Source organism: Flavobacterium sp. A45, from assembly GCF_002001005.1.
GTDB lineage: Bacteria > Bacteroidota > Bacteroidia > Flavobacteriales > Flavobacteriaceae > Flavobacterium.
Map to the genome: position 1 here is coordinate 1 of NZ_MUNX01000093.1, position 57,671 is coordinate 57,671.

The 57,671-nt window shown below is 35.6% G+C and carries 38 protein-coding genes and 1 tRNA gene (1 of these 39 running past the window's edge); 28 read left to right on the forward strand and 11 right to left on the reverse strand.

What is annotated here, in order from left to right:
• The first annotated feature begins 255 nt into the window (after window positions 1–255).
• From B0E44_RS11695 to B0E44_RS11755, 13 genes are all read left to right on the forward strand, one after another.
• On the forward strand, window positions 256–11,028 hold the full coding sequence (locus tag B0E44_RS11695) for an HYR domain-containing protein (RefSeq protein ID WP_077375095.1): 10,773 nt from the start codon (window positions 256–258) through the stop codon (window positions 11,026–11,028).
• Window positions 11,029–11,354: 326 nt separating this feature from the next.
• Window positions 11,355–11,951, forward strand: coding sequence for an RNA polymerase sigma factor (locus B0E44_RS11700; protein ID WP_165688791.1), 597 nt, complete (start codon window positions 11,355–11,357; stop codon window positions 11,949–11,951).
• 353 nt (window positions 11,952–12,304) lie between these two features.
• Entirely contained in the window at window positions 12,305–13,453 is a 1,149-nt protein-coding gene (locus B0E44_RS11705; protein WP_077375101.1) for a FecR family protein, read from the forward strand.
• A gap of 173 nt (window positions 13,454–13,626) precedes the next feature.
• Window positions 13,627–16,950 (forward strand): SusC/RagA family TonB-linked outer membrane protein, encoded by a 3,324-nt coding sequence (locus tag B0E44_RS11710; RefSeq protein WP_165688792.1) that lies wholly within the window; start codon window positions 13,627–13,629, stop codon window positions 16,948–16,950.
• Window positions 16,951–16,960: 10 nt separating this feature from the next.
• Window positions 16,961–18,406 carry a RagB/SusD family nutrient uptake outer membrane protein gene (locus tag B0E44_RS11715; RefSeq protein WP_165688793.1) on the forward strand — a complete coding sequence of 482 codons (1,446 nt, stop codon included), beginning with the start codon at window positions 16,961–16,963 and terminating at the stop codon, window positions 18,404–18,406.
• Window positions 18,407–18,421: 15 nt separating this feature from the next.
• Window positions 18,422–19,201, forward strand: coding sequence for a DUF4843 domain-containing protein (locus B0E44_RS11720; protein WP_077375110.1), 780 nt, complete (start codon window positions 18,422–18,424; stop codon window positions 19,199–19,201).
• 35 nt (window positions 19,202–19,236) lie between these two features.
• Window positions 19,237–20,736 carry a PKD-like family lipoprotein gene (locus tag B0E44_RS11725; RefSeq protein WP_077375113.1) on the forward strand — a complete coding sequence of 500 codons (1,500 nt, stop codon included), beginning with the start codon at window positions 19,237–19,239 and terminating at the stop codon, window positions 20,734–20,736.
• 73 nt (window positions 20,737–20,809) lie between these two features.
• Window positions 20,810–21,682: a thioredoxin family protein gene (locus B0E44_RS11730; RefSeq protein ID WP_077375117.1), complete on the forward strand. Its 873-nt coding sequence runs from the start codon at window positions 20,810–20,812 to the stop codon at window positions 21,680–21,682.
• A gap of 6 nt (window positions 21,683–21,688) precedes the next feature.
• Window positions 21,689–23,164 carry a retropepsin-like aspartic protease gene (locus tag B0E44_RS11735; RefSeq protein WP_077375120.1) on the forward strand — a complete coding sequence of 492 codons (1,476 nt, stop codon included), beginning with the start codon at window positions 21,689–21,691 and terminating at the stop codon, window positions 23,162–23,164.
• Between the two features lie 27 nt (window positions 23,165–23,191).
• Entirely contained in the window at window positions 23,192–24,580 is a 1,389-nt protein-coding gene (locus B0E44_RS19035) for a TlpA disulfide reductase family protein (protein WP_254423288.1), read from the forward strand.
• Between the two features lie 10 nt (window positions 24,581–24,590).
• Entirely contained in the window at window positions 24,591–27,410 is a 2,820-nt protein-coding gene (locus B0E44_RS11745; RefSeq protein WP_077375123.1) for a pitrilysin family protein, read from the forward strand.
• 147 nt (window positions 27,411–27,557) lie between these two features.
• The gene (locus tag B0E44_RS11750; protein WP_077375126.1) at window positions 27,558–29,600 is read left to right on the forward strand and encodes a thioredoxin family protein; all 2,043 of its coding nucleotides are present in this window, start codon (window positions 27,558–27,560) and stop codon (window positions 29,598–29,600) included.
• A gap of 24 nt (window positions 29,601–29,624) precedes the next feature.
• Entirely contained in the window at window positions 29,625–31,124 is a 1,500-nt protein-coding gene (locus B0E44_RS11755) for an aminotransferase class V-fold PLP-dependent enzyme (RefSeq protein WP_077375129.1), read from the forward strand.
• 207 nt (window positions 31,125–31,331) lie between these two features.
• Here B0E44_RS11755 and B0E44_RS11760 read toward each other — a convergent pair.
• Window positions 31,332–31,406 (reverse strand) — tRNA-Pro (locus B0E44_RS11760).
• Between the two features lie 149 nt (window positions 31,407–31,555).
• Here B0E44_RS11760 and trxB point away from each other — a divergent pair.
• Complete coding sequence (gene trxB, locus B0E44_RS11765) at window positions 31,556–32,503, forward strand: thioredoxin-disulfide reductase (protein ID WP_077375132.1); 948 nt, start codon at window positions 31,556–31,558, stop codon at window positions 32,501–32,503.
• A gap of 98 nt (window positions 32,504–32,601) precedes the next feature.
• Here trxB and B0E44_RS11770 read toward each other — a convergent pair whose 3' ends face one another.
• The 5 genes from B0E44_RS11770 to B0E44_RS11790 form a co-directional block, all read right to left on the reverse strand.
• Window positions 32,602–33,435: a GIN domain-containing protein gene (locus B0E44_RS11770; RefSeq protein WP_077375135.1), complete on the reverse strand. Its 834-nt coding sequence runs from the start codon at window positions 33,433–33,435 to the stop codon at window positions 32,602–32,604.
• 84 nt (window positions 33,436–33,519) lie between these two features.
• The gene (locus tag B0E44_RS11775) at window positions 33,520–34,260 is read right to left on the reverse strand and encodes a head GIN domain-containing protein (RefSeq protein ID WP_077375138.1); all 741 of its coding nucleotides are present in this window, start codon (window positions 34,258–34,260) and stop codon (window positions 33,520–33,522) included.
• Between the two features lie 2 nt (window positions 34,261–34,262).
• Window positions 34,263–35,987 carry a PspC domain-containing protein gene (locus tag B0E44_RS11780; RefSeq protein ID WP_077375141.1) on the reverse strand — a complete coding sequence of 575 codons (1,725 nt, stop codon included), beginning with the start codon at window positions 35,985–35,987 and terminating at the stop codon, window positions 34,263–34,265.
• Between the two features lie 2 nt (window positions 35,988–35,989).
• The gene (locus B0E44_RS11785) at window positions 35,990–36,322 is read right to left on the reverse strand and encodes a PadR family transcriptional regulator (RefSeq protein ID WP_077375145.1); all 333 of its coding nucleotides are present in this window, start codon (window positions 36,320–36,322) and stop codon (window positions 35,990–35,992) included.
• 134 nt (window positions 36,323–36,456) lie between these two features.
• Window positions 36,457–36,912, reverse strand: a complete 456-nt coding sequence (locus B0E44_RS11790) for a DUF4870 domain-containing protein (protein ID WP_077375148.1) — start codon at window positions 36,910–36,912, stop codon at window positions 36,457–36,459.
• Window positions 36,913–37,372: 460 nt separating this feature from the next.
• Here B0E44_RS11790 and B0E44_RS11795 point away from each other — a divergent pair, with 460 nt between their 5' ends.
• The 10 genes from B0E44_RS11795 (at window position 37,373) to B0E44_RS11840 (ending at window position 46,153) form a co-directional block, all read left to right on the forward strand.
• Window positions 37,373–37,825, forward strand: coding sequence for a DUF4442 domain-containing protein (locus tag B0E44_RS11795; protein WP_077375314.1), 453 nt, complete (start codon window positions 37,373–37,375; stop codon window positions 37,823–37,825).
• 319 nt (window positions 37,826–38,144) lie between these two features.
• On the forward strand, window positions 38,145–38,720 hold the full coding sequence (locus tag B0E44_RS11800) for a nucleotide exchange factor GrpE (protein ID WP_124019322.1): 576 nt from the start codon (window positions 38,145–38,147) through the stop codon (window positions 38,718–38,720).
• 81 nt (window positions 38,721–38,801) lie between these two features.
• A complete protein-coding gene (gene dnaJ / locus B0E44_RS11805) occupies window positions 38,802–39,917 on the forward strand; it encodes a molecular chaperone DnaJ (protein ID WP_077375151.1) in 1,116 nt (371 codons plus the stop codon).
• Window positions 39,918–40,036: 119 nt separating this feature from the next.
• Window positions 40,037–40,957: an ABC transporter ATP-binding protein gene (locus tag B0E44_RS11810; protein WP_077375154.1), complete on the forward strand. Its 921-nt coding sequence runs from the start codon at window positions 40,037–40,039 to the stop codon at window positions 40,955–40,957.
• A 99-nt stretch (window positions 40,958–41,056) separates the two neighbouring features.
• A complete protein-coding gene (locus tag B0E44_RS11815) occupies window positions 41,057–42,373 on the forward strand; it encodes an ABC transporter permease (protein WP_077375157.1) in 1,317 nt (438 codons plus the stop codon).
• 48 nt (window positions 42,374–42,421) lie between these two features.
• Window positions 42,422–43,585: a sigma-54 dependent transcriptional regulator gene (locus B0E44_RS11820; RefSeq protein ID WP_077375160.1), complete on the forward strand. Its 1,164-nt coding sequence runs from the start codon at window positions 42,422–42,424 to the stop codon at window positions 43,583–43,585.
• A gap of 98 nt (window positions 43,586–43,683) precedes the next feature.
• The gene (locus tag B0E44_RS11825; RefSeq protein ID WP_077375162.1) at window positions 43,684–44,403 is read left to right on the forward strand and encodes a DEAD/DEAH box helicase; all 720 of its coding nucleotides are present in this window, start codon (window positions 43,684–43,686) and stop codon (window positions 44,401–44,403) included.
• Window positions 44,404–44,513: 110 nt separating this feature from the next.
• A complete protein-coding gene (locus tag B0E44_RS11830; RefSeq protein ID WP_077375165.1) occupies window positions 44,514–44,732 on the forward strand; it encodes a putative signal transducing protein in 219 nt (72 codons plus the stop codon).
• Between the two features lie 81 nt (window positions 44,733–44,813).
• Window positions 44,814–45,626 (forward strand): Cof-type HAD-IIB family hydrolase, encoded by an 813-nt coding sequence (locus tag B0E44_RS11835; protein WP_077375168.1) that lies wholly within the window; start codon window positions 44,814–44,816, stop codon window positions 45,624–45,626.
• Window positions 45,626–46,153, forward strand: a complete 528-nt coding sequence (locus B0E44_RS11840) for a GNAT family N-acetyltransferase (protein WP_077375170.1) — start codon at window positions 45,626–45,628, stop codon at window positions 46,151–46,153. Before B0E44_RS11835 ends, B0E44_RS11840 begins: the two co-directional genes overlap by 1 nt.
• Window positions 46,154–46,311: 158 nt before the next feature.
• On the opposite strand, the gene B0E44_RS11845 is transcribed toward B0E44_RS11840, so the two are convergent.
• Together B0E44_RS11845 and B0E44_RS11850 are read right to left on the reverse strand one after the other, a co-directional pair.
• A complete protein-coding gene (locus B0E44_RS11845; protein WP_077375173.1) occupies window positions 46,312–46,833 on the reverse strand; it encodes a hypothetical protein in 522 nt (173 codons plus the stop codon).
• Between the two features lie 596 nt (window positions 46,834–47,429).
• The gene (locus tag B0E44_RS11850; RefSeq protein WP_077375175.1) at window positions 47,430–50,087 is read right to left on the reverse strand and encodes a S9 family peptidase; all 2,658 of its coding nucleotides are present in this window, start codon (window positions 50,085–50,087) and stop codon (window positions 47,430–47,432) included.
• Between the two features lie 143 nt (window positions 50,088–50,230).
• Here B0E44_RS11850 and mtaB point away from each other — a divergent pair, with 143 nt between their 5' ends.
• Window positions 50,231–51,589: a tRNA (N(6)-L-threonylcarbamoyladenosine(37)-C(2))-methylthiotransferase MtaB gene (gene mtaB / locus B0E44_RS11855; RefSeq protein ID WP_077375179.1), complete on the forward strand. Its 1,359-nt coding sequence runs from the start codon at window positions 50,231–50,233 to the stop codon at window positions 51,587–51,589.
• Between the two features lie 105 nt (window positions 51,590–51,694).
• Here the strand turns inward: mtaB and B0E44_RS11860 are convergent, their stop codons facing one another.
• Both B0E44_RS11860 and B0E44_RS11865 read right to left on the reverse strand, forming a co-directional pair.
• Window positions 51,695–52,411 (reverse strand): 3-ketoacyl-ACP reductase, encoded by a 717-nt coding sequence (locus B0E44_RS11860; protein WP_077375182.1) that lies wholly within the window; start codon window positions 52,409–52,411, stop codon window positions 51,695–51,697.
• Entirely contained in the window at window positions 52,411–53,256 is an 846-nt protein-coding gene (locus tag B0E44_RS11865) for a hypothetical protein (RefSeq protein ID WP_077375185.1), read from the reverse strand. The genes B0E44_RS11860 and B0E44_RS11865 overlap by 1 nt, the downstream gene beginning before the upstream one ends.
• A 313-nt stretch (window positions 53,257–53,569) precedes the next feature.
• On the opposite strand from B0E44_RS11865, the gene B0E44_RS11870 reads away from it, so the two are divergent.
• Together B0E44_RS11870 and B0E44_RS11875 are read left to right on the forward strand one after the other, a co-directional pair.
• The gene (locus tag B0E44_RS11870) at window positions 53,570–55,024 is read left to right on the forward strand and encodes a hypothetical protein (protein WP_077375188.1); all 1,455 of its coding nucleotides are present in this window, start codon (window positions 53,570–53,572) and stop codon (window positions 55,022–55,024) included.
• 80 nt (window positions 55,025–55,104) lie between these two features.
• Window positions 55,105–56,868 (forward strand): cytochrome-c peroxidase, encoded by a 1,764-nt coding sequence (locus B0E44_RS11875; RefSeq protein ID WP_077375191.1) that lies wholly within the window; start codon window positions 55,105–55,107, stop codon window positions 56,866–56,868.
• A 52-nt stretch (window positions 56,869–56,920) separates the two neighbouring features.
• Here B0E44_RS11875 and B0E44_RS11880 read toward each other — a convergent pair whose 3' ends face one another.
• A complete protein-coding gene (locus B0E44_RS11880; RefSeq protein ID WP_124019323.1) occupies window positions 56,921–57,430 on the reverse strand; it encodes an outer membrane beta-barrel protein in 510 nt (169 codons plus the stop codon).
• A gap of 222 nt (window positions 57,431–57,652) precedes the next feature.
• On the opposite strand from B0E44_RS11880, the gene B0E44_RS11885 reads away from it, so the two are divergent.
• Window positions 57,653–57,671: the 5' portion of an MATE family efflux transporter gene (locus B0E44_RS11885; RefSeq protein ID WP_077375198.1), read on the forward strand. Its footprint extends 1,364 nt past the window's final position; only the first 19 of its 1,383 coding nucleotides appear in the window; the start codon lies at window positions 57,653–57,655; its stop codon lies off the right edge, out of view.

Here is a 57,671-nt window from a genome sequence, read left to right on the forward strand (position 1 = left end):
TAATATAACTTAGTACTATAATTTTATAATTGAATTAACATTTGTTTAAGTATAAAAAAGGCTTACTTTTTCTTGAAAAATGATTTCAATTTTATAAAAAAATAGAAACCCCAATTCTATAATTTTTTTCATTCAGATAGATACCCCAAATGCTATCGATTTATTTGATTACCCACAGATACCCCATTCTGCCGATTTTAGTCTATATCGTTACGCATATCGTATTCGTTATTAATAATTTTAATTTCTTAAAATATGAAAGCATTTCTACCTAAAACCGGAATTTTTACTGTTGTTTTTTTAATTGCGAATTTGTTTTTTGAGGGTGTTGCTTTTGGGCAAATTACCCAGATTACAGGCTCTCCTCAAACTGCGAATACTACTACTACAACCCTAACGATCACTAGACCCTCGGGACTTGCAATTGGTGATGTGATGTTTGCTAATATCATGCAAACTGATAATGATGGTAATACAGGTGGCGATTTGACAAATGCCAGCCGTAGTGGATGGACTGTGGTTGATGGTAGGCAAATAGGAATTGGAGGAGGAGGAAGTGGAGATGAATGGTACGGTACTCTTTTATATAAGGTGGCTGACGCAACAGATGTAGCTGCTACAAATTTTGCATTTACTTTGGATAGCGATGTCAATGGAGATGATGGTAATTTAGGTTCAATAGTTGCTTTTAGGGGAGTAGACGTAACAGGAGGTGTTCAAGCCGATGGAACACCGTCAGGGCCTTTTGATCTTGATCCTGGCATTATAAATAGTATAGCAAATGACGCTACTTTTACAGCAACTGGAATTACAACCACAACCAATGATTCCGCTGTTATCATGTTTGGATTGCAAACTGACAACCAAACAATTAGTAATTGGAGACTAAACAATGTACCAGCTTCTTTGACTCAATTATATGATAGCCAATACAGTCCAAACAATTTAGATATGGGTGTAGGTGCTGCTTGGGCAATTAAGCCGGTAGCTGGTAGTACTGGTACAGGTACAGCAACTCTCGCAAATAATAGCTCAAACGGTGGGATTTTAATTGCGCTTAAAAAATTATGTTTACCAATTACTACGTCAGCTGGATCTAACAGCCCAGTTTGTATTGGATCTGCAATAAACCTTACAACTACAGATGCAACAGGAGGTACATCTCCATATAGTTACAACTGGGTAGGTCCAAATGGGTATACTGCAAGTACTCAAAATCCGATAATTTCTAGTTCAACTCTTGCTATGGTTGGGACTTATACTGTAACGGCTACAGGTGCGAATGGATGCAAAGGTACTAGTGATATAGCAATAACTATGAATCCCTTACCACAAGTGTCTGATTTTAGTGGAAATACATTGTGTGAAACTGGGGCAGGATTATTACTGGTTGTTGAAAATTCTAGTGCAGGTCCATATACGGTTGTTTACAATGATGGCTCTATTCAAACAGTAAATGGAGTAGCTTCGGAAACACAATTTAATCCAGTAAATAATCCAAGCACTACCACGAATTATACTCTAGTTTCTGTTACCGATGCCAATGGTTGTGTTAGATCTGGTGGGTTTATTGATGATACAGCTACAATAACAATAGAGCATGAACCGATAGCCACAGTAACGCCACCAATATCGCCGGAAACAGTTAATATAACAATTTGTTCAAGCGGAAGTGCGACCGTTAGTGGTGCAGCTGCATCTAACGGTACAATATTATGGACACATAACGGTAATGGAACATTAAGTGATGAAACTACGCTAACACCTACTTATATGCCTGCATTGTCAGATACAAGCAATAATAGTGGCGTTGTCACTTTGACAATGACAGTTAGCAATGGTACCTGTTTACCAGCAACTGCAGAATATTATGTAAAAGTGCTAGTTGGGCCTTCAGTGAATGCAGGAGTAGATCGAATAGTTTGTTCCTTAACTCCAAATGTTTCCTTGGCGGGATCTGTGCAAGGGGCAGTAGATGAAGGTAAGTGGACAACTAGTGGTACAGGGACGTTTTCGCCAAGTGACACTGCATTTGGAGCAACCTATATTCCATCATCTGATGACATAACTGCTGGTACTGTAACCTTAACTTTGTCTTCATTTGACCCTTTTGATGGAGATCCAGAGTTTCCTTGTTATGCTTCGGTATCTGATGAAATGATAGTTACTATTGAAAAAGCCCCAACAGCAACAGCTGGAGGAAGTCAGTCGATTTGTGTAGGTAGTAGTGCAATTGTAAGCGGGACAACAGCCTCTGTAGGTGATACCATACAGTGGACAATCGATCAAACAACTGCATATACAGGGGAAGGTTCAATAAGTGATGCAACGTCATTAACACCTACATATACATCTGCAGCTGGTGATTCAGGTCATACTGTGACCTTAAAGATGACAGTTTCCAATAATTCATGCCCATCCGCTACAGCAGCTTATACCATAGTGGTTAATCCTTTGCCTATAGATAGAAGTTTAATAGGAACAGCACCAATTTGTTCCGGCACTACTGCAACTATCCAAGTTGACAATTCTGAGTTTGGGATTCAGTACCAATTGTTAGATTCGAATGATCAACCTACGGGAGGTCCTGTTGCGGGAACTGGAGGTGTTATTGATTTACAAACAAATCCCTTGACGAATACTGCTAATGCTGCTATTATTGTAACAGTCAAAGTGTTGGCAACTAATATTTCTGTTACACCAAATTGTTCGAGACTGATGCCTGAGACAATAGCGATAACTGTTAATCCGGCACCTGTGAATAGAACTTTTGCAGTGGCGGCAACTCCTATATGTGCTGGAACCGAAACAAATATTACTGCAGTATCAATTACTCCAGCTACGCCTCCTACTACTTATGAGTTGAGAAAAAGTACCGATCTTAATACAGTAATTAGTACTGTTACAGGAAATACAGGAGGAGCCATTAGTTCTCCAAATTTTGCTACAGGGAATTTATCCACTACTACTACATTCAATGTGTTGGCAAGAATTGAAGCAACACAGTGTACAGCGCAAATGACGGTAACACCAACGGTAACCGTAAATCCTGTAATTTCAAATAATACAATCAGTGCAGATCAATCTATTTGTAATGCAGCAGCCCCGGAAACATTGGTAGGAAGTACTCCTACGGGGGGTAATGGAAGCTATAATTATTTGTGGCAACAGAGTACTGATGATTTTGTAGCAAATACGGCAAGTGCCAGTACTGCAAATAGTTTAAATACTACTAAAAGTTATACTCCACCGCAAAATTTAGCACAAACAATGTGGTATAGAAGAGTAGTAACATCAGGTCCAGCAGCTCCAGCTGTAAATCAATGTAGCGATATTTCACCAGCAGTCAAAATAACTGTTATTCCTTTGCCTGCTGTTTATTCTGTAACGGGAGGCGGGGCATATTGCGTAGGAGGAACAGGAATGCCAGTTGGATTAAGCAATTCACAGGCCAATGTTAATTACCAATTGTATTTGAATGGTTCTCCTGATGGTTCTCCTGAAGTTGGAACTGGTGCTGCAATCGATTTTGGGAACAAAACAGTTGAGGGTACTTACACTGTGGTTGCAAAAGATATTTTAGCGATTGGTAACGATTGTATATCGAATATGAATGGATCTGCAACAATTATTATTAGTCCTATTCCTAGCACTGTTGGAGCATCGGTTTGTATCGGTGAAAGTGGTGAGTTGACTTCTCCGACTGTATGCCCACGAGAAGCACCAATAACCACACCAGCAGCTAACGCCAGTTCAGCTGCCAACGTAGGAACGGTTGCTTGGGTAGATCCTACCGATATTTTCTCTGATAATGGTAATCCTTCAACTGTTAGTAATGCTACCACAACTGTTACTACATCGGGTAGCCTCCAAGGGAAGAATTATGGTTTCGAGATTCCCGCTGATGCAGAAATAAAGGGAATTACGGTTTTTGTTAATCGTTACTTCTCTGGTAATGGTAGTGCTCAAGATAATTCAGTTAGATTGATAAAAGGAGGGATTATTGCAGGGACTGAAAAAGCAGTTTCGGGCAATTGGTCCACAACAACATCAACCGTTGTTTCTTATGGAGGCAATGCCGAATTATGGGGTGAGAGTTGGACTCCGGCGGATATAAATAATCCAAATTTTGGAGTTGCTTTAAAAGTGAATGTGGTAGGTGATACTAACATTTTTGGTACTCCACAAACTGGTAGTGCAAATGTAGATTACATGCAAATAACAGTAACCTATGCTTTAAACGGAAGTATTAAATGGTACACCACGGCTACAGGTGGTACATCGATTGGGACTGGTTCACCGTTTAATCCGGTTGGAGTTGCAGGTTCGGGCTTGCCAGATACAAATACTCCCGGAACGACGACTTTCTATGCAGAATGTTCTTCAGTTGAGGGTTGTCGTACACCAGCAGATTTTGTTGTGAACCCTTTGCCAATTATGACTTGTCCGGCCAATTCAGCAGTATGTATCGACACAGCTCTTTATGCATTAACAGAAGCTTCTCCAGCAGGAGGAACGTATAGTGGAATGGGAGTAAGTGACAATAATTTCAATCCAGCAATAGCGGGCGTTGGCCCTCATATTATAACATATTCTTACACGGATAGCAATGGTTGCACCAATACATGTACATTTACCATTACAGTAAATCCAGCAGTTGTAGCTAGCGGAACTCCAACAAATGTATTGTGTAACGGAGCATCAACCGGAGCAATCGATTTGAATGTTACTGGCGGAAGCGGTTCCTATACTTATCTATGGAGTAATAACGAAACTACACAAGATGTCAGTGGATTGGCGGCGAGTGTGACTCCTTATAGTGTGATAATTACAGAATCAAATGGATGCACCATATCAGGTACAACCAGTTTTACAATAACCGAACCAGCAGCTGTAGTTGCCAGCGGAACACAAGTAGATGTTCTTTGTAAAGGAGCTTCAACGGGTTCTATTGATTTGAGTGTTACTGGCGGAAGCGATTCTTACACCTACTTATGGAGTAATGGGGAAATCACACAGGATATTAGCGGATTGCCAGCCGGAATCTATTCAGTAACAATTACAGAATCCAACGGATGTGCCGTAACAGGTGATATTAGTTTTACGATTGCAGAGCCTACGATAGGATTGGTAGCAACCATAACATCACCTCATACAGATGTGGATTGTTTTGGCAATCAAACTGGTTCGGCTACAGTTGAGGTAACAGGTGGTACTCTTCCCTATGCTTACTTGTGGGATGATGGGGCTTCACAGACTACTGCCACAGCAATTAATTTAGCAGCAGGAAACTATACAGTAACTGTAACCGATGCAAATGGTAATGGTTGTATTTCAACAGCAGCTGTAACAATTACAGAGCCAGCAGTATTGGAAGCTAACATACCAGTACAAACCAATGTGGGTTGCTTTGGTGCCAGTACGGGTTCAGCCACAGTAGAAGTAACTGGTGGTACAGAGCCTTACGAATATTTATGGAATGATGGATCAGCACAAATTACCGCCACTGCAAGTAGTTTGGAAGCTGGAGAATATATGGTAACAATAACAGATGCAAATGGTTGTGTTACAACAGCAACGGTAACGATTACAGAGCCAGCAGCAACGGTAGCAACAGGAACACAAGACAATGTATTGTGTAATGGAGCAGCAGATGGATCTATTGATTTGAGTGTTAGTGGCGGAAGTGGTTTATACACTTACGAATGGAGCAATGGAGCAACGACACAAGACATTGTCGGATTGTTAGCAGGAACTTATAGTGTAACAGTAACCGATACTGGGGGATGTACGGTAACAGGAACCACTAGTTTTACCATTACTCAACCAGATGCAGTAGTAGCCAGCGGAACGCAAGTAGATGTTCTTTGTAAAGGAGCCTCAACGGGGTCTATTGATCTGAGTGTTACAGGCGGAAGTGATTCTTACACCTATTTATGGAGCAATGGGGAAACCACCCAAGATATAAGCGGATTGGTAGCAGGAACTTATTCAGTAGTAATAACAGAATCCAATGGATGTGCAGTAACAGGCGATACTAGTTTTTTGATTGTAGAACCTGCGATAGCATTGGCAACAACCATAACATCACCACATACAGATGTGGATTGTTTTGGTAATCAAACTGGTTCGGCTACAGTTGAGGTAATTGGCGGAACTCTTCCATATACTTACTCATGGAATGATGGAGGATCTCAGAATACAGCTACCGCAAATAATTTGGCAGCTGGAGAATACACTGTAACTGTAACCGATGCAAACGGAAATGGATGCGTTTCATCAGCAACAGTAATAATCACAGAGCCAGAGGTGTTGGCCGCTTCCATAACTTCACAAACCAATGTGGGTTGCTTTGGAACCAATACAGGTTCGGCTACAGTAGGAACAACTGGTGGTACAGAGCCTTACGAATATTTATGGAATGATGGATTAGCACAAATTACCGCCACCGCCAATAATTTGGAGGTTGGGGACTATATGGTAACAATAACAGATGCAAATGGCTGTACCACAACGGCAACTGTATCGATTACAGAATCTGATGCAACAGTAGCCACAGGAACACAAGACAATGTATTGTGTAATGGAGGAGCAGATGGAGCCATAGATTTGAGCGTTAGTGGCGGAAGTGGTTCATACACCTATTTATGGAGCAACGGAGAAATTACACAAGATATTAGTGGATTGGAAGCGGGATCTTATAGCGTAACGGTAACCGATACAGGAGGCTGTGCGGTAGCAGGTACTACCAGTTTTGTTATTACTGAACCAGATGCAGTAGTAGCCAACGGAACACAAATAGATGTATTTTGCAATGGAGCCTCAACTGGATCTATCGATTTAAGTGTTACTGGCGGAAGCGGTTCTTACACCTACTTATGGAGTAATGGGGAAACCACGCAGGATATTAGTGGATTGCCAGCTGGAACCTATTCTGTAACAATTACAGAATCCAATGGTTGTACCGTATTGGGTATTGCGAGTTTTACCATTACCGAGTCAACATTATTAACTGCATCCATAACAGCACAAACAGATGTTGATTGTTTCGGCAATAGTAATGGTTCGGCAACTGTAACAGCTTCTGGAGGTGCTTCTCCATATAGTTATTCATGGGATAATGGAGGGGTACTAGATACCACTTCAGGTTTAAGTGTTGGGGACTATACTGTAACCGTAACCGATGACAGTGGCTGTACAACTACAGCAACTACTAATATCATTGTAGATGACAACGTAATCCCTACCGTAATTACACAAAATATAGAGGTTGAGTTAAGTCCAACCAGTGTTAGTATTACAGTTTCAGATATTGATAATGGTTCAAATGATAATTGCGGTATTCAATCAATGACAGTTTCACCAAGCAGTTTTACTTGTGCCAATATTGGTTCCAACATAGTGACCTTAACGGTAACAGATACCAATGGAAATGTAAATTCCGCTACTGCAACAGTAACTGTAAAAGATGTTATAGCACCAGCTATCATTGGAATGCCAACAAATAAAATAGTTAATGTTTCTGGAGGTAATTGTTCTTCATTGGTCAGTTGGACAGCTCCAACCGCAACAGATAACTGCGGAATGGAAAGTTTGCTAAGCAGTGATGAAACCTATAATGAAAACGGTTCTACATTATTAGGGATAGGAGAGCACACAATCACTTATACAGCTACTGATGTGAATGGTAATATCACTACCGCTAGTTTTACTGTAACAGTGGTTGATCAAATAGCACCTACTATAACTAATTGTCCAAGTAATATAACTGTAAATACTGATAATAATATTTGCGGGGCGAGAGTATTCTACATACAGCCAAATGTAAATGATTGTAATGGTGCTACTTTAAATATTAATAGTAACAGCTACTTGTCGGGCAATATATTTCCTGTAGGTGATACAATGGTGACTTGGACAGCGACTGATGCTTCAAATAACGATACAACTTGCAGCTTTATAGTAACTGTAGTGGATAATCAGGCGCCGGTGGCAAATGTTGCATCTTTACCAACAGTAACAGCCGAATGTTCGATAACTGTAGCAACACCAACAGCATCCGATAATTGCGACGGAAATATTAGTGGAGTACCAGATGTTTCAACAACCTTTAATACACCTGGATCACATACTATTAATTGGACTTATGAAGACATTAATGGAAACGAATCTTATCAAAGCCAAACAGTGAATATTACCGCTACACCTCCGGTTATCAATACACAACCGGTTAGTTTGGCTAAGTGTGAAGGGCAATCTGCTACATTCAGTGTTAGTTCTTCTGCAATTGGATATCAATGGCAAGTTAACGCTGGCGGCGGCGGATGGGTAGATGTTGATTTTGAGACTAGCAGCAGTTTAAATATTCCATCGGTAACACCTGATATGAATGGAAATCAATACAGAGTGATTATCAATGGTTCATGTGGTAGTACAGCGTCTAATGAAGTGACATTAACTGTAGATAGTTTGCCAACGATAAGTGATCTAGCGAATCAAAACTTGTGTAACACTTCAAGTTTTGCATTGGCACAAAGTCCGCTAACGGTTGGAACAGGGCTCTGGACTTTAATAAGCGGAAGTGCAAGTATTACAAATGTAAATTCTCCAAACACAGATGTTACAGGAGTGGCAGTGGGAACAAGTGCAAAAGTAAGATGGACAGTAACTAATGGATCTTGTAGTGTTTACGATGAGGTAACAGTAACGAATACGATATTGCCGTCTGTAAGTAATCAGCCAGATCAAGCCTTGTGTAATATGTCTAGCTTTACGATGACACAAAGTATACCATCTGCTGGAACAGGAGTCTGGACTCTAGAAGCAGGAAGTGCAACTATTACAACACCTAATTCGCCAACAACAACAGTTACAGGAGTGACAACAAGTGCCACATTACGATGGACGGTGACAAACGTAAATTGCAGTAGTTATGATGATGTAATAGTAACCAATACAACATTGGATCCAGTTAGCGATCAGGCTAACCAAACCTTATGCAACACATCGAGCTTTACGATGACACAAAGCGCACCATCTATTGGAAGTGGAACATGGAGCATAATAAATGGAAGTGCAAATATCACTTCTCCAAGTTCTCCGGTCACAACGGTGACTGGATTGGCGACAGGAACTAGTGCAACCCTTAGATGGACAGTAACCAGCGGTTCTTGTACTGCATACGATGATGTAACAGTAACAAATACCTCTTTGCCATCTGTGAGCAATCAACCCGATCAAACCTTGTGCAATACGTCTAGCTTTACAATGACCCAAAGCGGTTCAGGTTCATGGAGCTTAATAAGCGGAAATGCAGCAGTAACCATCACGACAATTAGTTCTCCAACCACAACAATAACTGGTGTGCCAGTGGGAACAAGTGCAACGGTAAGATGGACAGTTGGCAGTGGCTCTTGTACTGCTTATGATGATGTAACAGTTACTAATAATAGTACTCCACCAACAGTAAGTAATCAACCGGATCAAACACTATGTAATACTTCAAGTTTTACAATGACACAAACTGGTTCAGGTACATGGACAAAGTTAAGTGGTACAGGAACGATTACAACACCAGGATCCCCTGTTACAACGATTACAGGAGTGTCAGTTGGGACAAGTACAACGGTTAGATGGACTGTTAGCAGCGGTGCTTGTACTGCATATGATGACGTAATAGTGACAAACAATGCGGCTTCTTCATTTGCAGCATCGATAGCTAGTAGTAGTCCAGATGCATTCTGCAGTGGTTTGGTACTTACAGTGAATCCTTCAGTAGCGGGCAGTTATTCTTATTTATGGAGTCCAGGAGGAGCAACTACACCAAGTATCACATTGTATAATTCATCCTCTGCTGGCACATATACAGTAACGGTAAGTCAATCAGGCGGATGTGGTGGAACTGCACAGGCTAGTTATAATTTCCAACCACAAAATGTTATTAATGACTATACTATTCTTGGTTTTACTGATGTAAATTTGGGAGACAAAAACTTTGTTCAAACAGGAAGTGTCGGGGTTACAAGACCTTTGGGTTATGCAAAAATTGGAATGAACAGTACAGTAGCAGGGCCAGGAGGATTTGTGAAAGCAAGGTTTATTACAGTTGGGTCTATGTCTAATGTTCCTACGAGAATCTATAGTCCAGTTACTGTGACTTTACCTAATATGCAGGTAAATTCCACTAGTACAACAGGATTGTCTGATTTGAGTATTCCAAATAATACCACAGTAACTAAAACTGGAAATTATAAAAATGTAACAATTGGAACCAATTGTAATGTGACCTTTACGACAGGAACGATTTTCGGTTCAGTAACTATTGGCAGAAGTAGTCAGGTTAAATTTAATGCCAATAACACTGGCGTATTGAATGTTAACAGCATAAATATGGCTGATGGTACCGATGCTTCACCTACTAAATTACTCTTTGCTTCCAATATAGCAGTAAGAGTAAAAACGGCTGTGAATGTTGGTAAATCATCTTTGGTAAATCCAACAGGAGGTTACAAAGCGGTCTTCTATATTGGTGGTAGTGAATTTCGTGTGATGCCGGGTGGAAATGTAACTGTAAATGCCAGTATATTCGCTCCGAACGGAACAATCAGAGTAGAAGGTGATGCTGTTAAAAACACCTACATGAAAGGCTTTAATATTGCCAGTAGAGTTGTTTCGACAAATAAAAACATTTATTGGAATCAGTTTGACTGTTTGAACCCTTCAGCTAAAACTATTGATGTAGAGAATGTTGTAGCTAAAGAAATTGATCCAGTTAGACCAGAAGTAGCTCTCTTTGATGTGAAAGCATATCCTAACCCAAGCAATTATCAATTCACTCTTGAACTGGAAGGTGGCAATGCCGATAAAATTGAAATTGAGGTATATGATATGCAAGGCAGACATATCAAACATATTGAAAGTGAATACGACTTACCTATTGTGTTTGGAGAGGAATTACCGGCAGGCACCTATCTTACAATAGTAAATCAAGGTTCTAACCGAAAAGCACTCAAACTTATTAAAAAGTAATTTAAAAACTAATAATTACCAACAAAGCCATCTCGTTTAATTGCAATGCCCCCAAAAAGTTAGACACTATTTGGGGGCATTTTTATACAAAAAAAGCCGAACATTGTTGTTTGAATTTTTGTCGTCTCTCTGTTCAATTTTCTTACTCCTTTTTGGTTGATTTAAAGCGACTTGCAGATATTTATGTTATAAATAATTATTTTATCGAAAATAGGCTGCCAAGATATATTTAGAATATTTACAGGTTGGAGTCAAAGGCCAAATTGAATATATTGAATAATTTTGTTAAGTTTGCTGAGAATTATTATTACTCAAAACAAAAAAAATTGTCAAATTCTTACTTAAATCACGATACTGTTATAATTAATCGTTTACGTAACGGAGATAAGCAGGCGCTAACAGAATTGTACAATGAATTTTGGCAATTGTTATTTGTTTCCTCTTACAATGTTATTAAAGATAAAGAGTTGTGTGAAGATATAATTCAAGATATTTTCATGAATATATGGAACAATCGAGAAAAGTTAGAAATAAACATCTCTTTAAAAGGCTATTTGTATGCTTGTGCAAGATATCAGGTTTTCAATCAGTTTAAAAAGAACAAGAACAAAGTTCATGTAGAATTTTTGGATGATCTCGATAAACGCTTTCAACATTCAACCCCGGAAACCCAAATGATGCATGAAGAGTTAGTGCAACAAATAAGTTCGATTATCGAAACCCTTCCCGAAAAATGTCAGTTGGTTTATAAATTAAGTCGAGACGAGCAATTAAGCCATAAAGAAATTGCTGCACGTTTAGACATTTCTACAAAAACGGTCGAAAATCATATTACCAAAGCACTTCAAGTTATAAGATTGTCAATGGGCAGTACGGCCAGTATGGCAATGGTTTTGTGGCTTTCAAAAAATATCTTCAAATAGTTAAATATCTTCGGTTTTAGTGTCCTTGCTTTTGGATTGTCTTGTTGTATAAGCAAAACAAATTATTTTTGTACAGTTAAGTTTTTTTATTCCAATTAAATTTACTAATGTTTTTCTCATAAAGTTACAAATATGTAGTTTTTTGCTTTTTTTCTGGTTGTTCTGTAAATTAAACAGTCAGAAGTTAGGTAAAATATGAACTCTTGTGAAGTACAGCAACTAGACTGTTTGTCTATTGTTTAGCGTTTTTTTATAAGAAAATAAAAAAAAATAAAAAAAAGTGACATCTCGACTAGGGGGTATATGCCTTTTTATACACTTACTACTATTACTCCTGAATAATATAAAAAAAAATGGAAAAAGAAGAATTTTTGGTGTTATTAGATAGATATCTTTCTGGTGAAACCAATTTGGAGGAGAATAAATTACTGTTGAATTATTACGAAAGTTTTCAAACCTCCAAAGATTGGAATGAATCATTAGGAACGAAAGAAGAAATTGGAAGTAAAATGCTAGCTCGTCTTCAAAATGCATTGGAGACTGAGGAAGTTAAGGTCTTGCCAATAAAGCCATTTTATTCAAATACTGTTTTCAAAATTGGCATTGCAGCTTCGGTTGCGATTTTAATTTCTATATCTGTATTATTCAACAAAAATGATGTTGAGAAGCAAAGCATTCCGATTGTTGTGAATAATGCTATTATGATTGGTAAAGATAAAGCAACATTGACTTTAGAAGACGGATCGATTATAGCATTAGAAAAAGGTAAAGACTATACCGCTGGAAATCTAAAAAGCAATGGAGAAAAATTAGTTTATAACTCAACAAATAATATAAGAGCAGGAATTGCGAATAACTTTTTGACCATTCCAAGAGGAGGTCAGTTTTTTGTACAATTATCAGACAGTACGAAAGTTTGGTTAAATTCAGAATCCCAGTTAAAGTACCCTGTAGCTTTTGTTGACGGAGAAACTAGACAAGTAGAATTATTATATGGAGAAGCTTATTTTGAAGTGTCACCAAGTACTAAACATAAAGGTTCCAGATTTAAAGTGAAAACTCAAAATCAGAATGTCGAAGTGATAGGAACCGAGTTCAATATCAAAGCTTATAAAGATGAAACTGCTATTTATACCACATTAGTTGAAGGTAAAGTAGCGATTAGCAATGCAATAGCAAAACAAATTTTGGCACCAAATCAGCAGTCAAAAATAAGTCTCAATAACAACAGTATAGACATCTATTCAGTCGATGTATATAGTGAGATTTCTTGGAGAAAAGGACTCTTTGTTTTTAAAGGAATGACTTTGAAAGAAATTTCAAAAGTATTATCACGTTGGTACGATGTAGAAATCATATTTGCAGATCCTGTACTAGGGAACGTAAAATTTAATGGGGTGTTAAATAAAAATCAAAACTTCGAAGATATACTAACTACAATCAAGAATATTAACTTTATTAATGCCTATGAAATAAAAAACAAGAAGATAATAATTAGATAAAAAAGAAAAGGGAACAAAGTTTAGACCTCTCACAGTACCGCACTTTATCCCTTTCATGTATTAATCAATTAATTAATTTTTAACCACTAACTAACCAATTAACATGTAAATTTATGAATTTTAAATTAACCCACGTTATTTTCTTTTTAAGAAAAAAACTAATAATGCACATTATGAGAACCTTTATCTTCTTGTTTTGCACTACAATTTTTGGCTTTTCCTCAGGAAATCTGTTTTCTCAAAATGCAAAAATTGTAATAGCAACTGATAAAACGGTAACAGTTGATGAAGTTTTTGATATTATTAAAAAGCAAACTAACTATACATTTATTTATCAGGAAGATTTATTTAAAAAATTACCCAAAGTACATTTAAAAAAAGGGGTAATTAGAGTAAATGAATTATTAAAACTGAGTCTTTCCAAGAAGGATTTTGATTTTAGCTTGACTAGTGGCAATACTATTATTGTCAAGGAAGTACCAATTTCAGCAGTTTCAAAACAGCCAAAAACTATTGTGATTAAGGGGGGTGTTACAGATAGCGGGGGGAATCCTCTGCCGGGTGTTAACATACAGGTGAAAAGTACAAAAACCATTGCCCAAACTGGTTTTGACGGCAGATATACCATCGAAGCACCTGATAATGACGTCTTGTTATTCACTTATATTGGTTACAGATCCCAGATTGTAACAATAAACGGCAGAAATGAGATTAATGTGACTCTAAAACAAGAGTTAAAAGAATTAGGTGATGTTGTCATTAACACCGGGGTAACAGAACGAAAGAGAGAATTGGTAACTGGTGCCATATCAGTTTTCAAAGGAGAGCAATTAAGACAGGTTTCTACACAAAATGCAATTCAGGCATTAAAGACCTTAGATCCATCTTTTATTGTTTTGGATAATAATTTAGCCGGTTCAAATCCAAACGCTCTGCCTACTATTGAGGTGAGAGGACAAACTAGCTTATCTGTAGATCAGGTAAATAATCAGTTTAGAGAAGATCCAAATCAGCCTTTATTTATTTTGGATGGATTTCCGACTACTTTACAGCAAGTAGTAGATTTAGATATTAACAGAATTGCAAGTATTACCCTTTTGAAGGATGCTGCATCTACCGCCTTATATGGCTCCCGTTCGGCTAATGGAGTTGTTGTTATTGAAACAATTAAACCAGTAGCAGGAAAATTACAGTTTTCTTATGTTAATAATTCTTCTTTTGAAGTAGCCGATTTGAGTGTTTATAACCTAATGAATGCAGAGCAAAAGTTAGAATTCGAAAGACTGTCCGGAGCATTTACGGTTAAATTAGGTTCTGCACTTCCTCATGAAGCTCAGTTTAAATGGAATGAGGTTTATAATAAGCGCTTGGCAGATGTACGTAGAGGTGTAGATACGTATTGGCTGAATGAACCTATCCAAATGGGAATTGCGTCTGGCCATAGTTTTTCATTTGGCGGAGGAACAGAAGAGCTTAGGTTTAATTTGGTAGCAAATTATAAAACACTGAGCGGGACAATGAAAGGCTCTGAGCGTAATACTTGGGGATATAATGGTAATATTGTTTACAGAAAAAACAAATTAAATATTAGTAACAATTTCTTTGTATCGGGTGGAGATAATCAGGAATCACCGTATGGCAGTTTTGCGACTTATGCAAAGGCTAGCCCTTATTATCCAAAGTATAACGAAAACGGAGTGCCAACCCGTTATTTAGATGGGTCATCTGTTCCCTATACAGGGGTAAATTTTGTAGTTAATCAAGCGGTTAATCCTTTGTATAATGTCATGTTGTCAAGTTTTAATAAAGGTAATAATTTTAATTTCACAAATAATTTTGCTTTAAATTATGATGTGAATTCACATATTAAAACAACCGCTGCCTTGTCCGTTTCGAGAAATAATACCTATAAAACAGTTTTTGTTGCGCCAGAGGATACAAGATATATAAATAATATACCTACCGAAAAAGGAAGTTTGGCCAATACCGAGGCGATTACTGATAAATGGAATGCTAATATTGGAGGAACTTATTCTAATATTTTTAATGGTGTGCATTCTTTTAATTATACCATTAGGGCTTCTGCTCTAGAAACAAAAAATAATTCTTTTGCGTCTGTTTTAAGAGGATTTCCTTCTGGAGTTGGCGGAAATCCAGCGTTTGCTTTTGGATTTGAAGCCAATTCAAAACCTATTGTTTTTAACGAAATGATTAGAAGTATTGATTTGACAAACCAAATTAACTATGCTTACGACAGAAGATTTTTATTTGATTTTACCCAAACGATATCGGGTTCTACGAATTTTGGCACAAACAATAAATATTCGCCTTTTTGGGGAGTTGGTGTTGGGTGGAATTTGCATAACGAATTCAAAATGAATGAAGACATCGTTAACATACTAAAACTTCGTGCGAATATCGGTCAAACCGGAAATCAAAATTTAGTGGGTTTTGCGTCTCACGATATTTATGCTTATGAGGCCAATACCAATTATTTTGGAGCTGGTTTAGGAGTTTCTCAATTGGCTAATGCTGATTTAGAACCTCAAAGAACCAAAGATTTATCTTTAGGTTTAGATTTGGCAATGTTTGGAAACAGATTGACAGCTACTTTTGGAGCTTACAGCCGTGAAACATCTCCTCAGATTGTAGCTATCGACCTTGCTTCATCTACGGGTGTTACGGCATACCCTTTGAATGTTGGATATATTACCACAAGAGGTTTGGAGCTTAAATTAAACTATAATTTTATTTACAAGCTGCAGCAAAATTTCATTTGGGGAGTAGGGTTAACCTCTGCTTTAGGAAACAATGAACTGGGCGGTTTTAATAATGCATTGGCATCATTAAATGAAGCTGCTCAAAAGACGACTAGCCTAACAAGATATTATGATGGAGCAAGCAGTAATGATCTTTGGGCTGTTCCTTCTTTAGGCATCGATCCAGCAACCGGAAATGAAGTTTTCTTGAAGAAGAATGGTCAAACGACTTTTATTTTAGATAAAAATGATGAGGTTGTAATGGGAAATTCAAGAGAAACGGCAACAGGCGTTGTTTCTACGAATGTAACCTATAAAAATTTCAGTTTTGGTTTGTACATGCGCTATAGTTTTGGAGCGGAACGATTTAATAACGCTTTGTATAATAAAGTTGAGAACATTGGGGCAACTTCAGTTTTTGATAATCAAGACGAAAGAGCCTTTACAGACCGTTGGACAACACCGGGACAAGAGGCTCAATTTAAAGCAATTAGTTTAACCAGCATAACTCCAATTTCATCCCGTTTTATACAGAAAGACGATTACTTATCTGGTGAATCGATTCGTTTTGGATATAGAGTGACCAATAAAAATTGGTTGAACAAAGCTGGATTGTCTGCACTGGGAGTGAATGCTCTTGCGAACGAATTCTTCCGTTGGTCGACGATGAAAGCAGAGCGTGGTATTGATTATCCTTTTTCAAGAATCTATACACTTAGCCTTAATGTATCATTTTAATAAAGTAATTATGAACAAGTATATATACAAAATTACAGCGGTTATCCTTGTATTGGTTAGCGCAAGCAGTTGTAGTGATTATCTTGATGTAGTACCTCAAGATAAAATTTTGGAATCTCAAACGTACAGTACCGAGGCGGGTATTCAAAATGTACACAATGGGCTTTATATTCAATTGGCTTCTAACAGTCTTTACGGCCAGCAGCTTTCTATGGATGCGGTGGAAATTTTAGGACAGCAGTACAACATGGGGGGATCTCATAATAAAAATAAAATGGCTACTTATGCCTATGCTGAAAATGTACCTAAAGCTACCTTTTCATCTATTTGGGAAAAAGCCTATACCACCATTTTGTCTTCCAACAAATTTTTGGAAAGTATAGAGGAGCATAAAAATGTTATTTCGGCTGAAAAAGCCAATCTCCTAAAAGGAGAAGCCATTGCCATTCGTGCCATGCTTCATTTTGATATGCTGCGTTTGTTTGGACCAATTTATAAAACAACTCCTTCTGACCCAGCAGTACCATATTATGATGCGCCTGTAACAACAAACAATCCTATTTTGCCGGCAAATGAAGTAATAACCAAGGTGCTTGCCGATTTGGATTTGGCTTTGTCTCTTTTAGCGAATGACCCAGTACTTACTGTTGGTAAAGATGCCGCTTCAACTGCATTTGATGCCATTCCCTATTATTCGTCAAATAGAGGGCTTAGAATGAATTATTTGGCGGTAAAGTGTTTAAAAGCACGTGTTCTTTTGTATTCAGGAGATAAAGCTGGCGCATCTGTTGCTGCAAATGAAGTGATTGCATTTACCAAGACAACCACTTTTTTCCCTTGGACTCCTTTTTTAGAAGCTACAAATGCAGCTAATCCGGACCGTACTTTTTCTTCAGAGAATTTCTTTGCAATTAGTGATTTTACTTTATATAAAAAGCAAGAAGCTTTATTTGATGCGTCTTTATCAGATTTTGATATTTATTCTCCTCTTTTAAGTAGGTTAACAGCTGTTTTCGAATCCAACGACAATGATTACAGAAGTTTACCAAGCTGGAAAATTCCGATTGTGGGAGGTAAAACACAAAAAACCTTCTATAAATACGAAGATGTTACTGATAAAACCAAAAAATTTCGTTTGCAGATTCCGATGTTTAAACTTTCGGAAATGTATCTTATTGCAGCGGAGACAGCCACAGTTCCTGCAGACGGCATTGCGTTTTTGAATACGTTGCGTTTTAATAGAGGATTGGCAAATCTGGCAGTTACAGCAGTAGTTGCAACTGAAGTTACCAAAGAATACAGAAAAGAGTTTATTGGAGAAGGTCAGTTGTTTTTTTATTATAAAAGAAATGGAACAACTGCAATTCCTAATGGTTCGGCCGCATCAGGAAATGTTACTATGGGAGCACTTCAATATGTCGTGCCATTGCCGGACTCCGAAATTAATTTTCAATAATTTAATATATAAAATATGAATAAGATATTGATTTTAAGTATTGTTTTTTTGTCTCTTATGGGTTTTACATCCTGTACTGAAGATAAAATAGAAACGTATACAGACACCGATAATATTTATTTTTCTCCTGCAGTATATCCGAATGTTGTTTTAAATGGAGCTAATATATTGACTGATAGTACCGGATTTAGTTTCGGTTTTGATAACACAGTTGTTACCAAAAGAGTTTATCTTATTCCTGTAAGGGTACAAGGAAAGTTAAGCACAGCTGACAGAAAGATAAAAGTCACTGTAGATCCCACTAGTACAGCTGTACAGGGAACTCACTTTACTTTACCGGAAAATATTGTTATGCGTGCAGGAAAGCAGGTAGATACTATAGCGGTAACTGTTTCCAGAACTCCGGATATGAAAAGCAATGCATTCACTTTGGTTCTAAATCTTGAAGAGAATGAGTCATTCACCACCAAGATGAAAACTAAAGTAACTAATGTTCTGACCCAAAAAACGATGAGTTTCATCCGATTTAAATTAACATTTGATGACAAATTAAGTCAGCCTACTGGTTGGAGTGTTTCTAATTATGGTGTTTTTACTGCAAAGAAATTCTTTTTAATGTGTGATTTAATGCATCTGTCTCCTTCAATGTTTAATCAGAAACTGGGAGCTCCCGGATTGACAATTCCAGAAGCGATGTATTATCAGGCCTTTATGAAACGCTATTTAGCCGATCAAAAGGCTTCCGGAAACACGATTTATGAAGCGGACGGCATAACTGAAATGTTCTTTCCTTAAAAAAACAATTTATTTAAATTTAAAAAGATAAGACGATGTTAAAAAAGATAAAAACACTATGTGCTTTGCTGGCACTCCTTTTTACATGTTGGAGCTGCAGTAACGATGAAGGTAACTATACTTATAATGCTATAAACGAGATTAAAGCAACAGGTATAGAAGCAAGCTATACGGTTTATACAGGAGAAAATTTTAAAATAACTCCTAGTTTAAACCCTACGCTGGATGACGGCAGTAATCCAAATCGTTATGCCTATGAGTGGGTGGCATTAAATCCCCTTTTGCAAACGATTGTGACTATTAAGCCTACCGTTATAGCTACTACAAAAGATTTTGATGCAGTAGTAAAGTTACCGCCTGCAAAATACAATGTTTACTATTCGGTTAAAGATTTAGTTACGGGAGTTACTTGGCAACAACCGAGTTTCGTGCTAAATGTGGTTTCATCGATTTATGAAGGCTGGCTAGTGATAGGAGATGTGGATGGTAAAGCACGATTGGATATGGTTTCAATTATTCCGGGTGTTGCTACTCCGCGTATTATAAACGATGTTTTGGATACAGCAGGTTCTACATTAAAATTGAGTGGGAAAGCTGTGGATGTTGAATGCTTTAATACTCCAGTAACTTCTCCATTGATGTACGGTATTTATGTAACCGCTTCAGAATCGGGGACTTCAAGAATCGACGAAAACTCTTTTGGCTGGACACAATCTCAAAATATTGCTTATGAGACTGTTGGTGGTGCTTTCGATACCAATTTTGGTGTTGATTTTATGAAATCTCCTACTAGTGGTGAGAATTTTATTTACTCTAAAGGGAATATCTACTTCTATTACAGAACGAACCAGATAAAATACGGGTTGCCTCAGAATAAGGTGGATACAGAAACCAAAAACTTTTATGCAGCACCTTTCATTGCTGAAAATGCGGGTACATTAGGATCACCGATTTTTTATGATAAAGAAGCTCGTCGTTTTTTACGTTATAATGCTTCCAAAAATGTTTGTTCTATAATGCCACCTGTTGTAGGTTCTGCTACAGTATTGGATTGGAATAATACTAATTGTGACTTGGTTTATATGACTACATCAGCTTTTAATGCGAATGAAAATTTTGCGGTATTAAAAAATATTTCTACGGGTAAATTCCATTTGCTGCGGTTTAATAAGGCTTTGACTCAAACCTATTATAAAGAAATACTTAACGCACCGGATATTGATAAAGCTACTAAATTTGCTGTTAGCCCAGATTCTGGATATTTGTTTTATGCAGTGGGTGGAAAATTATATGAATATGACAATGGAACCCAATCGGCAAAATTAATGCTTGATAAAGGAACGGAACAAATTACCTACATAGACTTTAATTCCAAATCAAAGACTTTTGCCAAAAAGTTAATTGTTGGAAGTTACAATGGCACAGCTGGGAAATTAGAATTATTTACGGTTCCTCCGGTTAATGGAAATTTAATTTTAGACAATACTTATACAGGTTTATGTAAAATTGTGGATGTCGCTTACCGACTGAGATAATTAAAAACCATTTAAATTTAAAAGCCGAATGAAAACTTAAAATTCATTCGGCTTATAAAAAAAATCACATTTTATGAGACTTATTTTTAAAATTGCAAGTGCATTTCTGCTGCTTGCCGGGACTTCTTTTGCCTTAACCGCACAAGAAAAATCAGCAGATGACAGCTGGGAATTGGCGAAAAAACAAGCTGTTGCCGAGCAGAAATTAATTTTGGTTGATTTGTATTTTACTGGCTGTGCACCCTGTGCCCAAATGGACAAAGAAGTATTTCCGGATCCAAAAGTGGCGTCACTTTTAGAGACTGATTTTATCACATTCAAATCGGATATCCTGAAAGAGGAAATCGGGAAAAAATTAAGCATGAAATATGGAGTAACCGGTTTTCCAACATTTTTGTTGATGAATTCTGATGGAAAAATTATAGATATTTCTATAGGTTTTCATTCAGTTGAGCAATTTGTAGCGCTGTTGCAAAAGTCTAAAGAAGATGCCCAAAAAGGATTGCTGAAAAAATACAGTACCCAAATTCAAGAAGAAGATTACCCAGAATTTTACAGACAAGCCTATTTGGACAATAAAAGAAATGTACAATTTGATGTTATAGACACTTATTTAAAATCACAGCCTTCACTATTATCCGAAGTTCCGTTTGTTATTATTACAGGATTGAGAGTTGGCAGGGAATACGATGATTTCTTTTTAAAAAATGTAATTGCACTGTCGAAAGATTATGGAAAATCAAGTGTCAATATTCATGTTTTTAACATCCTGCAGCGTAAGAGAAAAGATTATGAAAAAAAGAATGATTTGGCCTCTTTCAAAAAAATATTGGAGGATGTAAAAGAATTATATACAGCAGACGAATGGATTAAATATGAAGGTATTTTATTAAAGGATTTTGGAGTGACAAAAGCTTCAACTAATCCGTACACTTTACAAAAATAAAGCAATATGAAAAAAGGATTGTTACTGTCGATGCTCTTTATCAGCTTTATAATAAATGCTCAAAAAAGTAGTGTTCCAAAAGCATTGAAAGCCTTTGAACTTTCTTTTCAGCAGAAAGATTATAATGCAATTAAAACGCTTTTAGCGCCAGAGTTTACTGTAGGAGTTGGAGATTCTTCTTCAAACGAATTCTATTTGACGGGTATTTTTAAAGCTTTTCCTGTATTGGATTCAATGCAGATTGGGAAATCTACAGCAATGAAGAAAGAAACACGCGTTGCGGTACATTTTTTCTTTAAAGGAAAAGAAAAGAGACCCGCTGAAATAGTTTTCAATAAGGAAAATAAAATACTGTACGTGACTTTTTTTGATGCTTTATATAAAGTAGATCGAAATGCCGAAGTTAAAAAACTAGCCAGTATTCCATTTGAAATGTTAGAGAACGGAATTGCCATTAAAATAAAATTAAACAAATCAGATCGTGAGTTTGTTATGCTTTTTGACACCGGAGCCGACGGTATGGCTCTGAATCCGGACAGTGCTCACAAGGCTGGTGTGGTGGTTACCAATAATAAATCGGCAGCCGTGGTGGGCGGAAGTCAGCAGGTGCAATATTCGGCAGATAACACGATTTATATTGGCAACCAAATCATAAAAAATCAAGGCTTGGTTATTTTTCCAAAAAGCGGCGCTTTTGATGGTCTATTTGGTGCCAATTTGTTGCGGAATTATATCACGAAAGTAAACTTCGATACCAAAACGATCGATCTGTATAATTTCGGGAATTTTGTTTATGAAGGCAAAGTAAAACCGCTAGTTTTCGATTATAAAACAGGTTTGCCGGTTGTAAAAATGAATTTAACTTTTTCCGATAATAAAAAAGCAGAAGGGAATTTTGCCATAGATACCGGAGCGAGTTATGATTTGATTGCTTATGGACCTTTTAATCACAAGCACAATTTACAGGCCAGTTTGAAAACCGAATATACTTCAACCAATTTTAGTTTGGGGCATCAGACACAAATTGTATGCGGTGCGATTCCAAATGTGGGAATCAACGGGAACAATTTTCCAAATGTGACAATCGCTTTGCAGGAATATCAGGAGGAGAACAAGAATTGGGCTTCTGCAGATGGTTCTCTCGGAATTGATTTGATTAAGCGCTTCAATTTTACGATTGATTTGTTGCACAAAACGGTGTATTTAGAACCCAATAAAAGTTTTGCAAAACTTTCCTCTTTTTATGTTTCGGGATTGGATTTAGATTTTGACGAAAAGAACAATTTGATTGTCACCAGAGTTTTGGATACCAAAAAGGATGAATTGAAAAATGTCAAAACAGGTGCCAAAGTCATTCAAATTAATGATTTTGAAGCTAAGGATTTACTCAATCCCGCGAATATCAAAAAAGTAAAAGAAAATACGGCAGGCAATGATTTAATTATTGAACAAGCCGGTCAATCAATGAGAATTTCACTTTAAAACAGCACTTTAAACAGATTAAACATTATGAAAAAACACACTTATTATCTCATTTTGATTACCTTTTTTATGGCTCAATTTGGTTATGCTTCTTGCATTTCTGAATATGCCATAATTAGAGGAACAATTGTAGTTCCGGAATTTAAGGTAAAAGAAATCACTATCCACAATGCCGAAGAAGGTAAAGCTGTAGTAATTGCTACCGCGAAAGTGAATGCTTTGGGCGAATTTGGTTTTATGCTTCCCATTACTGCTCCCGGATTTTATTATGTCGATTATGGACAATTTAAAGGAAGAAACAGGCAGTTAATCCGTTTGTATTTAGAACCAAAATTAGACATAGAACTTAAAATCACTTCAAATAGTTATTCTTTGGGTGGAAAAAACGTTGGACAGAATGCTTTGGTTCAGAAAGCAAATGAGATTTACGACGAGTTTGCCATTTTTTGCAGCACTAGTGGAAATAAATCGTATCTGGATTTTTATCCATTTTTAGATGGAGGTTTGGCAAAGGCAGCTAATTTCACTAAAAGCATCAATACCTCGGATTCTGAATTTAATAAGTTATTAAAATTGGCTGTCGAAACTGATGTTGAAGATTTGACGTATATGTTTTTTAGAATGCCAAGGAGCGTTCATCCAGAAAAAAACGACCGTCCGGTTGTCATAAAACAATGGGAAATAGAACAGAAATTCACCAATCCAGATCTTTTGAAATTGGCTAATGGTGTTTCTTTAATGTCAAATTATTTCTTTTATACTTCTGTAAATAGCGGTGCGGTTGTAAAGCGTCTAGATTTGGCAGAAGCCATTACCCATATTACAGATCCGGCTATAAAAGACGTTTATTTGCGTGATGCAATTGCAACTTCACGTATGAAAATTGAAGAATACGAAATAGTGGCACCGAAAATAAAACCTTATTTAATCTCGGATGCCAGCAAAGCCTTTTTGTTAGATTATGAAAAAGTACTGCACAAAAATGTAGGTCAGAAAGGATTGGAATTCACCTATAAAGACATCAACGATAAACCGGTTTCATTTTCGGATTTTAAAGGGAAATACGTGTATATCGATTTGTGGGCAACTTGGTGCGGACCTTGTAAAGCCGAAATTCCCCACATGAAAAAAATAGAGGAAGATTATCACGGAAAAAATATTGTTTTCATCAGTCTTTCATTAGACAAGCCAAAAGACAATCAAAAATGGAAAGATTTTGTAAAAAAAGAACAGCTGAAAGGCATTCAGATAATGGCTGATAAAGATTTCAAATCGGATGTAGCCAAAAATTATGATGTGAATTCAATTCCGAGATTTTTATTATTTGATATGAAAGGAAACATCATCAATGCAGATGCTTTGCGCCCTTCAGATCCAGAATTGAGAGTACAGTTGGATAAATTATTAAAGTCATAAATAGGAGATAATGCTTAAAAAACACAAATCAGCTCTAGTTTTTTTATTTGCAGTTGGAAATATTTTCTTTTCGAATGCACAAAATTTCAAGTCAAATGACCCAATTGCGGTCAATCAAAAAGTTACAAAAGGCGTTCTGTCAAACGGAATGACGTATTATATTTACCCAACGACGGTCAATAAAAATACGGCGAGTTATTATATCATTCAAAATGTAGGCTCTATTCTCGAAAATGATCAGCAAAAAGGACTGGCGCATTTCCTGGAACACATGGCTTTTAACGGAACCAAACATTTTGAAGGAAAAGGGATTTTGAATACCCTTCAAAAGCAGGGGGCTATTTTTGGCAAAAATATCAATGCTTATACCAGTACCGATGAAACCGTTTACAATTTAGACAACATTCCTTCACAAGATGGAAGTGTCGTGGATACCTGTTTATTGGTTTTGCACGATTGGTCTAATTTTCTGTCTTTGACCAATGCCGAAATTGATGCCGAACGCGGTGTTATTACCGAAGAGTGGCGTACTAGACAAGATGCAGGACAGCGTATTTACAATCAATTATCGCCATTTTATTATAACAATTCTTTGTATGCACAACGCTCCCCAATTGGAGATATGAATATTGTCAAAAATTTCGATTATCAGGTTTTGAAGGATTTCTATAAAGATTGGTACCGCCCAGATTTGCAGGCAATAGCAATTGTTGGAGACGTGAATTCCGATGAAATTGAAGCAAAAATAAAAAAACTTTTTGCTGACATTCCTGCACCTCTAAATCCTAAAAAACGTTTCGAAATTGCGATTCCGGAAAATGATGTGCCAACTTTTAAATTGGCTTTTGATAAAGAAATTGCAGCTTCGGGAATTACTTATATGATTCGTCATACAGCCGAAAAACCTACAGGAACTTTTGCAGATTTAGAAAAAGCTACGCCACGCCGCATCGCCTTTTCATTAGTAAATAACCGTTTGTCCGAAATGGCGCAAAAGCAGGAATGTCCTTTTAAAAGTGCCCAAATCAGTTATCAGAATTACACCCGTTTGAATGATATTTTATACGTAAGCGTTTCGCCTAAACCCAACCAGCAAGCCGCTGCTTTTACGGCCGTAATGAACGAATGGGTACGTGCCTGCAAGTTTGGGTTCTCAAAAGGAGAAATAGAAAGAGCCGTAGCCGAAAATATTTCAACTTACGAGAACTATCTTGAGAAAGAGAATGAGATTTCACATAAAAGCGTGATTGCAATGGTGAAAGAAGATTATTTGAAACACGAAATCATTGGTGATCCGAAAGCAGAATTCGAAATGGTAAAAGCCATCCTGAAACAGCTGGATACTAAAAAGCTTGAAAGACTTCTTAATCAATTGTACATTGAAAAAAACCGTGTAGTTACAGTAACAGGTGTCGAAAACGAAACTAATTTGAATCAGGAACAGGCATTCGATATTATAGACAAAGCAGAGACTAACACTACTTTGCAATCTTATGTTGACACTTTTGTAGCCAAAACACTGATGGGAGATACGGTTTTGAAACAAGGTAAAATTGTTTCAGAGCAAAAAACGACAGCAATTGATGCCACTACTTATATATTAAGTAATGGCGTAAAAGTGCATTATAAATTTGCGGATAAAAACAAAAAAGACGTAAGACTAAAAGCCGAAAGTTTTGGCGGAGCTTCTTTATATGAACCCAAAGATATCCCTTCAGTAAGTCGTGCTACTACTTTGGCAATGATGTCTGGCGTGGGATCACTTTCAAATACGGATTTAGAAAAAGTAATGAAAGGAAAAACGGCTGGAGCATCTGTAGAAATTGATAATTTAACTGAAACGGTTTCGGGTTCTGCCAACGTAAAGGACATAGAAACTATGATGCAATTGGTTCACTTGCGTTTTGTACAGCCAAGATTTGATGCTGATATGTTTGCGCTATTGAAACAAAAATTGCAAAATTCACTAAAAAACAAAGAAAAAGACATTCGTTCTAAAATGGCAGACAGTTTGACCTTTGCCATTTATGGAAAAAATAATCCTAAAATACGTATGATGGATCAGCAGTATATTGATGATTTGTCTTTCGATAAAATGAAAGCGGTATATCTGGAGCGTTTTGCCGATATAACTAATTTCGATTTTTATGTGGTGGGCGATGTAACTCCTGATGTGCTGAAACCACTTTTAGAGAAATATATTGCGAGTATTCAAGGCATCAAACGCAATGAAAAGTTCAAAGACAACACTGTTGATTGGGTTGCCAATAAAATTGACAAAGATGTTTTTATAAAAATGGAAACGCCCAAGAGTTCTGTTAAAATCAAGTACCTTGAAGAGTTTACTTTTTCCCAAAAAAATAAAGTAGTTGCCTCTTTCTTAAGTGATATCCTGACTTTGAGATATACTGAAAGCTTACGAGAAAAAGAAGGGGGAACTTATGGAGCTCAAGTGAGTTCCAGTTTGAGTAAACTGCCAAAATCTACAGCTTCCCTTTCCATTGCATTTGATTGTGATGCCAATAAAGTAGAACAATTACTGCCAATAGTGTATCAGGAAATTGAAAAGATTAAAAAAGGAGATATTGTTGCCGAAGATTTGGAAAAAACTAGAACGAATTACATAAAATCAAGAAAAGACAGTAAAGATTTTAATAGTTACAGTATGGAATTGACTTATAACTATTTCAAAAATAAGTACAATATGGACGACCCTAAAAATTATGTCAATATTGTAAATGGAATTACTGAAAAAGATATACAGGATTTTGCCAATTCCTTTTTAAACAAAGCCAAATCTTATGAAGTGGTATATAAACCGCTACTGTAGGTTTTAGAAAAACTTTAATAAAAGAGCATCAATTTATTTTCCCCTATCATTTATTATTTTGAATTAGTAAGCGAATTAGTTTTTATAGTGGATTATGAGGGGGTTGTTTGTTTGCCATTCAGCCCTCTTTCTTTTAAATTTTATCATATGAACAAAATTATATTTTCAGTAATCCTTTTGTTGTTATTTACAATATTTGTAGAGGCACAAGTGTACAATCCAGTGAAATGGAAAACCGATGTGGTAAAGATTTCGGATAGCGAATTCGAATTGCAGGCTACAGCTGTCATAGAAAATGGTTGGCATTTATATAGTCAGAATGTTTCTGATGGAGGACCAATACCAACCCATTTCACTTTTTCAAAAAGTTCCGATTTCCAATTGCTTGGTGCAGTAAAAGAAGAAAAAGGCAAGACGGTTAATGATCCTGTGTTTAAGATGGCAATCAAGTTTTTTGAAAAAGAAACTACGTTTAAACAGCGCATTAAAGTAATCGGGACAAAGTCTTTTCAGATAAAAACCGAAGTCGAATTTATGGTGTGCAATGATGAAAACTGTCTGCCACCCACTTATGATGAACTTGAGTTTAAAGTAAACCCCGCAACTGTAATTGCAGCAAAGAAAATAGCCGGAAAAGCTCCAGCGGGTATTGTGCTGCCAGATTCAGTAGATGTGAAAGTGGAGAGTATTCAGGCTGTTGTTATTGCTCCCGCTAAAGAAATTGTCCCTGCAAAAACAGAGCCGGTAAAATCCATAGACATTAGTGATTCCAAAAGTTTGTGGACTATTTTTATCTTGTCTTTCTTCTCAGGTTTTGCGGCATTGTTAACGCCTTGTGTTTTTCCGATGATTCCTATGACGGTGAGTTTTTTTACTAAGCAAAGTAAATCAAAATCGGATGGAATTAGAAAAGCCGTTTTTTACGGAATCTTTATCATTTCCATTTATATTTTTCTGGGAGCTGTAGTTACTTGGGCTTTTGGTGCCGATTCACTTAATGCACTTTCGACCAATGTTTGGTTTAACATTATATTCTTCATACTCTTATTGGTGTTTGCATTTTCATTTTTGGGAGCTTTCGAGATTATGCTTCCCAATTCGTTGGCGAATAAAGTTGATAATCAAGCTGACAAAGGAGGAATTATCGGCATATTGTTTATGGCTTTAGCTTTGGCTATTGTTTCCTTTTCGTGTACCGGACCTATTGTTGGAACGTTATTAGTTGAAGCTGCTTCAAGAGGAGGAATTGCCCCGTTTGTGGGAATGTTTGGTTTTTCTTTGGCATTAGCCTTACCCTTTACACTTTTTGCTGCTTTTCCGGGATGGTTAAATTCATTACCAAAATCAGGCGGATGGCTGAATACCGTAAAAGTGGTTTTAGGCTTTTTAGAATTGGCTTTAGCCTTCAAGTTTTTATCAAATGCCGACTTAGTTTTGCAATTGCATTGGCTGGAACGTGAAACCTTTTTAGCAATTTGGATTGGTATTTTTGGGACATTGGCATTTTATTTATTCGGAAAAATACAATTGCCGCACGACAGTCCTTTGTTGCACATTAGTGTGGGAAGATTAAGTCTTGGAATCATCGTTTTATCGTTTACCATTTATCTGATTCCGGGAATTTGGGGGGCGCCGTTAAAGATGATAAGCGGTTTCCCGCCACCATTAAATTATAGCGAAATACCAAATGGTTTTGGCGGAGGCTCTGGTTCTAATGCGACTAAGGTAAATCTGCCGGAAGGAGCAGAGTTTGGTCCTCATAATATTGTTGCTTTTACGGATTATGACCAAGGTATGGCATATGCAAAACAAGCTGGGAAACCCGTGATGATAGATTTTACTGGACACGCCTGTGTAAATTGCCGAAAAATGGAAGACAACGTTTGGTCAGATGAACAAGTGTTGAAAATTCTGAAAGGGGATTTGGTTTTGATTTCCCTGTATGTTGATGATAAAAGAGAATTGCCTGAAAATGAGCAAATTGTATCTAAATTAACAGGAAGAAAAATTAAATATATCGGTCAAAAATGGAGCGAGTTTCAAACCATTATCTACAAAACCAATGCACAGCCTTTTTATGTATTGGCAGATTCAGACGGTAAATTATTGAATGAACCTTCTGCATATAATCCGGATGTGAAAGAGTATTTGGATTGGCTTACAAAAGGAATTAAAAAAGCAAAAAACTAGTTATTTCTATTTAGAAAAATAATAATGAATGCAACTCTTGATAAAACCTGCTTAACGGAACTCGAAGAACATTTTTCTAAATTTAGAGAAAATATTATTGGTATTGACCACAGTTTTGAATCCTGCTATGGAAAGCAAAAAATGATTTATGCCGATTGGATTGCCAGTGGAAGATTGTATGCTGCAATTGAAGATATTATGCGCCACGAAATTGCACCTATGATTGCCAATACCCATTCGTTTTCAAGTGAAACGGGTAAAGTATCTACTTATGCGTATCAACATGCTAGGCAATTGATAAAAAAACATGTTAATGCTAACGAATCGGATGTTTTAGTGAATACAGGAACTGGGATGACAGCCGCTTTGTCTAAGTTACAGCGCATTATCGGACTGCGCGTCGCGGATAATATTTATAATTTAAAACTTCTTTATGACGATGAAAGACCAGTAGTTTTTATTACGCACATGGAGCATCATTCGAATCAAGTCCCTTGGCATGAAACGATTGCTGATGTTGTGATTTTGCCAGCAGATGAAAACAATTTAGTAGATCCAAAAGTACTATCCAACGAGCTTGAAAAATATTCAAATCGAACATTAAAAATAGGCTCTTTTACGGCATGTTCCAATGTTACGGGAATTATTACGCCTTATTATGAATTAGCCAAAATCATGCATCAACATGGCGGTTTTTGCTTTGTTGACTTTGCAGCTTCAGCTCCTTACGTGAAAATTGATATGCATCCCGAGAATCCAGAAGAACAGTTGGATGCTATTTTCTTTTCTCCGCATAAATTTTTGGGAGGTCCAGGAACTTGTGGTGTTTTAGTTTTTAATGAAAAGTTGTATAAAGCCAATTTCCCGGATAATCCAGGTGGTGGAAATGTAAAATGGACGAATCCATGGGGAGGTTATGAATACAATGATAAAGTAGAGATCAGAGAGGATGGTGGAACTCCGGGTTTCTTGCAAGTGATCCGAACAGCTTTATGTTTTGAACTTAAATCTCAAATGGGTATCGATAATATAAAAAGCAGAGAGAAAGAATTAGTAAATCTTTGTCTACATGAATTTGAAAAGATTCCTGATTTATATGTTTTGGGAGACACAGCAGTGGAGCGAATTGGATGTGTGTCATTTGGTATAGAAGGAATTCATTACAATTTAGTAGTTAGGCTTTTAAACGATCGTTTCGGTATTCAGGTTCGTGGAGGATGGTCATGTGCCAGTACGTATGCTCATCATTTATTTGGAATTGAGGAGTTAGAATCTCAAAAAGTTATTGATGAAATTCAAGAAGGAAATTTAAGTAATAAGCCAGGTTGGGTACGTTTGTCTTTACACCCCACAATGACAAATGAGGAATTGCTGTTTATTTGTAATGCTATTCAAAAAGTAGTTTATAATTGTAAGGAATGGCAGAAAGATTATCAATATAATCGTTCTACAAATGAATTTGAAAGTCAGACAGTTAATGAAACTATTAAGGAAGATGTGAAAAAATGGTTTTGTTTGGTATAATTTATTCAATTAAAGTTAATAAGGTTGTGTCAAGTATGACCTTATTAACTTCTTCATAATTAAGTAGGTTCTTTTTTATTGAACTTCACTATTTAAAAAAATGAGTTTTGAACCGATAGAATCAATGAGAATTAACTTAATAGATAAAAATTTATATGGAAATAAAAAAGGACAAAATAGAAGTAAATCTACTTTGTCCTTTTTAAGTCGGGGTGGCAGGATTCGAACCTGCGGCCTCCTGCTCCCAAAGCAGGCGCGATAACCGAGCTACGCTACACCCCGTAATTCGAGTGCAAAGATAGTGTTTAATTCTGCTTTTCAAAATGTTTTGAAGAAATAAATAAAATTTATTTCTTCATCAGTTTTTTGGATTTGTTAGAGGGTGGATTTTTTAGAATAAAGATTACATTTGCAATTCAAAAAATAAAAAAATGTCAGATACAATAGAAAAAATAAAATGCCTTATTATAGGTTCCGGCCCAGCGGGTTACACTGCGGCCATATATGCTGCTAGAGCGAACATGAATCCTGTTTTATACCAAGGGATGCAACCAGGTGGTCAATTGACTACTACTAATGAAGTAGAAAATTTCCCTGGTTATGTAGATGGAGTTACAGGTCCAGAAATGATGGTTCAGCTTCAAAGCCAAGCACAACGTTTTGGTGCCGATATCCGTGATGGATGGGCTACCAAAGTAGATTTCTCTGGAGAAATTCACAAAGTTTGGATCAATGATAAAATTGAGTTGCATTGTGAAACTGTAATTATTTCCACTGGTGCTTCAGCAAAATATTTAAATATTGCTTCGGAACAACATTATTTAAAAATGGGCGGCGGCGTCTCGGCTTGTGCGGTTTGTGACGGATTCTTTTATAGAAATCAGGAAGTTGTTATAGTAGGAGCAGGAGATTCAGCTTGTGAAGAAGCTCATTATTTATCTAAATTATGTTCTAAAGTAACCATGTTAGTACGTAGCGAAAAATTTAGAGCTTCTAAAATTATGGAAGAGCGTGTTCGCAAAACAGAAAATATAACCATCTTGATGAATCACGATACAGTAGATGTATTGGGAGACGAGCAAGTGGTGACTGCTGTCAGAGCAAGAAATAAAACTACTGGGGATGTGTTTGATATTCCAGCTACCGGTTTCTTCGTGGCTATTGGACACCAACCGAATACTGAAATTTTCAAAGACTATTTAACATTAGATGAGACTGGTTATATTATAAATACACCGGGAACTTCAAAAACTAATGTAAATGGGGTATTCGTAGCGGGAGATGCGGCAGATCATGTATACCGTCAGGCAATTACGGCTGCAGGTACTGGTTGTATGGCTGCTCTTGATGCCGAAAGATATTTGGCTTCTAAAGATTAATTTTTTTCTTTATGAAATGAAAAGTCCCAATTTTTTAAGTTGGGACTTTTTTTATGTGCTGTAATCTGAAAACTGGAACTGAAAAACCAACTTTGGATTTACTTCGCTTTTTTTATCAATTGAGCTTCGCCCAGAAATTTTCGTACCTCTATTTTGGGAGTACCTAGCAAATAGATCTTGGATGTTTTATCTGCATCAACAATGAGTGAGGTATCGGCCATTAAATTGCATATTGCGCTGCCTTCTGTAGTTGCATCCGCATTTTTTATGGTAAAATTAAAACCTGTAAATACACTATTATTGTCTTGTCGAATAACTGCATTTGTAGCATCTCCTTCTATTGTTGCTGTCGCTTTTTGGTACATATCAAACGCAAGGTCTGTTGTTGTGATCAAAGCTTTGACTTGTGCATTTTTGCTTAATTGGATTTTTGCTTTTTCAGCTTTTAAATTCAATTCGATCTTAGATTTATCATCGGCTAGTAGTGTGAAATTTTTTGAATTGACGTTCAAGTATAGCTTGGCAAAATCCAATGAACTAAAGGTAATGTCATCTAGCATTACAGCTTCAAGGGCATTTATAATAGTTGCATTTTTGGCAATAACCGATTTCAAATCATTAGTATAGGTGATTTTTATAACTAATTTTTTGAAGCTAACGATTTCTTTAGAAGTGTAAATACGAAGTGTCTTTTCTTTAATATCAAAGGAAAGATTGTCGTGAAGATTGTCGTCAGCATCAATTTTTATTTCATTTTTTGATCCTTTTTCCAAGAAAACTGTTAGGTTGTCTTCGATTTCCAATGCGGTAAATTCTCCAATTTCTTTCGGTTTTTCGATAACTATTTTCGAGCCTTTTATTTTTTCTTTATTTTGACCGATGGTCAGTGTTGTTGCAAGTAAGAAAAATACAACTAAGTATGAATATTTCATTTTATACAATTTGGGTTGAAATACAAATATAAAAAAATCACCCATTTTGGTGGATGATTTTTGAATTTTTTAAGTTTGAATTACTTATTCTTGATGAACACTTCCTCCTGAATTTTCCTCTTTTTGAATCGATTTTGGTGTTCCATTGTAGGTAATGTTTCCTCCACTAGAAGCTTTTGCTTTTAGATTTACAATAGGATGAACTGTTATCGATGCACCACTAGATGAACTCGCTACCACTTCGTTTGCCAGTAAGTCAGTAGTGTTGATTACACTTCCGCTGGAAGCCTCTGCTTCTACATGCAACGCTTTACCTTTGATGGTTTGATTACTTGCGCTACTGGTTGACAATTGAACAGTTTCATATTCGGTTGTAAGGTTAATGGAGGCTGCACTTGATGAAGCCAAATTAAGGTTGCTTCCTTTTAGTGTTGTATTTGCATTAACAGTTGATGCTGATGAAGCTTCAATTCCTTCAATAACGGGCATTTTTACCGTAATTTTTTTGGAAGAAACATTGATGAAGTTACCAAATTTACAAGAAATAACCAGTACTCCATTTTCTACTTTTGTGGTAATTTCTTTTTGTAAATTATCATCGGCTTCTACAATGATTTCTGTTTTGTCTGATTGTTCGATAACAAGGTCTAAAGCATTGTTTATTTCCACATTTTTGAAATCGCCTGTAACCGTCCTTTTTTCTGTAGTTACGTGACCACTTCCAGTTATAGAATTAATGTTTCCCATCTGATTACAGGATCCAAAGAACAGTGCCATTAGAGTGATGACAATAAATTTTGTGATTAATGTGATGACTTTTATCATGACTATTCCGTTTTAATGATTATACCGTCTTTATTGATTTTTAATTCCTTAAAATTCTTTTTGGTTTTCACAACCGAATCACTTTCTACAGTTACCCCATTTTCGTTAATGGTTACATTTGTTTCGTTGTCATCGTTTTCATTATTATTGTCACTTTCATCGTCTGGACAATTTATACATTTTATTTTGTCTTGCTCTACTCTGAAAATTTCAGTATTTGAATCAGAATTCCATGAAAAGAAATCACCATCTGTGCGATCATAATTTCTCATAGAATCGTCTGGTTTCAATATAGTTCCTTCTAGTAAGAATAAAGTAATTTCAATTTCCTGATCGCGGAATTTATTTTTCAAATCAGTGATTAAATAATTATCAAAAATTAATTGGTTTCCGATGATTTTATATCCGTAGCGAATGGCTTCCGATCTTTTTTTGGCTTCTGACAATGATTTTCCTTTTGCTTCTTTTTCGATTTGAATATAAGCATACTTTTCATCCGATTTTTCGATTCTAAAACTCACCTGATTAGAGTAAATAATGTCATTATTCAAAGAATCTTTTGTAATCATGAAATCATTACGGTCATCTACATTTTTAGCAAAATAATCATTGTGTTTGAATTTGATAAAAAGTGTATCCGTTGGTATTAGATTAATGGTTTCTTTATGAACCGTTCTTCCGTTTACTGCATATGCAGTGGCTTGTTTTATACCAATTGAGATTGCTATTGAAACTGCTATTAGCCAAAGTGCCAATAACGTGTATTTTGCAATATTTCCTATAGAGTTCATATTTGGGGCTAATAATTTAAACCCTAATAATGTCATAAAAAAGAAAGGAATACCAACAGCAAGGAACATTAATAAACCAAAAGACCAGATTGGATAATCGGTAAAATTACCTGCTTCCACAAAACTTTGCCAAGGGAAATCCATTGAAACACTGGTTCCTAATGTGAATACTCCAATGAATAGTAAAACCAGTACTGTTAAGCCTCCCATTATTAAAACTACTCCCAAAAACTTAGCGAAAATCTTGAAGACTGTCATAATAAAATCTCCTAAACCGCTCCCTATTTTTTCGGCGCCTGTTTTTACTTGATTTCCAAATTTATCGTAATCAGCATTTTTTATTTTCCCTGAAACATTTTCAAATTCCTCACGAACTTTTTTTTCAATATTTGAAATTGTAACGGGTTCTCCAGTCATTTCCAGTTTTTCAGAGGTTGTTACCGCTTCTGGAGTTACGATCCAAAGGATAATATAAGCTAAAATTCCAGTTCCAAACCCCGCAAAAACAAATATTAAGAACATGATTTTTAACCAGACAGCATCAATTCCAAAATAATGTCCCAAACCTGTTGCAACACCACCTATCATTCCGTTTTCTTTGTCACGGTATAATTTTTTGGTAGTTCTAGGTGCAGCATAATCTCTACTGTTAGTAGTATTTGGACCATCCTCTTCGATAATGTAATCTTCTGGTTGCCCCATAACGGCGATAACTTCGTCTACTTCTCTAAGGGTAATTACATGTTTCTCTGTTTTTTGTTTTTCTGTCAATAATTCCGAAACTCTCATTTCGATATCCTTGATAATTTCTTCTTGTCCAGATGATTTTGACAGCGATCGTTTTATGGCGTCAAAATAACGAGTCAATTTTTGGTATGCATCTTCGTCAATATTGAAGAACATTCCGCCTAGATTTATATTTACAGTTTTGTTCATGACTATTGTTTTTGGTTGGTTATTAAGTTTACGGCATCAGACAATTCCGTCCATGTGCCATCAAGTTCTCTCAAAAAGGTTTGTCCAATTTCGGTCAAACCATAATATTTTCTAGGTGGTCCCGATGTGGATTCTTCCCAACGATAATTGAGTAATCCATCATTTTTTAATCGAGTTAAGAGCGGATAAATGGTTCCCTCCACGACCAACAATTTAGCGTTTTTCAAAGTGTCTAATATTTCTGAGGTATAAGCGTCTTTCTCTTTTAAAACGGATAAGATACAAAACTCAAGAACACCTTTACGCATCTGGGCTTTTGTGTTTTCAATGTTCATAATTTTTTAATTTGAGTTGATTAGATTTGTTGATGATACTGTTCATTTTTGATTGATGATTGAATGATTAATTATATGATATTATGCTTTTTTAATGATGTTTTAGAAGTTGTTTTAACTTGCAAACACTTTTTTTATTTAAGAAAAGATATTGTCAAAGGGTAATTGTATTCTTCCCCATTAGAGGCCTTGATTGAAGCATAAATGACCAAAAAGAATTCAGCAATTTTTATACAGGCTAATACAAAAAGTGCCAAAACTCCAACAGTTAAAATTCCAATGCTGTTGCCGTAATCAAAGTTTTCAAAAATGATATCATTATTATTGACAAAATCATTGAATGAAATATTTTTTAAAACGGTATATAAAAATATTGGTATAGCAATCATTGCGAGTATCAAAGAGTAAATTAAAATACTCAATTGAAAATTTAACGCCTGTTTGCCATTGTGATCCACAAATTCTGATTGTTCTTTTTTGGATGTCCAAAGGATAATTGGAAATATATAATTCCCAAACGGAATGATATATTGGCTAAAAGTGCTCAAGTGTGTAAATGCTGCAATGTTTCTTTCGGTTGAAGTTTCCATTTTTTTTGATTTTTTTGATTACGTTTTTTGATTGATGATTGATGGCAGAAATTGATAAAATGACTTACCTAGTAATTTCTTATACAAATATATGTCTAAAAGAGAGTATCTTGTATCGCATAGTAGTGTATATTAACATAATATTAACAAAAAACGATTATTTTGAAGGAAAATTATACTTAATTAATCAAAAAACATAGCTTTGATTTATTCTATGACGTTGATAGCATTAAGCATAAAGGATTACTTCACTATATGTTATTTTCATAGGAGTTCAGTGAATTTCATTTGAAGCTAGCTACCGAAGTAGCGGATAGCCTGACAGTATTAGTGAAAGTTGTCATTTAATTGAAAGTAGAATCATTTTTTATGAAAACCCGAAATGAGATAGAATAAAGTAATTGTGGATTTTTATATGTACGCATAGTATTTTTTGTATTTTAGCAAAAAAATGTATCCCATGGAATTAACAGCATCTAAATTAAATCGATTCGTATTTTTTAAATTGCCTTCTGCATTTATATGCGGGGTGCGGGTGAAATCTATCGATAAAGATAAATGTGTGGTCACGGTAAAGCACCGATGGATTAACCAAAATCCTTTTAATTCTATGTACTTTGCAGTTCAGGCGATGGCTGCCGAGTTGACAACAGGAGCGATGGTAATTGATAAAATCCAACAAAGCGGAAAGAAAATTTCGATGCTGGTGGCTAATAATAAATCTAATTTTTCAAAAAAAGCTACAGGCCGAATCACTTTTAAGTGTCAAGACGGTCATTTAATAGAGGAGGCAATTCAAAATACAATTGCTACTGGGGAAGGTCAAACGTTTTGGATGAAATCTATTGGGACTAATGAAGAGGGCTTGCAGGTTTCCGAAATGGATTTTGAATGGAGTATCAGACTAAAATAAGCTGCTATTTTTTAAATAAAAAAAAGCTTCGTTAACTAGAAACGAAGCTTTTTTTGATATAAGGCAATAGTGAATTAATAATTATTATAGAAAACAACCTTACTTTCAATACTTGAGAGTTGTATTCTTGGGGGAGCGAATAAAAACCTGCCTCAAAATTAAACAAAACTATAACGTGATAGTCTTAAAATTATATTAAAGTTTTGTTTAAAAATTAGTTGTTCTTTCCTTTGAAAAAAAAATTTTTAAAAAAAGATGACAATTTGACATTTTAGAAGTTTTGGCAGTACTTTTGCAATCGAATCTTATGAATAAAATTATGTTTAAGAATTTTTTTAAAAATAAAAGTAATATGACTACAGAAAATACAGAATTCGATCAAGAAATAGATGATGTGACATTAGAGAATAATGCAAATGGTGAGCAACTTATTATTGAAGAATTAAGTGTTGAAGAGCAATTAGCACAAGACTTAGCCAAAGAGAAAGATAAGTTTTTGAGATTATTTGCTGAATTTGAAAATTACAAAAGACGTACTACAAAAGAAAGAATCGAGTTGTTTAAAACGGCCAATCAAGAAGTATTGCTTGCTATGTTGCCTGTATTAGATGATTTTGACAGAGCAATAATTGAAATCAGTAAATCGGAAGATGAATTGCTTGCCAAAGGTGTAGAATTGATTCACGAAAAACTGAAAAGCACTTTAGTTGCCAAAGGATTAGAACAAGTTGATGTTAAAGCGGGTGATGCATTTGATGCTGATTTTGCCGAAGCAATTACTCAAATTCCAGCAGCATCTGACAAGATGAAAGGAAAAATTGTAGATGTTCTTGAAAAAGGGTACAAACTAGGCGATAAAATTATTCGTTTCCCAAAAGTGGTAATTGGTAACTAAAAAATCAAATTGCAAATCATAAATTCTAATGTGTTGAACAATTGGAGTTTATAATTCAAATATTTGGAATTTATTTTAATTATGAAAAAAGATTTTTACGAAATATTAGGCATTTCAAAAGGTGCAGATGCTGCCGAAATTAAAAAGGCATACAGAAAAAGTGCATTGAAATACCATCCTGACAAGAATCCTGGCGACAAAGAGGCAGAAGAAAAGTTCAAATTGGCTGCCGAAGCATACGAAGTATTGAGTGATCCTGCCAAAAAAGCAAAGTATGACCAATATGGGCATCAAGCATTTGACGGTTCTGGCGGTTTTGGCGGTGGTGGTCATGGCGGAATGAATATGGATGATATCTTTAGTCAATTTGGAGATATTTTCGGTGGTGGTTTTGGAGGATTTGGCGGAGGCGGAGGCGGAGGTCCTCGTCGCGTAAAAGGAAGCAATTTGCGTATTAAAGTAAAATTGACTCTGGAAGAAATTGCCAATGGTGTTGAGAAAAAAGTAAAAGTAAAACGTAAAGTTCAAGCTCAAGGTGTAAGTTATAAAACCTGTTCAACTTGTAATGGTCAAGGTCAGGTAATGCGAGTTACCAACACGATTTTGGGTAGAATGCAATCAGCTTCAACTTGTCCAACTTGTGGAGGTTCTGGTCAAATTTTAGACAAGAAACCAAATAATGCCGATTCTCAAGGAATGGTGGTAGAAGACGAAACGGTTTCTATCAAAATTCCTGCTGGTGTTGTAGACGGAATGCAATTGAAAGTTTCAGGTAAAGGAAATGACGCTCCAGGGAACAGTGTTCCAGGAGATTTGATAGTAGTTATTGAAGAAATTGAACACGAATATTTGAAACGTGAAGGTGAAAATCTGCACTATGATTTATACATTAGTTTCGCAGAAGCTGTTCTTGGAATTTCAAAAGATATAGATGCTGTAAACGGAAAAGTAAGAATCAAATTGGAAGAAGGAATTCAATCCGGTAAAATTCTACGATTAAAAGGGAAAGGTATTCCAAGTATTAATGGTTACGGAAGTGGTGATTTATTAGTACATGTGAATGTTTGGACTCCAAAAACTTTAAATAAAGAACAAAGACAATTCTTTGAAAAAGCGTTAACGGATGATAACTTTACTCCAAATCCTGAAAAATCAGATAAATCATTTTTTGAAAAAGTAAAAGATATGTTTTCATAACTTTTTAAAACAATAAAATACAAACCCATCCTTTATTCGTTAAGGATGGGTTTTTTAATGTACAATTAAGACAATTAAGTCCTGATTTTTTTTACTTTTACGCCAATTAAAAAAGTAGCATGAGTAACATACTTGAAGTAAGTAAAGTAGTTAAGCAATATGGTGATTATGTAGCGCTTAACGAAGTGTCATTAACCGTTCCCAAGGGAAGTATATACGGACTTCTTGGTCCAAATGGTGCAGGGAAAACTTCACTAATTCGAATTATCAACCAAATTACAATGCCCGATAGTGGCGAAATCACTCTTGATGGCGAAAAACTTCAGCCCAAACACATACAATACATAGGATATCTTCCTGAAGAAAGAGGCTTGTACAGCTCTATGAAGGTAGGAGAGCAGTGTTTGTATTTGGCACAAATGAAAGGATTGTCCAAAGCCGAAGCCAAAAAACAATTGGATTATTGGTTCGACCGCTTGGGAATTCAAGGTTGGTGGAACAAGAAAGTTCAAGAATTGTCCAAAGGAATGGCACAGAAAATCCAGTTTGTGGTTTGCGTTTTGCATAAACCTAAATTGTTGATTTTTGATGAGCCTTTTTCCGGATTTGACCCTGTAAATGCCAATGTCATCAAAGACGAAATTTTGGCATTGCGTGACGAAGGAGCTACGATTATATTTTCTACCCATAGAATGGAAAGTGTGGAAGAATTGTGTGATCATATTGCACTCATCCACAAATCGAATAAGTTGATTGAAGGAAAGTTAATTGATGTGAAGAGACAATTCAAAACCAATAGTTTTGAAGTTGGTATTGTGTCGGACAATGTAGAAGGTTTGATGTTCGACATTACCCAAAAATTTAAGGTAGGACAGGCCAATTTTAAATCATTAAACGATGAAATAAAATTGGAGATTCAACTCGGTAATGCCACACCAAACGAATTGCTGAATGTGCTGACACAACGCGGTCAGGTAATGCATTTTGTTGAAAAAATCCCTAGTGTGAATGATATTTTTATTCAAACAGTAACAGGATAGATTAATTGGATTGTTGAATTTTTTAGACTTTTCGACTAGAAATTCAACAATCCAACAATCGAATGATCAAATAATCTAAAAATCGAATAATCTATATAAATGAGCATTATTTCATTAATAATAAAAAGAGAGTTTATTGCCAAAGTTCGCAATAAGTCATTTGTTGTAATGACTTTTTTAAGTCCGTTGCTGTTCGTTGGAATTGCTGGTTTTGTTGCGTATTTGAGCTCGATGAAAGCCGAAACAAAACGTATTGCAATTCATGATGAATCGGGTTTGTTTGTCAACGAGTTTGTAGCTCAAAATGATAAAGACAGTGAATACAGGTACTTGGATTTGTCGGCAATTGATGTTCAAGCTCTTAAAGACAGTATAGCTGAAGAACATTTTGAAGCCTTAATTTATGTTCCAAAAACGAACAGTAACAAAGATTTGGAAAATAAAATCGAATTGATTTCCAATAATAGCCCAAGTATAATTTTCATTGAAAAGGCCCAGGGAATTATTGCCGATAAATTGACTAAAGATAACTTGGAATTGGCACATTTGGACACTTTAGCCATAAAAAATGCTAAAGCTGAAGTAGTTTTGAATCTGTCCAAAGCTTCTGGAGAAGAAAGTATTAGAGGGCTTAATGAAATAAAAATAGCTATAGGTGGCGCTTTTGGCTATCTTATTATGATGTTCATAATTATTTATGGAAATATGGTGATGCGCTCTGTAATAGAAGAAAAAACGAATCGTATTGTAGAGATTATAATTTCTTCGGTAAAACCGTTTCAACTCATGATGGGAAAAATAATAGGGACATCATTGGCAGGTTTATTGCAGTTTTTAATTTGGACTGTAATCGGTCTATCGTTAATGTTTGCTGCATCTGTATTTTTTGGCGTCAATATTGGGCCAGCATCCAATGTTTCTCCAGAAATGATGCATGCTGCTCAGCAGGAGTTTTCAGGAACTGCCCAAATGTATATCAAAGAAATTTGGAATCTTCCCATTGCCAGTATTTTGATTAGTTTTATCATTTATTTTATTGGAGGGTATTTTTTATACAGTTCTTTTTATGCCGCAATTGGAGCTGCTGTAGATAATCAAACGGATTCGCAGCAATTTCTTTTACCTATAATAATGCCGTTGATGCTTAGTGTTTACATTGGTTTTTTTACGGTTATTAATGATCCCCATGGAACTATAGCGGTAGTTTTTTCAATGATACCCTTAACATCACCAATAGTAATGCTCATGCGTATTCCTTTTGGAGTACCATGGTGGCAAATTGCAATTTCCGTATCTTTGTTGTTCGGAACTTTTTTTGGTGTAGTTTGGTTTGCTGCCAAAATCTACCGTGTTGGAATTTTGATGTATGGAAAAAAACCGAGTTGGAAAGAGTTGTATAAATGGTTGAAATATTAAAGGTTATTAGAATAGTTAAGTTATAATGCCAAAATAAAAAAGTTATTTATGTCGAAAATTCTGATTATCGAAGACGAAGAAGCTATTAGAAGAGTATTGTCCAAAATACTTTGTGAAGAAAATGAGTCTTATGAAGTTGATGTAGCCGAAGATGGTGTCATTGGACTTGAAAAAATAAAAGGAAATGACTATGATCTGGTTTTATGCGATATAAAAATGCCAAAAATGGATGGCGTTGAATTACTTGAAGCCGTAAAAAAAATTGATAACGAAATTCCTATTGTAATGATTTCAGGACATGGGGATATGGAAACAGCAATCAATACCATGCGCATGGGCGCATTTGATTATATCTCAAAGCCACCCGATTTAAACCGATTGCTGAATACAGTCCGAAATGCATTAGACAAGAAAAAATTGGTTGTCGAGAATAAAATTCTGAAGAAAAAAGTAAGTAAGAAATACGAAATAATAGGGGAAAGTGAACCAATCAATCTGGTAAAAGTCATGATTGATAAAGTGGCTAAAACCGATGCAAGAGTCCTCATAACAGGTCTAAACGGAACTGGAAAGGAATTGGTTGCCCATCAGTTACATGACAAAAGCGATCGTTCTAGTGCACCAATGGTTGAAGTGAATTGTGCGGCTATTCCTAGTGAATTGATAGAAAGCGAATTGTTTGGGCACACAAAAGGAGCCTTTACATCGGCGGTAAAAGATCGCGCAGGGAAATTTGAAGTAGCCAATAAAGGAACTATTTTCTTGGATGAAATTGGAGACATGAGTTTGTCGGCTCAAGCCAAAGTTTTGAGAGCTTTACAAGAAGGAATCATAACACGAGTAGGGGCAGACAATGATATAAAAATCGATGTACGTGTTATTGCTGCTACCAATAAAGATTTAAAAAAGGAAATTTCTGAAGGCCGTTTTAGAGAAGATTTGTATCATCGTTTGGCAGTTATTCTAATAAATGTACCTTCTTTAAATAATAGAAGGGAAGACATACCTTCTTTGATTGAGCATTTTACAAATAAAATAGCAATTGAACAAGGTAATGCAGTTAAGCATTTTTCAGCGGAGGCCATTCGTTTGTTGCAAGAATATGATTGGACAGGAAATATTAGAGAATTACGCAATGTGGTAGAACGCTTGATAATACTTGGAGGTAACGAAATTTCCGAAAGTGATGTTAAGGCTTTTGCGAGTAAATAATAAGGAATTTAATGGTTTAAAAATTTAATGGTTTAAAGATTTGGCGTCTATTTTTAATCTTTCAATTATTTCAATTTTTAATCTTTCAATAATAAGAAATGAAACTAAAGAAAATAAATCAAGTATTGCAGGAAGCCTTAATTGATTGCGGGTTGACAGAAGCAAATGAAATGCAAAAAGAAACTTTTTCGACCATAAAAAGTGGATCGGATGCAATTGTTGTTTCTCCAAAAGGTTCGGGAAAATCTACGACTATCGTGATGAATGTCATTCAGCAACTGGTTTGCGAAGGAGAGGAATCGCCACGTGCCTTAATTATTGTGGAAGACAAAGCTAAGGTTCTTGAAATGGAAGAACTTTTCGAAAAGTTTGGAAAATTTACCAACTTGAGAGTATATGGCGTTCACGATAAAGGGGATATGGAATATGATAAAAATTATATTTCTGCCGGTATAGATGTTCTTATTGGGACTCCTAATAAATTGAGTGATATGTTTACTACAGCTGGGTATAATGTAAACCGATTGAGAATGTTTATACTTGATGATGCTGACCCGATTTTGAAACTGCGTCACGAAACAAAAATCATGCGAATCTCAAATAGTATTGCCAAAACGCAACGAATTATTTTTACAGAAAAATTAACGGAGCGAATCGAAATCTTGGCAGATAAAATGTTGTTAGAACCTTATGTTTTTGATTTTGAGGAAGAATATGACGAAGATGAAGAGGATTTTGAAGAAGAAGAATCTGTAAATCCAGATGTTGATGATTTTGAAGAAGAAGATGAGGAGATTGATGATGACGAAGAGGAATAAAATTTAAGAAGAAATCAGAAGACAGGAAGCAAGACTCCGAACGTACAAGTTTTTAAGATGCTTTTAGTTTAATGATTTGATATAATAATAATTTAAAAAATAAAATCATCATGGGATTAATGAAGGTATTTTCGGGAAGTGAAATTTTGGCATTGTCTTTGCAAGAGAGGATAGAGGCCGCTGGAGTGGAAACTACAATTAAAAATAACATTCAGTCAGCCAGAATGTCTGGTTTTCCAAATTTGGACTCAGCTGTCGAAGTGTTTATCCAAGAAACTGATTTTGCAAAAGCAAATCCGGTTATCGAAGAATTTAGGTTGAGTATCTAGTTAAATTAAATTAATTTGATTTTTTTTTGAAAAACCTTGAGACTTATTTGTATCAAGGTTTTTTTGTAATATAATTTTAGAATGAAAGAAGTACAATACAAAATGATTGTTTTGGATATGGATGATACGTTGTTAACCGATGACCATACCATATCTGATGAGAATAAAGAAATGATTTTTAAAGCTCAGGAAAAGGGCGTTTATGTTGTTTTAGCCTCAGGAAGGCCAACTTCGGCGATGACGGCTTATGCAAAAGAACTTAAAATGGATTTCTATAATTCATATATGCTTTCTTATAATGGGGCTGTAATTACCGACCTGAAGGAGGATAAAATTCTTTTTGAACAAACCTTGACCAAAGAGCAAATCCATGAATTGTATGATTATAGTTTAAAAAGCAAAACGCATATCATTACTTATGTAAATGATGAAATTGTTAGTGAAACCGATTCGGAATACATTGATGTTGAAAAGCATATTACAGGTTTGGTACACAATAAAGTAGAGAGTTTCAAGGATACTGTACAGACCAATGCGGTAAAATGTATTTTATTGGAAGAGCCATCTTATCTCAAAACCGTTGAAGATGATTTGAAACTGGCGATGCCACATTTGAGCGTTTCTATGTCCAAACCGTTTTTTCTTGAAGTTGCCCAACAGGGTATAGACAAAGCTTACAGTTTGAAAAAACTGGCAAAGAAATTAGATATTCATCAAAGCGAAATCATTGCCGTTGGAAATGCAGGAAATGATTTGACCATGATTGAGTATGCTGGCTTGGGTGTTTGGGTTGATAATGTAACTCCTGAATTGAGAGACAAAGCCGATTTAATTGTGGCTTCCAATAATAATCATGGTGTTGCTGAGGTAATTAGACGTTATATTTTGAATTAATGAAATCCTATATAGAAACAGAAAGATTAATTTTAAGGGAAGTGATTTCTTCTGATGACGAAGGAATGTTTGAATTGGATTCGAATCCCGAAGTGCATCGTTTTTTAGGAAATAAGCCTGTAAAGCATATTGATGAAAGTAGATTGTATATTGAAAATTTAAAACAACAATATACGGAAAACGGAATTGGTCGTTGGGCAGTAATTCTAAAAGAAACCAATGAATTTATTGGATGGTCGGGTATAAAGTTAATTAAGGAATCTATCAATAATCATCAAAACTTTTATGAGATTGGGTATCGTTTTATACAAAAACATTGGGGAAAAGGTTATGCTACCGAAGCAGGACTGGCTTTTGTGGATTATGCCTTTAATGAAATGAAAGTGGATGCTCTTTATGCTTATGCAGATATTGGGAATAAGGATTCAAGAAAAATACTAGAAAAACTGGGAATGTATTATGTTAATTCCTTTGAATACGATGGAGAAGAAGAAGTCTGGTATGAAATGAAAAACCCCAATTTATAATTTTCCATTTTCAGAAAAAAATCCGTCTCGTTGAACTGTCCCCAAAATTTAAATACTTTGGGCGTTCAACGAGACGGATTTATTATGATTTTTTGTCGTTGTAGAGATATACTGTAAATTATCGACTGCAGTTCATCTCTACAAAATGGATTTATAGGTTATTTTTTGGCAACCGAAATAAAATAACTATTTCCGTCACCCATTGTTAGTTTTATTCTTTCGTCACATACATCGATGACAAATTTACCATTGTCATAACAGGTACAAGTTGTTTTCTTGTCTTTCGACATTTCGTTGTCACATTTTCCTGTTTTATAACCTGCCAATTGTGGAGTATAAAAAGAAACCAAATCGGTTGAAGCAGTTACTAATGAAATGATGCTGGCTGAGTTATCATTTGCAATTCTGTAAACGATTCTGTCTGTATAGTTGATGTTGTCCACCGAAACTTTTCTGATATAGGTATAAGAAGTTGAAGCAGTTTCAACTGATTTTTCTTCAAATTTAAAGCCAAGACTTCTAATGTCAAGATTGAACCTCTCCTGTGAATTGTGACTTGCCCAAGCTGTCAGTGTACTAATTGTTGGAAAAGGATTTTTAGTTGCTATTGCCGGTGCATTTTGAGCTTGTGAGCAAAGTGTAACAAATAGTAGGGAGATTGTGAGGTAGAATGATTTCATTTTTTGTTGTTATTTATTTAATATTAACCTACTCTTTATGGTTTTCGGCGATCCCATTTATTTTTGGAAAATAATATAGTTTTCTCTAAAGTTTGATTTCTAGAAATTTAAGACAATCTTTTGCAAGGAATGTAATGTGAATACTAATTTGATCCATTTTTTAAACAGATAAAATCATGTATTATTACTTCCCCACTGAATTATTTTTTGAAAAAATTAGTTTTTTGAGATTTTCAATAACGGAACACAGCGACTTTATTTGGTATGGGATAAAGTTAGTGCTGTTAAATTGTTTTTGGAATTGTGAAATTAGTATTTAAATAAATAAGAACAAAACCTTAAAGGGGAAAATAAAGCTTTTTTTATTAGTGAATTGAATACGTTTTTTAATTCTTTTTTGGGTTTAAAAAATGATATTTTTAGTTACAGGTAGTATGATATATAGGATAATTTTAATTGCATACTATGTAAATTATCCTGATTTTCCTTTGGAGTTTTGGTGGTAGAAAAAATGGATTTGATGGTTTAAACCAATAGGGTAAATAAAAAGGGGTTACTGTACTTGAGTAACCCCTTTTTTTGTTTTTTTCGACGATTTATATTCTAGTCACCGTCATTTTGGCATTAGCCATAGCAGGGATGACCTGAGTCATTTTTTCGGCCATTTTTGTGGTTGGATTGATCCAAAATGTAATATTGTCATTGGTGTTTTCATTGGCTTTGATTTCCACTTTCAAACAATCTTTAGCATTTACCATTTCATTACCCAGCACTTTTAAAGTTACCATTTTGGCTTTCATGGTAGTCATATCGGGTACTTCGAAAATCAATTGATAATCTTTTTGCAAAGGCAATCCGGCTATAACAGAGTCAAAACCAGCTCCGTCACACAGATAAGCTCCGGAGAAAGGCATTTCCGTTTTATTTCCTTTCATGTCGATACTCATTTTGTCTTTAGAAAAACTAGTAATAATGTTTTGCCCCATTTGTTGTATTTTTCTTGAAACAATCACCAAGTCATTTGTAAATTCGGCTTCGTCAACCATTTCTCCCATGGCTCCGGAAGCGATGTCTTTTACAGTCCAATTGGCTCCATTTTGAGAAATCGTTCGGCTCATGCTCATAGGGATAGTTTGTCCTTGCACTTCAATCACTAAATTATAATTAAGCGTTTGTGCTTTTAGGCTGTTGCTTAGTTTTGGTAAAGCAGCTGCCGATTTTACCGATTTAGCAGGTTCATAAGTCACTTTACTGATATCAACTGTCAATTCTTTTAGCCTTTTTGCAACATTTTCAGGCATTTCTTTTTGGTATCTTCCGCCTAAAATGCCGGCCAAGAATTTTTCAGTTTCGGCATACATTGCCATACTGTTTATCGGTTTGCGAAAACCATGTCCTTCATCATCTGCCAATAGGTATGAAACTTGTTTTCCTTTGTCTCTCAAAGCTACTGTGATTTGATCCGCTTCTGCTTTTTTAACTCTTGGGTCGTTTGCTCCTTGTATGATTAATAAAGGTTTTACAATTTTGTCGGCACTAAATAATGGACTGGCTTCGCGGATTCTCTTTTTACCTTCTTCGGTATTTGGATCACCAACCATTCCGTATAGATAAGCTCTACCTGATTCCCAATAAGCTGGTACTGATTCTAATAATGTAAAAATATTACTTGGCCCAACAATATCAACTCCACAGGCATATAAGTTTGGTGTGAAAGCCAATCCAGCTAAAGTGGCATAACCACCATAACTTCCTCCCATAATGGCTACTTTGTCTTTGTTAGCGATACCTTTTTCAATCAAATGATTTACTCCGAAAGTGATATCGTCCTGCATCAATTTTCCCCATTGCAAATCACCTGCATTTAGGAATTTCTTCCCGTATCCACCACTTGCTCTAAAGTTGGGTTGTAAAACAGCATAGCCTCTGTTTGCCAAAAATTGAGCTTCAGAGTCATATCCCCAAGTATCTCTAGGTCCTTTTGGTCCACCATGAACCAATACTACTAAAGGCAGATTCTTATCATTTTTTCCTATTGGTAAAGTTAAATAAGCTGGGATTTCTAAACCATCACTACTTTTGTAGCGAATGGATTTCATTGGCGCCAAATATTGTTCAACCTTTTTTAAAGCAGGTCTTGGAACATACTGAAGTATCAATTCTTTGGTTTCAGTGTCAAAGAAATATGCTTCAGCGGCATATTTGTCACCCCAAGTACTAATTAAGAATTTTTTGTAATCTTTGGTAGCACTTTGGAAATTCACTTCCCTTCCTTGGAATTTTTTCTTCAAAAAGTTATAATTGCCTTCCCAAGTTTTATTTTTCCAATAATAATCAGTTTGATCATTGGTATAGGAAGTATATATAATTTCACGTGTGTTATCGTCTATATTTATACCTCCAAAATCGACAGCGTTTTTGGGATCACTTTCCAATTTAGTCAATTTTAAAGTTTCTAAATCTATTAAGTATAAAGTAGAAAGATTCAAATCTCCTTTGTTGGTTACTAAATAAGCTTGTTTGTTGTCTGGTGTCCAACCAGTAATATAGGCTTGTTCGGTAACCAAGGTTTCATAAATTGGTGTCAAAACATCACCCACTTTTTTGTACATGATGGTGTTTCCTTTTTCATCGGTTTTAGATAAAACTCTTAGATTTTCTTCCCAATCAAAATCGTAACCGGTGATTCTATCTTTATTTTCATATATTTTAGTCAATTCTCCAGTAGAAATTTTAAGTTGGTACAAATCGTGCCAAGCCTTGTCTCTGTCATTTAATCCGATCATCAACAGATCAGGATTCTTTTTGCTAACGATATTGATTTGAGCTGTAACCTCTTTTAGAGGAGTTAAGTTTCTGGCTTCTGGAACTTTACCTTCAGCAGCTGTTGCCATAGGGTTTACTGCAAATACGTTAATGTTTTCATCTCCGTCTTTGTCTTTTACAAACAAAATGTTTTTGGAATCATGCGTCCAAAAGTAACCATACAATGGTCTTTTGCTATCAGTTAAGGGGCGTGCTTTGTCAAAAGGTTCGTCAAATTTTTTAACCCAGATATTCATAATGCCTTGGTATTCCTTCATGAAAGAAATCCATTTCCCATCAGGACTTAATTGTCCTCCGGATATTTCCGGGTTTCCAAAAAACAACTCTCGGTCAAGAATTGGAGTTGCGTTTTTGGTTTCTTTGGTCTGTGCTATCATGCTGCTAATCGAAATTAGGAACATGAAAAAGCAAAAGCTGTGTTTTTTCATACAATAGTGTTTTAATAGTTAAGAGGTATGTCGCTATTGTGATAAAAAAGTTACAAAAAAAATATCTTTTTATTTCTTGGGTTTTGTTCGTAAATTTGCACACTTAAATTTTTTGACAACGATTTCATTAATTTAAGGTAATTATGGAGAATAGAAAAAAAGTTGCTTTTTACACGCTTGGTTGCAAATTGAATTTTTCGGAAACATCAACAATTGCGCGTAATTTAGAAGATGAAGGTTTTGATCGTGTCGATTTTGAGGAAGTGGCCGATATGTATGTAATCAATACTTGTTCGGTTACGGAGAATGCTGATAAGCAATTCAAACAAGTGGTGCGCAAGGCAATGAAATTAAATGACAAGGCTTTTGTCGCTGCAGTTGGCTGTTATGCTCAGTTAAAACCAGAGGAATTAGCGAATGTCGATGGAGTAGATCTAGTTCTTGGGGCTACGGAGAAATTCAAACTTGCCGATTATATCAATGATTTATCGAAGAATGATTTTGGTGAAGTACATTCCTGTGAGATAGCCGAAGCCGATTTTTATGTTGGAAGTTATTCAATCGGGGATAGAACCCGCGCCTTTTTGAAAGTGCAGGATGGCTGTGATTATAAATGTACCTATTGTACTATTCCGCTTGCTCGTGGAATTTCGAGAAGTGATGAATTGGAGAATGTTTTGAAAAATGCCTACGAAATTTCAAAACAAAATATCAAAGAAATTGTCCTGACGGGTGTCAATATTGGAGATTATGGAAAAGGGGAGTTCGGGAATAAAAAACACGAACATACTTTTCTGGAATTAGTTCAGGCTTTAGATGAGGTTGAAGGAATTGAAAGATTGCGTATTTCTTCGATTGAACCAAATTTATTGAAGAACGAAACGATAGAATTTGTTTCGAAAAGCAGAACTTTTGTACCGCATTTTCATATTCCGTTGCAATCAGGAAGCAATGATATATTGAAATTAATGAAGCGCCGTTATTTGCGTGAAGTGTATACAGAAAGAGTGAATAAGATTCGTGAAGTAATGCCACACGCTTGTATTGGTGTGGATGTCATTGTTGGATTCCCTGGAGAAACCGATGAACATTTCTTGGAAACCTATCATTTCCTTAACGAAATGGATATTTCCTATTTACACGTTTTTACCTATTCGGAGCGTGATAATACGGAAGCTGCCGAAATGGAAGGCATCGTTCCTGCCAATGTTCGTGCCAAACGAAGCAAAATGCTACGCGGTTTATCAGTTAAAAAACGCCGTGCTTTTTATGAAAGCCAATTAGGTACAAACAGAACGGTACTTTTTGAAAGTGAAAATAAGGAAGGCTACATTCATGGTTTTACAGAGAATTACGTAAAAGTAAAAACACCTTGGAATCCAGAATTAGTAAACACTTTGCACGATATCAATTTGACAAGAATTGATGAGGACGGAAGCGTTCGAATGACGTTTACTTCGTCAGTTCGACCTGCGGTCTCGGGTTTGAATGTAGAGGTTTAAAATATAAATTGGATTTCTAGTATAAAAAACAAATACGAATTGCACTAATTTACACAAAACTGTTCGTGTAAATTAGTGCAATTCGTGTTTTATAAATCTTGAAGATTAAGGATTTGTTGACCAAATACTGCTGTTTTTGATAAAAACGCGTCTGTTTAATTTTAGCTGGGCAATAATTAATTCGGCCATATCTTCGGACTGCATTACTTTATCGGGATTACCGTCTGTAAGGTTTAATTCTTTTGCCATATCGGTTGCAACAGTACTTGGAGTTAAAGCCGTAACACGAATGTTGTGTTTGCGCACTTCCTGCATCAAAGAATCTGTCAGTCCCAAAACTGCAAACTTTGAAGCACTGTAAGCACTTGTTAATGCATTTCCGTTTAATCCTGCTGTTGAGGAAATATTGATAATGTCACCGGTTTGTCTTTCAATCATGTTAGGCAAAATGGCACGGGTTACGTAATAGGTTCCCATTAAATTCACCTGAATAATACGCTCCCAATCGGCTGGCTCTAATTCTAAGAATTTTCCAAAAGCTGCAATTCCGGCATTATTGATTAGAATATCAATGGTTTTGAATTCGGATAAAGCTTTTTCTACAGCAGTATTTACCGAGTTGATATCAGCTACATCTGCAGTTATTGCTAGCGCTTTCACTCTTAATGAGCGTGCTTTTGCAGCTACATTTTCGATTTCATCTTGTGTTCGTGCCAATAAAATTACGTTTACACCTTCTTTTGCTAATGCAAGAGCTATGGCTTTTCCAATTCCTTTTCCTGCACCCGTAATCAGGGCATTTTTATTTTTTAAGTCGTTCATTATTTAGTTTTTAATTTTTTTTCTAATGTTAATTTAAAAATAGTCGCTTCCAAAACTTCAGTGTCGTTATCTTCACAAAGTAGGAATTCAACTTTATCAGCGGAGTTTTTATAAACAGTTAGACCTTCAAATTTATGGGTGTCACTGATTTTTTTGCTGAAATCGATTTTCATGGTTTTGGTGTCGATACAACCGATGAAACTTCCAAGAATTTCACCATCGTTATAAGTAGAATCTGTGTCTTCGGCGGTTGATAAAAAATAAATTTTATTGTCGAGTGCAACGGCATCAGTGAAACTGCTGCGGACTCCTTTTATTTTTGGTAATTTATAGCTGTTGGAAAGTATATTGAACTCGTTGACCAAGTTTTTGCCCTGAATGGTAAACAATACATTTTTGGCTGATTTTCCATTGCCTCGGTTGAACAAATACCATTCTTCTCCTGTGTAAACAGCACCTTCTATATTGAAATCCTCGGGTTTTATTTCGCCAAAACTTTGCATTACTGAATACAAATCAGTCAGGTCATTGGTGCTTATTTCTTTCTCAAGGGTGTTGATTTGGATCATTTTGTTCCTTTTCTCTGTAGAACCTGAACCAAAAATATAGAGATTGTCTTCAAAATGGGTGATTGCCTCAAAATCTGGTTTTTCGCTTTTAGCAATATTTTCGGTTGCGTTTTCTATGATTTCATGACGTTGTAGATTTTTGGAATCTATATTGTATTCGTATAGAAATCCGCTGTTGTCGCCTATGATAAATAAGCTGTTGTCTTTGTAAATAAGTCCCGAGGCAGAACCGATTCCGATGATGTGAAAAAGAATTTCAAATGTGAATTTTTCCATGAAAAGTTGTTTTGAAAATGAATGTCCTAGCCCAGATCAAAGTGGAAATCCTTTTCAAGAACTGCTGGATTAGTTCCTCAAAAATAGTCTTTTTTGTTGGGAGCAGAAAATGAAGCCTTTGTTTTGAAAGGGATTACAGCGAAAATGAATTGCTTTTTTAAACTTTGGTTTCTTATGTGTTTTGTGTGTTTGTGTAAAATAATTAATGTTTTGTTTGGTTTAATTGACTTTTGTTGAAGTTTTATTAATATTTAGTTCATTTTTAGTTAAAAATATGGAAGTTTCTTTGTGTTGAATTTAAATAAACAACCAAATGAAAAAAATTATTCTATCGATGCTAGCAGTTGCATCATTAGTATCATGTAACGATGATAAAAATGCAGAAGAAAATCCAATAAACAGCACCGTTTTGGCAGCCAATCAATCAGCAACACCAGTTTTATTGAAAAAACATGCTGGTTTTGAGAAACTGGAATTGTTTTCTCTTATAACTTCAGACGATGTTTTGGCGGGAAGTCCAGGTTTTGTTTTTGGTGGTTCTGCAGATGGTTCAGGTTTGCTAAAAAATGAAGATAAGACATTTACGTTTTTAGTAAATCATGAAGATAATTTTGCGGTTTCTAGAGTAACATTGGATAAAACATTTAAACCTGTAAAAGGAGAATATTTATTGAATTCAAAAGGAGGTACCTGGAGATTATGTGGCGCAACAATGGCTACTCCAGAGGAACATGGTTTTGGTCCAGTTTACCTGACTTCGGGAGAATCTGGGGAAGAGTCCCGCACGCATGCCTTAAATCCTTATGGTGATGTAGGAGCTGCAAGTGTTTCTAAAGAGTTGGCTAGTTTTGGGCGTTTAAGTGCCGAAAATGCATTGCCTTTGAGAAAAACCGCTTATAATGGCAAAACGGTGGTAGTTATAGGGGACGATGATTCTGGTACCAATGGAGGGCAGGTATTTATGTATGTTGCTGATGAGCAAGGGGATCTTATTAATGGTTCCTTGTATATGATGAAAAGAAAGGATGGAAATCAAAGAGAAAAAGACATGGTGACTGGGAATGATTATCCCGTTTCCTTTGTAAAAATTGATAATCATACTACTTTGACAGGTGCTCAAATAAATGGTAAAGTTAACACTTTGGCTGCTATTAAATTTGGAAGAGTTGAAGATCTGGATTATAGAAAAGGTACTGAAGCCGGTGAACGTGAAATCTATTTTAATGTTACAGGTCAAAACACAACCGGAGCAAATGCTGATGCTTCCAGAACAAAATACGGTAGGGTTTATAAATTGAGTTTGGATGCTACAAATCCATTGGCAGGGACTTTGCAAGTTATTCTGGATGGAGACGATCGCACTGGAATAGCTGGAAAATTTCAAAATCCGGATAACATTTGTGTTACAAAGAATTATGTATATGTACAAGAAGATGCCAATGGATATGGTGACGAAACACATGATGCTTATATTTATCAGTACAATATTGCCACCAAACAACTAAAAGTAGTTGTGGAATTAGACCATCGTCGTACAGCCACTGATGCAGCCAAATATAATGTTGGCGGAACTTCCAAATTTGGAGATTGGGAATATGGAGCTTTAATCGATGTTTCTGAGCAATTGGGAATAGACGATACTTTCTTGTTGAGTGTACAGCCACATACTTGGACAGGTGACAAGTATAAAAATATTGACGGAGGAAATGGACGTCCAAATGAAAATCAAGCGAGCCAAATCGTTTTGATTAAAGGATTAGCTAGGTAATTGTTTTTTTTATTTTTTTTCAAAAGCTCACGGTTTCATTTTTGAAACCGTGGCTTCTGTTTTTATTATTACATTATTTTATGAAAAATAGCCTCTCTCTTTTTATCTTTTTTTTCCTTTTTTCCTGTTCCAATTCTAAACCCAAAGCCGAGAAAATTAATGATTTGTATAAGTCGGATTTGACTGTTTTGCAAAAAGAAGTGACCCAATTGAAACATCTGCTTGAAAAAGGTGGGACCCAAAAGCAATTGCAAAACCAATTTTTGAAAGCACATCAAAGTTATAAGCGAGTCGAGTCGATTTGTGAATATTATTTCCCGTCAGTTTCCAAAGCCATCAATGGTCCCGCTCTTGATGAGTATGAGTACAATGATGGGATTACCGTTCCTCCTGCTGGCCTTCAGGTGATTGAAGAATATTTTTTTCCGGTGTATGAGAAGAAATCCAAAAACGAAATTTTGAAAGAAATTGGGATTCTCAATGCCAATTTGTATCGTTTGGAAATGATTTCTAAAACCAATGAGCTAACCGATTCTTCTGTTTTTGATGCGATGCGTTTGGAAGTTTTTAGAATCATTACATTAGGAATTACTGGATTTGACTCACCAATTGCTCAAAATTCTTTGCCGGAAGTAAAAATTTCATTGGAAACTATCGAAAAGCAGTTGGCAATTTATGGGGAGAATAAACAAAATCTTGTGGCTCTAAAAATACTAAAAGAAGGAAAGGACTATTTGGATAAAAATTCGAAGTTTAATGAATTTGACCGAGCTTATTTTATAAAAAAGTATTTGAATCCTTTGAGTAAAGCGATTTATAAAACGCAAATGATTTTGAAAATCCCTTTTTTTGAGGAAAGCCGAGGATTGAAAGTCACAGCTCAGACATTATTTGACAGAAATGCTTTTGATGCCGAAGCTTTTTCAGGATTTCCAGACTATAAAACTACAAAGGAGAAAATTGAATTGGGCAAAATGTTATTTAACGACCCTGTTTTGTCGGGAAATAATACCCGTTCTTGTGCTTCTTGTCATCATTCGAATAAAGCTTTTACAGATGGTTTGGAGAAAGCGGTTTCATTGGATGGAAAACAAATGATAAAAAGGAATACGCCGACGCTGTCGAATATTGCTTTTCAGCGTAGTTTTTTTTATGATTCGAGAGTGAATTATCTCGAAGATCAGGCGATTGCGGTAATTACAAATGAGAATGAAATGCATGGTTCTTTGGAGAAATCTGCTTTGGATTTAAAAAAGAGTAAAAAATACACTGCTCATTTTGAGAAAGCATTTCCACAAAAAGAAATTACCGCTTTTGCCATCAAAAATGCTTTGGCATCCTACATTCGGTCTTTGAGTAATTATGACTCCAAGTTTGATCGATATATGAGAGGGGAAGAGAAATTGAATTTTGATGAAATAGCCGGTTTTAATTTATTTGCTGGAAAAGCCAAATGTGCAACCTGTCATTTTATTCCTTTAACAAATGGCACGGTACCGCCTAATTTTGACAAATCAGAAAGTGAAGTTCTTGGAGTTCCCGGGAAAGACAAAAAGATAGATGGAGATTTAGGTAAATTTGATTTGACGAAAGCTGAAGTGAATCGTTATTCGTTCAAAACGCCTACAATTCGAAACATTGCATTAACCGCTCCATATATGCATAATGGTGTTTTCAAAACTTTGGAAGAAGTAATAGACTTCTATGATGGTGGCGGTGGACAAGGATTGGGCTTTAATTTGTCAAATCAAACTTTGCCTACGGATAAATTAAATTTAACACCATTAGAAAAGAAACAGCTTATTACTTTCATGAAGACTTTAACAGATAAAAATCGGTATTAAACAAAAAAAATGCTCTGAATTTCAGAGCATTTTTTTTTAGGAAATTGTTTTTTTACAAATCAAATCCATATGCTACACGTAACGCAATTTGATCAGTATCATAATCTGTATAAGCTTCATAACGTAAACTTACATCAATATTTTTAGTAGCATATCCAACTCCAGGTGACCAGATATAAGTGTTTTGGTCATGACCGTTGGTTACAGCAAAACCACCACCTACTTCTCCTAAAAGATAAAATTGATTTCCACCGATGAAAGCTTTAAAACCCGCTTTTACTGGAATAAAGCCTAAATCTTTTACATTTGGGTCAACGAATAAATTAGTAAAACCTGTTGTAAGTGTTAGAGATGCTCTTGGTGCTAAATCATATTGAAGGCGAACATCTCCACCCAAAGACCAGTCGTAATCATTATTGTCTGTTGGTATTCCTCCGTTAAGACCAATTCCTAATCGGAATCCTTTGTCGAAGCTTTTTGTATCCTGAGCTTGTGAATTGTTTGCAAATAATAAGGCGATTGTGAATGCTGATAACAATTTAATTTTTAATGTAGTTTTCATAATTGAAATTTGGTTTTACTAATTTTTGTTGCTTATTTTTTGTTTCAAAACAACTCTGCAAAAGTAAGATTAGGATACGCTATGATTGTTATAGAATTATGGTCCGCAATTACATAATTACTTCATTTACGTAAAAAATATCTAATTAATGGGTGTTATATTTTTAATAGTGTTGATGCAATTGAAAGCTTCTATTTATATTTGCGGACTTAATAAATTAAAATGAACCTTTCACAATACA

Coding starts and splice junctions, on each gene's coding strand:
- B0E44_RS11695 (WP_077375095.1), top strand. CDS start 256: ATGAAAGCATTTCTACCTAAAACCGGAATTTTTACTGTTGTTTTTTTA.
- B0E44_RS11705 (WP_077375101.1), top strand. CDS start 12,305: ATGGAAAAAGAAGAATTTTTGGTGTTATTAGATAGATATCTTTCTGGT.
- B0E44_RS11710 (WP_165688792.1), top strand. CDS start 13,627: ATGAGAACCTTTATCTTCTTGTTTTGCACTACAATTTTTGGCTTTTCC.
- B0E44_RS11715 (WP_165688793.1), top strand. CDS start 16,961: ATGAACAAGTATATATACAAAATTACAGCGGTTATCCTTGTATTGGTT.
- B0E44_RS11720 (WP_077375110.1), top strand. CDS start 18,422: ATGAATAAGATATTGATTTTAAGTATTGTTTTTTTGTCTCTTATGGGT.
- B0E44_RS11725 (WP_077375113.1), top strand. CDS start 19,237: ATGTTAAAAAAGATAAAAACACTATGTGCTTTGCTGGCACTCCTTTTT.
- B0E44_RS11730 (WP_077375117.1), top strand. CDS start 20,810: ATGAGACTTATTTTTAAAATTGCAAGTGCATTTCTGCTGCTTGCCGGG.
- B0E44_RS11735 (WP_077375120.1), top strand. CDS start 21,689: ATGAAAAAAGGATTGTTACTGTCGATGCTCTTTATCAGCTTTATAATA.
- B0E44_RS19035 (WP_254423288.1), top strand. CDS start 23,192: ATGAAAAAACACACTTATTATCTCATTTTGATTACCTTTTTTATGGCT.
- B0E44_RS11745 (WP_077375123.1), top strand. CDS start 24,591: ATGCTTAAAAAACACAAATCAGCTCTAGTTTTTTTATTTGCAGTTGGA.
- B0E44_RS11750 (WP_077375126.1), top strand. CDS start 27,558: ATGAACAAAATTATATTTTCAGTAATCCTTTTGTTGTTATTTACAATA.
- B0E44_RS11755 (WP_077375129.1), top strand. CDS start 29,625: ATGAATGCAACTCTTGATAAAACCTGCTTAACGGAACTCGAAGAACAT.
- trxB (WP_077375132.1), top strand. CDS start 31,556: ATGTCAGATACAATAGAAAAAATAAAATGCCTTATTATAGGTTCCGGC.
- B0E44_RS11770 (WP_077375135.1), bottom strand. CDS start 33,435: ATGAAATATTCATACTTAGTTGTATTTTTCTTACTTGCAACAACACTG.
- B0E44_RS11775 (WP_077375138.1), bottom strand. CDS start 34,260: ATGATAAAAGTCATCACATTAATCACAAAATTTATTGTCATCACTCTA.
- B0E44_RS11780 (WP_077375141.1), bottom strand. CDS start 35,987: ATGAACAAAACTGTAAATATAAATCTAGGCGGAATGTTCTTCAATATT.
- B0E44_RS11785 (WP_077375145.1), bottom strand. CDS start 36,322: ATGAACATTGAAAACACAAAAGCCCAGATGCGTAAAGGTGTTCTTGAG.
- B0E44_RS11790 (WP_077375148.1), bottom strand. CDS start 36,912: ATGGAAACTTCAACCGAAAGAAACATTGCAGCATTTACACACTTGAGC.
- B0E44_RS11795 (WP_077375314.1), top strand. CDS start 37,373: ATGGAATTAACAGCATCTAAATTAAATCGATTCGTATTTTTTAAATTG.
- B0E44_RS11800 (WP_124019322.1), top strand. CDS start 38,145: ATGTTTAAGAATTTTTTTAAAAATAAAAGTAATATGACTACAGAAAAT.
- dnaJ (WP_077375151.1), top strand. CDS start 38,802: ATGAAAAAAGATTTTTACGAAATATTAGGCATTTCAAAAGGTGCAGAT.
- B0E44_RS11810 (WP_077375154.1), top strand. CDS start 40,037: ATGAGTAACATACTTGAAGTAAGTAAAGTAGTTAAGCAATATGGTGAT.
- B0E44_RS11815 (WP_077375157.1), top strand. CDS start 41,057: ATGAGCATTATTTCATTAATAATAAAAAGAGAGTTTATTGCCAAAGTT.
- B0E44_RS11820 (WP_077375160.1), top strand. CDS start 42,422: ATGTCGAAAATTCTGATTATCGAAGACGAAGAAGCTATTAGAAGAGTA.
- B0E44_RS11825 (WP_077375162.1), top strand. CDS start 43,684: ATGAAACTAAAGAAAATAAATCAAGTATTGCAGGAAGCCTTAATTGAT.
- B0E44_RS11830 (WP_077375165.1), top strand. CDS start 44,514: ATGGGATTAATGAAGGTATTTTCGGGAAGTGAAATTTTGGCATTGTCT.
- B0E44_RS11835 (WP_077375168.1), top strand. CDS start 44,814: ATGAAAGAAGTACAATACAAAATGATTGTTTTGGATATGGATGATACG.
- B0E44_RS11840 (WP_077375170.1), top strand. CDS start 45,626: ATGAAATCCTATATAGAAACAGAAAGATTAATTTTAAGGGAAGTGATT.
- B0E44_RS11845 (WP_077375173.1), bottom strand. CDS start 46,833: ATGAAATCATTCTACCTCACAATCTCCCTACTATTTGTTACACTTTGC.
- B0E44_RS11850 (WP_077375175.1), bottom strand. CDS start 50,087: ATGAAAAAACACAGCTTTTGCTTTTTCATGTTCCTAATTTCGATTAGC.
- mtaB (WP_077375179.1), top strand. CDS start 50,231: ATGGAGAATAGAAAAAAAGTTGCTTTTTACACGCTTGGTTGCAAATTG.
- B0E44_RS11860 (WP_077375182.1), bottom strand. CDS start 52,411: ATGAACGACTTAAAAAATAAAAATGCCCTGATTACGGGTGCAGGAAAA.
- B0E44_RS11865 (WP_077375185.1), bottom strand. CDS start 53,256: ATGGAAAAATTCACATTTGAAATTCTTTTTCACATCATCGGAATCGGT.
- B0E44_RS11870 (WP_077375188.1), top strand. CDS start 53,570: ATGAAAAAAATTATTCTATCGATGCTAGCAGTTGCATCATTAGTATCA.
- B0E44_RS11875 (WP_077375191.1), top strand. CDS start 55,105: ATGAAAAATAGCCTCTCTCTTTTTATCTTTTTTTTCCTTTTTTCCTGT.
- B0E44_RS11880 (WP_124019323.1), bottom strand. CDS start 57,430: ATGAAAACTACATTAAAAATTAAATTGTTATCAGCATTCACAATCGCC.